The organism is Nocardioides sp. (assembly GCF_036503465.1).
Taxonomy (GTDB): Bacteria; Actinomycetota; Actinomycetes; order Propionibacteriales; family Nocardioidaceae; genus Nocardioides.
Window position 1 is genome coordinate 1 of the sequence record NZ_DASXWU010000083.1, and the last position, 56703, is coordinate 56703.

The 56703-nt window shown below is 71.7% G+C and carries 52 protein-coding genes and 3 pseudogenes (1 of these 55 only partly in view); 37 read left to right on the forward strand and 18 right to left on the reverse strand.

All coding sequences use genetic code 11. The features are described from left to right. Both VGK78_RS15095 and VGK78_RS15100 read left to right on the forward strand, forming a co-directional pair. Window positions 1-641: pseudogene (locus VGK78_RS15095) on the forward strand (FAD-containing monooxygenase EthA); the annotation flags it as partial. Window positions 642-710: 69 nt separating this feature from the next. Further along, window positions 711-932, forward strand: coding sequence for a CsbD family protein (locus VGK78_RS15100; RefSeq protein WP_331528508.1), 222 nt, complete (start codon window positions 711-713; stop codon window positions 930-932). A 77-nt stretch (window positions 933-1009) separates the two neighbouring features. On the opposite strand, the gene VGK78_RS15105 is transcribed toward VGK78_RS15100, so the two are convergent. Then, window positions 1010-1747 carry a helix-turn-helix domain-containing protein gene (locus VGK78_RS15105; RefSeq protein WP_331528509.1) on the reverse strand — a complete coding sequence of 246 codons (738 nt, stop codon included), beginning with the start codon at window positions 1745-1747 and terminating at the stop codon, window positions 1010-1012. Window positions 1748-1774: 27 nt separating this feature from the next. On the opposite strand from VGK78_RS15105, the gene VGK78_RS15110 reads away from it, so the two are divergent. The 4 genes and pseudogenes from VGK78_RS15110 to VGK78_RS20415 all read left to right on the forward strand — a co-directional run bounded on the left by VGK78_RS15110 (window position 1775) and on the right by VGK78_RS20415 (window position 5393). Then, on the forward strand, window positions 1775-3010 hold the full coding sequence (locus VGK78_RS15110; RefSeq protein ID WP_331528510.1) for an acetyl-CoA C-acetyltransferase: 1236 nt from the start codon (window positions 1775-1777) through the stop codon (window positions 3008-3010). A 262-nt stretch (window positions 3011-3272) separates the two neighbouring features. Beyond that, window positions 3273-3725: pseudogene (locus VGK78_RS20405) on the forward strand (enoyl-CoA hydratase/isomerase family protein); the annotation flags it as partial. A 444-nt stretch (window positions 3726-4169) separates the two neighbouring features. After that, window positions 4170-4682 (forward strand): annotated as a pseudogene (locus VGK78_RS20410) (3-hydroxyacyl-CoA dehydrogenase family protein); the annotation flags it as partial. Continuing rightward, window positions 4683-5393 (forward strand): 3-hydroxyacyl-CoA dehydrogenase family protein, encoded by a 711-nt coding sequence (locus VGK78_RS20415; protein ID WP_414690698.1) that lies wholly within the window; start codon window positions 4683-4685, stop codon window positions 5391-5393. A gap of 11 nt (window positions 5394-5404) precedes the next feature. Here VGK78_RS20415 and VGK78_RS15120 read toward each other — a convergent pair whose 3' ends face one another. Continuing rightward, on the reverse strand, window positions 5405-6127 hold the full coding sequence (locus VGK78_RS15120; RefSeq protein ID WP_331528512.1) for a helix-turn-helix transcriptional regulator: 723 nt from the start codon (window positions 6125-6127) through the stop codon (window positions 5405-5407). A 119-nt stretch (window positions 6128-6246) separates the two neighbouring features. On the opposite strand from VGK78_RS15120, the gene VGK78_RS15125 reads away from it, so the two are divergent. From VGK78_RS15125 to VGK78_RS15180, 12 genes are all read left to right on the forward strand, one after another. Further along, a complete protein-coding gene (locus VGK78_RS15125; protein ID WP_331528513.1) occupies window positions 6247-6762 on the forward strand; it encodes a DUF2231 domain-containing protein in 516 nt (171 codons plus the stop codon). Between the two features lie 66 nt (window positions 6763-6828). Beyond that, window positions 6829-7248, forward strand: a complete 420-nt coding sequence (locus VGK78_RS15130) for a hypothetical protein (RefSeq protein ID WP_331528514.1) — start codon at window positions 6829-6831, stop codon at window positions 7246-7248. A gap of 150 nt (window positions 7249-7398) precedes the next feature. Then, on the forward strand, window positions 7399-8433 hold the full coding sequence (locus tag VGK78_RS15135) for a hypothetical protein (protein WP_331528515.1): 1035 nt from the start codon (window positions 7399-7401) through the stop codon (window positions 8431-8433). A 74-nt stretch (window positions 8434-8507) separates the two neighbouring features. Continuing rightward, a complete protein-coding gene (locus VGK78_RS15140) occupies window positions 8508-9218 on the forward strand; it encodes an ABC transporter ATP-binding protein (protein ID WP_331528516.1) in 711 nt (236 codons plus the stop codon). Further along, window positions 9193-10758, forward strand: a complete 1566-nt coding sequence (locus VGK78_RS15145; protein WP_331528517.1) for a hypothetical protein — start codon at window positions 9193-9195, stop codon at window positions 10756-10758. The genes VGK78_RS15140 and VGK78_RS15145 overlap by 26 nt, the downstream gene beginning before the upstream one ends. Window positions 10759-10925: 167 nt before the next feature. Next, window positions 10926-12173: an acyl-CoA dehydrogenase family protein gene (locus VGK78_RS15150; protein WP_331528518.1), complete on the forward strand. Its 1248-nt coding sequence runs from the start codon at window positions 10926-10928 to the stop codon at window positions 12171-12173. Continuing rightward, a complete protein-coding gene (locus VGK78_RS15155) occupies window positions 12170-12979 on the forward strand; it encodes an SDR family NAD(P)-dependent oxidoreductase (protein ID WP_331528519.1) in 810 nt (269 codons plus the stop codon). Before VGK78_RS15150 ends, VGK78_RS15155 begins: the two co-directional genes overlap by 4 nt. Window positions 12980-13032: 53 nt before the next feature. Beyond that, entirely contained in the window at window positions 13033-14487 is a 1455-nt protein-coding gene (locus VGK78_RS15160) for a sigma-70 region 4 domain-containing protein (protein ID WP_331528520.1), read from the forward strand. A 37-nt stretch (window positions 14488-14524) separates the two neighbouring features. Beyond that, entirely contained in the window at window positions 14525-15610 is a 1086-nt protein-coding gene (locus VGK78_RS15165; RefSeq protein WP_331528521.1) for a phosphotransferase family protein, read from the forward strand. Further along, window positions 15610-16269, forward strand: coding sequence for a histidine phosphatase family protein (locus VGK78_RS15170; RefSeq protein ID WP_331528522.1), 660 nt, complete (start codon window positions 15610-15612; stop codon window positions 16267-16269). The genes VGK78_RS15165 and VGK78_RS15170 overlap by 1 nt, the downstream gene beginning before the upstream one ends. 202 nt (window positions 16270-16471) lie before the next feature. Further along, window positions 16472-17086, forward strand: a complete 615-nt coding sequence (locus tag VGK78_RS15175) for a ClpP family protease (protein WP_331528523.1) — start codon at window positions 16472-16474, stop codon at window positions 17084-17086. After that, a complete protein-coding gene (locus VGK78_RS15180; protein ID WP_331528524.1) occupies window positions 17083-17718 on the forward strand; it encodes a ClpP family protease in 636 nt (211 codons plus the stop codon). Before VGK78_RS15175 ends, VGK78_RS15180 begins: the two co-directional genes overlap by 4 nt. Here the strand turns inward: VGK78_RS15180 and VGK78_RS15185 are convergent. Then, window positions 17691-18092: a helix-turn-helix domain-containing protein gene (locus VGK78_RS15185; protein WP_331528525.1), complete on the reverse strand. Its 402-nt coding sequence runs from the start codon at window positions 18090-18092 to the stop codon at window positions 17691-17693. The genes VGK78_RS15180 and VGK78_RS15185 overlap by 28 nt on opposite strands. A 109-nt stretch (window positions 18093-18201) precedes the next feature. On the opposite strand from VGK78_RS15185, the gene VGK78_RS15190 reads away from it, so the two are divergent. After that, window positions 18202-18834, forward strand: a complete 633-nt coding sequence (locus VGK78_RS15190; RefSeq protein ID WP_331528526.1) for an MOSC domain-containing protein — start codon at window positions 18202-18204, stop codon at window positions 18832-18834. Window positions 18835-18852: 18 nt separating this feature from the next. On the opposite strand, the gene VGK78_RS15195 is transcribed toward VGK78_RS15190, so the two are convergent. Then, window positions 18853-19617 (reverse strand): RDD family protein, encoded by a 765-nt coding sequence (locus VGK78_RS15195; protein ID WP_331528527.1) that lies wholly within the window; start codon window positions 19615-19617, stop codon window positions 18853-18855. 203 nt (window positions 19618-19820) lie between these two features. On the opposite strand from VGK78_RS15195, the gene VGK78_RS15200 reads away from it, so the two are divergent. The 12 genes from VGK78_RS15200 to VGK78_RS15255 all read left to right on the forward strand — a co-directional run bounded on the left by VGK78_RS15200 (window position 19821) and on the right by VGK78_RS15255 (window position 33287). Next, window positions 19821-20411: a PadR family transcriptional regulator gene (locus VGK78_RS15200; protein ID WP_331528528.1), complete on the forward strand. Its 591-nt coding sequence runs from the start codon at window positions 19821-19823 to the stop codon at window positions 20409-20411. Further along, entirely contained in the window at window positions 20408-21124 is a 717-nt protein-coding gene (locus VGK78_RS15205; protein WP_331528529.1) for an ABC transporter ATP-binding protein, read from the forward strand. The genes VGK78_RS15200 and VGK78_RS15205 overlap by 4 nt, the downstream gene beginning before the upstream one ends. Further along, entirely contained in the window at window positions 21121-23691 is a 2571-nt protein-coding gene (locus VGK78_RS15210) for an FtsX-like permease family protein (protein ID WP_331528531.1), read from the forward strand. The genes VGK78_RS15205 and VGK78_RS15210 overlap by 4 nt, the downstream gene beginning before the upstream one ends. A 119-nt stretch (window positions 23692-23810) precedes the next feature. Continuing rightward, window positions 23811-24407, forward strand: coding sequence for a TetR/AcrR family transcriptional regulator (locus tag VGK78_RS15215; protein ID WP_331528532.1), 597 nt, complete (start codon window positions 23811-23813; stop codon window positions 24405-24407). Beyond that, window positions 24404-25195 carry a TIGR03084 family metal-binding protein gene (locus tag VGK78_RS15220; protein ID WP_331528533.1) on the forward strand — a complete coding sequence of 264 codons (792 nt, stop codon included), beginning with the start codon at window positions 24404-24406 and terminating at the stop codon, window positions 25193-25195. The genes VGK78_RS15215 and VGK78_RS15220 overlap by 4 nt, the downstream gene beginning before the upstream one ends. Then, on the forward strand, window positions 25188-26477 hold the full coding sequence (locus tag VGK78_RS15225; RefSeq protein ID WP_331528534.1) for an acyclic terpene utilization AtuA family protein: 1290 nt from the start codon (window positions 25188-25190) through the stop codon (window positions 26475-26477). Before VGK78_RS15220 ends, VGK78_RS15225 begins: the two co-directional genes overlap by 8 nt. Then, window positions 26474-26818 carry an AtuA-related protein gene (locus VGK78_RS15230; RefSeq protein WP_331528535.1) on the forward strand — a complete coding sequence of 115 codons (345 nt, stop codon included), beginning with the start codon at window positions 26474-26476 and terminating at the stop codon, window positions 26816-26818. The genes VGK78_RS15225 and VGK78_RS15230 overlap by 4 nt, the downstream gene beginning before the upstream one ends. 115 nt (window positions 26819-26933) lie before the next feature. Further along, window positions 26934-28067: an acyl-CoA dehydrogenase family protein gene (locus tag VGK78_RS15235; protein WP_331528536.1), complete on the forward strand. Its 1134-nt coding sequence runs from the start codon at window positions 26934-26936 to the stop codon at window positions 28065-28067. Continuing rightward, window positions 28064-28534 carry an SRPBCC family protein gene (locus VGK78_RS15240; RefSeq protein WP_331528537.1) on the forward strand — a complete coding sequence of 157 codons (471 nt, stop codon included), beginning with the start codon at window positions 28064-28066 and terminating at the stop codon, window positions 28532-28534. Before VGK78_RS15235 ends, VGK78_RS15240 begins: the two co-directional genes overlap by 4 nt. Next, on the forward strand, window positions 28531-30108 hold the full coding sequence (locus VGK78_RS15245; protein WP_331528538.1) for an acyl-CoA carboxylase subunit beta: 1578 nt from the start codon (window positions 28531-28533) through the stop codon (window positions 30106-30108). Before VGK78_RS15240 ends, VGK78_RS15245 begins: the two co-directional genes overlap by 4 nt. Beyond that, window positions 30105-32102, forward strand: coding sequence for an acetyl/propionyl/methylcrotonyl-CoA carboxylase subunit alpha (locus VGK78_RS15250; RefSeq protein ID WP_331528539.1), 1998 nt, complete (start codon window positions 30105-30107; stop codon window positions 32100-32102). Before VGK78_RS15245 ends, VGK78_RS15250 begins: the two co-directional genes overlap by 4 nt. Further along, entirely contained in the window at window positions 32103-33287 is a 1185-nt protein-coding gene (locus VGK78_RS15255; RefSeq protein ID WP_331528540.1) for an acyl-CoA dehydrogenase family protein, read from the forward strand. Window positions 33288-33302: 15 nt separating this feature from the next. Here the strand turns inward: VGK78_RS15255 and VGK78_RS15260 are convergent, their stop codons facing one another. The 9 genes from VGK78_RS15260 to sigK form a co-directional block, all read right to left on the reverse strand. After that, on the reverse strand, window positions 33303-34919 hold the full coding sequence (locus VGK78_RS15260; RefSeq protein ID WP_331528541.1) for a LuxR C-terminal-related transcriptional regulator: 1617 nt from the start codon (window positions 34917-34919) through the stop codon (window positions 33303-33305). 57 nt (window positions 34920-34976) lie between these two features. Beyond that, window positions 34977-36107, reverse strand: a complete 1131-nt coding sequence (locus tag VGK78_RS15265; protein WP_331528542.1) for a flavin-containing monooxygenase — start codon at window positions 36105-36107, stop codon at window positions 34977-34979. A gap of 133 nt (window positions 36108-36240) precedes the next feature. Then, window positions 36241-36807 (reverse strand): protein-L-isoaspartate O-methyltransferase family protein, encoded by a 567-nt coding sequence (locus VGK78_RS15270; protein WP_331528543.1) that lies wholly within the window; start codon window positions 36805-36807, stop codon window positions 36241-36243. Window positions 36808-36882: 75 nt separating this feature from the next. Further along, complete coding sequence (locus VGK78_RS15275; protein WP_331528544.1) at window positions 36883-37665, reverse strand: DUF1295 domain-containing protein; 783 nt, start codon at window positions 37663-37665, stop codon at window positions 36883-36885. Window positions 37666-37706: 41 nt separating this feature from the next. Further along, complete coding sequence (locus tag VGK78_RS15280) at window positions 37707-39002, reverse strand: cyclopropane-fatty-acyl-phospholipid synthase family protein (RefSeq protein ID WP_331528545.1); 1296 nt, start codon at window positions 39000-39002, stop codon at window positions 37707-37709. Next, entirely contained in the window at window positions 38999-40285 is a 1287-nt protein-coding gene (locus tag VGK78_RS15285; RefSeq protein ID WP_331528546.1) for a class I SAM-dependent methyltransferase, read from the reverse strand. The genes VGK78_RS15280 and VGK78_RS15285 overlap by 4 nt, the downstream gene beginning before the upstream one ends. After that, window positions 40282-42249: an FAD-dependent oxidoreductase gene (locus tag VGK78_RS15290; protein ID WP_331528547.1), complete on the reverse strand. Its 1968-nt coding sequence runs from the start codon at window positions 42247-42249 to the stop codon at window positions 40282-40284. The genes VGK78_RS15285 and VGK78_RS15290 overlap by 4 nt, the downstream gene beginning before the upstream one ends. Beyond that, window positions 42246-42974, reverse strand: a complete 729-nt coding sequence (locus tag VGK78_RS15295; protein ID WP_331528548.1) for an anti-sigma factor — start codon at window positions 42972-42974, stop codon at window positions 42246-42248. Before VGK78_RS15295 ends, VGK78_RS15290 begins: the two co-directional genes overlap by 4 nt. Next, complete coding sequence (gene sigK / locus VGK78_RS15300) at window positions 42971-43585, reverse strand: ECF RNA polymerase sigma factor SigK (RefSeq protein WP_331528549.1); 615 nt, start codon at window positions 43583-43585, stop codon at window positions 42971-42973. Before sigK ends, VGK78_RS15295 begins: the two co-directional genes overlap by 4 nt. Window positions 43586-43830: 245 nt before the next feature. Between sigK and VGK78_RS15305 the strand changes: the two genes are divergently transcribed. Beyond that, the gene (locus tag VGK78_RS15305) at window positions 43831-44604 is read left to right on the forward strand and encodes an enoyl-CoA hydratase-related protein (RefSeq protein WP_331528550.1); all 774 of its coding nucleotides are present in this window, start codon (window positions 43831-43833) and stop codon (window positions 44602-44604) included. Window positions 44605-44609: 5 nt separating this feature from the next. Here the strand turns inward: VGK78_RS15305 and VGK78_RS15310 are convergent, their stop codons facing one another. The 3 genes from VGK78_RS15310 to VGK78_RS15320 form a co-directional block, all read right to left on the reverse strand. After that, entirely contained in the window at window positions 44610-45689 is a 1080-nt protein-coding gene (locus VGK78_RS15310; protein ID WP_331528551.1) for a hypothetical protein, read from the reverse strand. Beyond that, window positions 45686-46168: a SigE family RNA polymerase sigma factor gene (locus VGK78_RS15315; RefSeq protein WP_331528552.1), complete on the reverse strand. Its 483-nt coding sequence runs from the start codon at window positions 46166-46168 to the stop codon at window positions 45686-45688. Before VGK78_RS15315 ends, VGK78_RS15310 begins: the two co-directional genes overlap by 4 nt. 73 nt (window positions 46169-46241) lie before the next feature. Beyond that, window positions 46242-47066 carry a M55 family metallopeptidase gene (locus VGK78_RS15320; RefSeq protein ID WP_331528553.1) on the reverse strand — a complete coding sequence of 275 codons (825 nt, stop codon included), beginning with the start codon at window positions 47064-47066 and terminating at the stop codon, window positions 46242-46244. A gap of 143 nt (window positions 47067-47209) precedes the next feature. Here VGK78_RS15320 and VGK78_RS15325 point away from each other — a divergent pair, with 143 nt between their 5' ends. Continuing rightward, window positions 47210-49369, forward strand: coding sequence for a HelD family protein (locus VGK78_RS15325; protein ID WP_331528555.1), 2160 nt, complete (start codon window positions 47210-47212; stop codon window positions 49367-49369). Window positions 49370-49509: 140 nt separating this feature from the next. On the opposite strand, the gene VGK78_RS15330 is transcribed toward VGK78_RS15325, so the two are convergent. Then, on the reverse strand, window positions 49510-50964 hold the full coding sequence (locus tag VGK78_RS15330) for a DHA2 family efflux MFS transporter permease subunit (protein WP_331528556.1): 1455 nt from the start codon (window positions 50962-50964) through the stop codon (window positions 49510-49512). 108 nt (window positions 50965-51072) lie between these two features. Here VGK78_RS15330 and VGK78_RS15335 point away from each other — a divergent pair, with 108 nt between their 5' ends. Then, window positions 51073-51504, forward strand: coding sequence for a MarR family winged helix-turn-helix transcriptional regulator (locus tag VGK78_RS15335; RefSeq protein ID WP_331528558.1), 432 nt, complete (start codon window positions 51073-51075; stop codon window positions 51502-51504). Between the two features lie 58 nt (window positions 51505-51562). Here VGK78_RS15335 and VGK78_RS15340 read toward each other — a convergent pair whose 3' ends face one another. Beyond that, a complete protein-coding gene (locus VGK78_RS15340) occupies window positions 51563-53854 on the reverse strand; it encodes an ATP-binding protein (protein WP_331528559.1) in 2292 nt (763 codons plus the stop codon). A 111-nt stretch (window positions 53855-53965) separates the two neighbouring features. Here VGK78_RS15340 and VGK78_RS15345 point away from each other — a divergent pair, with 111 nt between their 5' ends. The 3 genes from VGK78_RS15345 to VGK78_RS15355 form a co-directional block, all read left to right on the forward strand. Next, window positions 53966-54388, forward strand: coding sequence for an ester cyclase (locus VGK78_RS15345; protein WP_331528560.1), 423 nt, complete (start codon window positions 53966-53968; stop codon window positions 54386-54388). A gap of 64 nt (window positions 54389-54452) precedes the next feature. Further along, the gene (locus tag VGK78_RS15350; RefSeq protein ID WP_331528561.1) at window positions 54453-56363 is read left to right on the forward strand and encodes an anthranilate synthase family protein; all 1911 of its coding nucleotides are present in this window, start codon (window positions 54453-54455) and stop codon (window positions 56361-56363) included. 92 nt (window positions 56364-56455) lie between these two features. Beyond that, window positions 56456-56703, forward strand: the 5' portion of a protein-coding gene (locus VGK78_RS15355; protein ID WP_331528562.1) for a hypothetical protein. It continues 115 nt past the right edge of the window; 248 of the gene's 363 nt are visible here — the first part of the coding sequence; it begins with the start codon at window positions 56456-56458; its stop codon lies off the right edge, out of view.

A 56703-nucleotide genomic window follows, 5' to 3' on the forward strand; every position in this document is an offset into this window, starting at 1 on the left:
TCAAGCGGCGCCTGCCCGAGGACTTCGACGTCGACACGCACTTCCGCCCCCACTACAACCCGTGGGACCAGCGCCTGTGCGTGGTGCCGGACGCCGACCTCTTCCGCGCGCTGCGCCGCGGCGACGCCTCGATCGTCACCGACCGCATCGCCACGTTCACCGAGCGCGGCATCGCGCTGGAGTCGGGCGCCGAGCTCGAGGCGGACGTCGTCATCACGGCGACCGGGCTGAACATGCAGATGATCGGCGGCGTCGAGGTGCTCGTCGACGGCGCGCCGGTCCCGATCCCCGAGCGCATGACCTACAAGGCGATGATGCTCGAGGGCGTGCCGAACCACGTCTTCTGCGTCGGCTACACGAACGCCTCGTGGACGCTCAAGGTCGATCTGGTCGCGGAGTTCACCTGCCGGCTGCTCGCGCACATGGCCGAGCACGGGTACCGGCGCGTCGTCCCCCGGCCCGATCCGGCGGTCGGTCCGGTCCCGTTGATGGACTTCACGTCCGGGTACGTGCTCCGCGCCCTGGACCAGCTCCCGCACCAGGGCGACCGCGAGCCGTGGCGACTCCGGCAGAGCTATCTGCGCGACCGGCGTACCATCCGCCGCTCCCCGCTCGAGGACGGCGTCCTCGACTTCGCCTGAGTCGAACCTCACGCCGTGCATGGCGCCGGAGCGCCCGGGTACGGATCCCGTACGACCAGGTACGCCCTGGTGCGCGACGAGGCGAAGGAGCAGACGGTGGGACTCCAAGACAAGTTCAAGCACCGCGCGACCGACACGAAGGGCAAGGCCAAGGAGGCGACCGGCGCCGCCACCGGCGACGAGAGCCTGAAGGCCGAGGGCAAGGACGATCAGGGCCAGGCCAAGGCGAAAGAGGCCGGTCGCCACGTCAAGGAGGCCGGCAAGAACGTGAAGGAGTCACTCGAGCCCTGAGCGATCTCTCGACAGTCCCCGACGAAATGGCTGGCGGGCAGGCCGACGCCCGACCACTTCGTCGGGGACTATCGGTCTCAGCGGGCGCGCTTGGCGATGTTGGCCCGGCGGGTCTCGTCCATGCCGGCCTCGTAGGCCTGGACCAGTGAAGCGATCGACAGGGGCTTGAGCCGCTCGACGACGTCCTGGATCTTCTCCGGCGAGACGCCCTGCTCCTTGTAGACCGGCCACACCTTGGTCCGGAACAGCTCGTAGAGCTCCTCGGCGATGGCCCGCCCGTGGGCGGCGTACACCTCGGCTGCGGCGCGAGCCGCCTCGATCGGGTATCCGAGGTCGAGCAGCCCGAGCCCGACGCCGAGCTGTGACCGCGACACTCGGAACCGGCCGCGGGCGCCCGGGCGCAGCACGCCGAGGGCCTCCAGCGTCGCGAGGTCGTCGGCGGCCAGCGGTCGTCCGGCTCGGCGTTCGAGCTCCGACCGGCTGCAGTCCTCCCACACGTCGGCCATCCACGGCGCGAGCATCGTGCGGTGCAGTGCGATGTCCTCGGGGGACGCGGCGGCCGGGATGCCGGCGACGTACTTCTCGATCGCCGACAGCGTGAACCCGTGCCCCTGGAGCTCTCGCACGAGCTCGAGCCGGGCCACGTGGTCAGCGCTGTAGTAACCGCTACGTCCGCGCCGGATCGGAGGCGGCACGAGGCCCTTGGTGGTGTAGAACCGCACGTTGCGCACGCTCATCCCCACGCGCTCGGTGAGCTCCTCGAGGGTCAGCAGCGTGACCGTCCCCACAGCGCTCCCGTCCTCCTTGACGACCATGACAGTAAGAGTGTCACAATCGGAAGCATGGCTCCATCCCCCGGACAACCACGTGCCGAAGCATTCGTCTACGACCACCTGCGTACGCCGCGTGGCAAGGGGAAGGCGGTCGGCTCGCTGCACGAGGTCAAGCCGGTCGACCTGATGGTCGGCTTGCTGGAGGAGATCCGGCGCCGCAACGCGTCCCTGGACACCGACCGCGTCGACGACGTCGTGCTGGGCGTCGTGTCGCCGATCGGCGAGCAGGGCGGCGACATCGCGAAGACCGCGGCCCTGGCGGCCGGCTACCCAGAGACCGTCGCCGGTGTGCAGCTCAACCGCTTCTGCGCCTCCGGCCTCGAGGCCGTGAACCAAGCGGCGGCCCGCATCCGAAGCGGCTTCGAGGACCTGATCCTGGCCGGCGGCGTCGAGTCGATGAGCCGCGTGCCGATGGGGTCGGACGGCGGCGCCTGGGCGGCCGACCCGGCCACGGCCCTGACGACCGGGTTCGTCCCGCAGGGCATCGGCGCGGACCTGATCGCGACCCTCGAGGACTGGAGTCGCGCGGACGTCGACGCCTACGCCGCGGAGTCGCACCACCGGGCGGCCAAGGCGTGGGCCAACGGCTACTTCGCCGACGCGATCGTCCCGGTGAAGGACGCCAACGGTCTCACCGTGCTCGACCACGACGAGCTCATCCGCCCGGACACCTCCGTCGAGGGCCTGGCCGGCCTCAAGCCGAGCTTCGCGTCGATCGGGAAGGACGCCGGCTTCGACGACGTGGCCCTCGAGAAGTACCACTGGGTCGAGCGCATCGACCACGTCCACCACGCCGGCAACTCCTCGGGCATCGTGGACGGTGCCGCGCTGGTGGCGGTCGGATCCGAGCAGGCCGGCGCGGAGCTCGGGCTGACCCCCCGGGCGCGGATCGTGATGACGGCCGTCTCCGGGGCCGACCCGACGATCATGCTCACCGGGCCCGCTCCCGCGGCCCGCAAGGCTCTCGCGAAGGCGGGTCTCGAGGTCGGCGACATCGACCTGTGGGAGATGAACGAGGCCTTCGCCGCGGTCGCCATGCGCTTCATGAAGGACATGGGCATTCCCCACGAGGTCACCAACGTCAACGGCGGCGCGATCGCCATGGGCCACCCGCTCGGCGCCACCGGCGCGATGCTGCTCGGCACGCTCGTCGACGAGCTGCACCGGCGCGACCTCCGCCGGGGACTTGTCACCCTCTGCATCGGCGGCGGGATGGGGATCGCCACGATCGTCGAGCTGGTCTGAGCGCGGAGCGATCAGACCAGCGATGACGAGCGAGGCGATCGAGGGTGGTCGAGCGACCCGCGTGTCGAGTCCCGGTGACACCCGCGCCCACCGCAATCACTGACCTCAAGCAGAAGGACTGATTCCGATGACCGACATGGTCTCGACAAGCGCGACCAACGAGAACAGCTCGACCGACGAGCACACCGCCGTCCGTTACGACCGCGACAACGAGGGCATCGTCACCCTCACGCTCGACGACCCGACCGCGAGCGCGAACACCATGAACGAGCTCTACCAGCGCTCGATGCACGAGGCCGTCGACCGGCTGTACGACGAGGTGGACGAGGTGACCGGAGTCGTGGTCACCAGTGCCAAGAAGACGTTCTTCGCCGGCGGCAACCTGGGGCTGATGATGCAGGCGACGCCGGCCGACGCGGCCTCCGTCTTCGCCGGCGTCGAGGCGATGAAGGCCGACCTGCGTCGGCTCGAGACGCTGCCGCGTCCGGTGGTCGCCGCGATCAACGGCGCCGCGCTCGGCGGCGGCTACGAGATCGCGCTGGCCTGCAACCACCGCATCGTGGTCGACGAGCCCAGCGCGCTGGTCGGGTTGCCGGAGGCGACCCTCGGGCTGCTGCCGGGCGGAGGCGGGGTCACCCGGGTCACTCGGATGTTCGGCATCCAGTCGGCGCTGATGGACGTGCTGCTCCAGGGCACCCGCTTCAAGCCCCACGACGCCAAGGCCAAGGGGCTCGTGGACGACGTCGTCGCGACCCGCGACGACCTGATCCCCGCCGCGAAGGGATGGATCCTCGAGCACCGCGACGACCCCGACGCCACCACCAACGCGTGGGACCGGGAGGGCTACCGGATGCCCGGTGGTACGCCGCAGTCGCCGAAGCTGGCGGCGTTCCTGCCGGCGTTCCCGGCACTGCTGCGCCAGCAGACGAAGGGTGCGGTCTACCCGGCCCAGCGGGCGATCCTGTCGGCGTCCGTCGAGGGCGCGAGCGTCGACTTCGAGACCGCGAGCCGGATCGAGAGCCGGTACCTGACCAAGCTGATCGTCGGGCAGAACTTCAAGAACATGGCCCAGGCGTTCTTCTTCGACCTCCAGGCGATCAACGCCGGCAAGCTCCGGCCGGAGGGCCACGAACCCTTCCGAGCGACGAAGGTCGCCGTCCTCGGCGCCGGGATGATGGGGGCCGGCATCGCGTACTCCTGTGCCCGCGCCGGCATGCAGGTCGTGCTCAAGGACGTCTCGCTCGAGGCCGCCGAGCGCGGCAAGGGCTACAGCGAGAAGCTCAACGCCAAGGGGATCCAGCGTGCGAAGCTCACGCCGGAGAAGTCCGCGGAGATGCTCGCCCGGATCACGCCCACCGCCGACCCCACGGACCTGGCCGGGTGCGACGTCGTGATCGAGGCGGTCTTCGAGGATCCGGAGCTCAAGCACCAGGTCTTCGCCGAGGCCCTGCCGCACGTGAGCCCCGACGCGTTGCTGTGCTCCAACACCTCGACCCTGCCGATCACCGAGCTCGCCACCGCGGTGGACCGGCCCGCCGACTTCATCGGCCTGCACTTCTTCAGTCCCGTCGACAAGATGCCGTTGGTCGAGATCATCAAGGGCGAGCAGACCTCGGACGCCGCTCTGGCCAAGGCGTACGACGTCGTCCTCCAGATCCGGAAGACCCCGATCGTGGTCAACGACAGCCGCGGCTTCTACACCTCGCGGGTGATCGGCACGATGGTCAACGAGGCGCTCGCGATGCTCGCCGAGGGTGTCGCGCCGATGTCGCTCGAGCGCGCGGCGATGCAGGACGGGTACCCCGTCGGCCCGCTGCAGCTGACCGACGAGCTGAACATGGAGCTGATCGCGAAGATCGCCAAGGCGGCCGAGGACGCCGCCGAGCGCGACGGCACGCCGTACGACGAGCATCCGGGTACCGCGGTCGTCGCGCGGATGATCGAGCTCGGCCGTCCGTCGCGGCGGAAGGGTGCCGGGTTCTACGACTACGAGGACGGCCGGCGCACGCATCTGTGGTCCGGGCTCGCCGACGAGTTCCCGCCTCGGCCCGAGCAGATCCCCTTCGAGGACGTCAAGGACCGAATGACGGTGATCGAGTCGCTCGAGACCGCGGCGTGCTTCGAGGAGGGCGTCATCGAGTCGGCGGCCGCCGCCAACATCGGCTCGATCATGGGCATCGGCTTCCCGGCCAACTCCGGCGGTGCCGCCCAGTTCATGACCGGTTACCAGGCCGTCGACGAGCGCGGCGAGGGTGTCGGCCCGATCGGGCTCGAGGCGTTCCTGGCGCGTGCCGACGAGCTGGCCGACCGGTACGGCGAGCGGTTCCGCCCGTCGGCGTACCTCCGGGAGATGGCGGCGAAGGGTGAGAGCTTCCCGGCCTGAGGCCGGGGCTGTCAGGATCCGCCGTCCGCGCCCGGGCGGAGCTCCACGCAGCACTCCCCCGCAGCCGGTGCCTTCACCACGCTGAGCCCCCCGGCTCCCAGCCCCTCGAGGAGCCCGGAGAGGTAGGCGTGGTGAAGACTGCAGACGAGCTCACGCGAGCCTGCGCTGATCGGGGCGAACACGCAGTTGCGTAGGCGCAGCGAGCCGTCATGACGGAGTACCGGCTCGTACCCTCGCTCCTGGACGGCGGCGGTAGCCCTCGCGAAGTCGTCCTCACTCGTGCCCGTCACAGATCCGTGGGTGGCGATGCCCTCCGCCCGCCCGCGTTCGCGGGCCACCCGTGGGACTGCGGCTGCGGGTGGCTCGTCCTGCGCGGCACCCGTCAGGGCGTCCGCCAGGATCTGCGCGAGCAGTTCGTGCCGTCGAGCCGGGATGCTGAGGTGGATGTCGGGTTGCGCGGGCTCGTACTCCTTCGGCCTCCTGCCGACCCGGCGCTGGCTGGGTCGATCGGCGGACCGACTCGAGAGCAGACCGGCCTTCACCAACTTGTCCAGGTGGAAGGCGGCGAGCTTCCGGCTGATGCCGACGGCCCCGGCGGTCTCCTCCCGTGTCACCGGCGTCGGAGCGCTGCGCGCGTAGGCGTAGACGCGACGTCGCACGCCGTCGGCGAGGACGGCGACACCATCGAGCGTCTCCTCCCACCCCCGATGACGGGACGCGGCCGGCCTTTCCATCGGGTCACGATAACTCCGTGGGGCTCGGCCGGAGGCCGCGGGAACCGGCTGCTCTTGACCGGGCGGGTCGAATAAGACCAGTATCGATGGGCGAAATGAGCGACACTCGGAGGCTCGACGTGGACGACCCTGTCCTCGGTGCCAAGCAACCGGTGAGCGCGTGGCTCACCGGCCCGTACGGCCACCCGTTCCATCCCATCCTGGTGACCGTCCCGATCGGCGCCTGGGTGGCCAGTCTCGTCTTCGACATCGCGTCGCGTATCGACGCCCGTCCGGAATTCCTGGTCGTGGGCTCGCGCTGGTTGATCGGCCTGGGCGTGATCGGCGCAGTGGTCGCGGCTTCGGTGGGGTTCTTGGACTTCCTCTCGATCCCCTCCGGCACGAGGGCCCACCGGACCGGGCTTCTCCACCTGTCCCTGAACCTAGCGATCACGGCTGCCTACGTCGGCAACTTCCTCTGGCGGCAGAACCTCTCGACGGGGAACGACCCCGTCCCGGTGGGTCCCCTGGTCCTGTCGGTACTCAGTCTCGTCACGCTGGGGGTCTCGGGGTATCTCGGCGGCAAGCTCGCCTACCGGTACGGCGTCAGGGTCGCCGACGAAGGGACGCAGGCAGAGGGCTATCGGTCAGGCTGACGCCCGGGACTCAGAACCAGGACCCGATCACGGGGACACCGCCACGGGGAGACTGAAGGAGAACTGATGGACATCGCGGCACTCATCGTCTGGATCGTCACCGCTCTCGGCGGGTTCTACCTGCTCGGGACCTGGATCTCCAAGGGCGGTCACCGTCAGCCGAGCAGCAGCCGGTTCCCACCGCCGCTGATCTTCGGGCACTTCGCGCTCGCAGCGATCGGGCTGATCCTCTGGATCATCTACGTGGCAACGGACTCCGACGCCCTCGAGTGGATCGCCTTCATCATCATCCTGGTGGTGGCGCTCCTCGGCTTCACGATGCTCGCCAGGTGGATTCCGACCTACCGGAGCCGCAGCACGAGCACTGACGAGGTCCGGCCCGCAGAAGGGCACTTCCCCGTCGCCGTCGTGGCAGCCCACGGCGCCCTCGCCGCGACCACTGTCGTGCTCGTGCTGCTCACGCTGATCGGCGTCGGAGAGAGCTAGTGTCGGACCATCGCGTGCGGCCCGAGGCCGTCCTCGGCCGCACCGACCGGTACGGCGGCGGTTCGGCCCGTCGGCGTACCTCCGCAAGATGGCGGCGAAGGGTGAACGCTTCCCGAGCCGACTCCTCACCGGGCTGCCTATCATGCGCCGGTGTTCACACCCGAGCCGTTCGCGACCTTTCGATACGTCGCCGACGGTGAGCTCGCCCGCAGGATCACCCGGGAGCGGTGGGCGCGGCTGCGACACCCGCGGGTGTGGGTCACCTTCATGGTCTGTGGTCTGACCCTGGGAGTCGTCTGGTCCCTCGCCACCAACGCGGCGTCATTGCCCGAGTACCTGGGCCGGGTGCTCCTGATCGGCCTCCTCTGGGGTGTCGGCTGGTTGGCCGTTGTCGCGCTGCTCACGACCGTCCTCGTCGTTCCCCTCGTTCGACTCAGAGAACGCCAGATCGAAGCCCAGTACCCCGCGGGCTCGGTGACCGAGATCGCAATGGGGGTGGACGGCCTGGTGCTGGTGCGTCCGTCCGGAGCCGCCACCGTGATTCCTTACGGTGCGATCCGTCTGGTCCAGACCTTCGGGTCCCTGCAGACGATCAAGACCCGAGGGCGTCTGTGGCCCGAGATCCTGCCGACAGGTGCCTTGCCCGAGCCGGTGATCGAGTATCTCACCGTCCGTGGGCAGGGTGCCCGGCCCGTGGCCGACAGCGGCTTGAGCGGCGGCATCACTCGCCAGTTCGTGGTGCCGCCGGGATGGGCAAGGCATGTGTCCCACGTATACGCAGGGTGGGCCCTGCAGCGGCGGGCGTTCCTGCTTCGCTTCGGCCTGGCCTCGGTCGGCATCCTCGTGGTTGCGGCCTTCGTCGGTGTGGTGTGGGCCGTCGCTGTCCCGATCCTGGGTGCCGCCGTGTTCGTCGCTGTCTACGAGCCGACTCGCCGGAACGTGCGCAGGGCCTCGCCGCAGGGATCCGTCGCGACGGCCGAGTTCTTGGAGGACCGCTTCATCTCTCGGAACGCAGGCGGTTCTCGGGAGATCAGGTACGACGACGTTCTGTTCGTCGTGATCCGAGGGGATGTCGTCATGATGAGGATGAGGTCGGGTCCGACCGGGGTGATGCCGCGCGTCCTGTTTCCCGACGACGTACTCGAGCGTCTCGGAGGACCGGGCGGCCCGGACGGCCGCGGCTGACGTCACCTGGCCCAGGTGGATCAACTTTTTACTGTTCCGGAGTCAGAATCCGCTTCCGATGTGAGACTTCTCGGGTGACCCAACCCCCCGTCGTCGACGTGCGCAGCCTGCACGTCCGGTTCGGCGAGGTCGAGGCCGTGGCCGGCATCGACTTCCAGGCGTACGCCGGCCAGGCCACCGCCCTGCTCGGGCGCAACGGCGCGGGCAAGTCGACCACGATGCGCGTGCTCGCCGGTGTCGTGCCGCCCACGGCCGGCACGGTGACCGTGGCGGGTCTCGACATCCGCAAGGACACCCTGGCGGTCAAGCAGCTCACCGGCTACTGCCCGGACGTAGGCGGTCTCGTCCCGCGGGCGACTCCCTGGGAGCACCTGCAGCTGAGCGCCCGGCTGCGTCGCCTCACCGGGTGGGAGGACCGTGCGCGCGACCTCCTCGAGCGCTTCGAGCTCGGCGACGTGATGAACCGCGTCACCGGAGGCTTCTCCCACGGCATGGGCCGGCGCCTCTCGGTGGTCCTGGCCGTGATGCACCAGCCCCAGGTGCTGCTGCTCGACGAGCCGTTCGACGGTGTCGACCCGATCGGGGTCGAGGCGACGTTCGACGTGATCGCCGACGCGCGCGCCCGTGGCGCCACGATCCTGCTCTCGACCCACCTGCGCGACCTCGCGGTCCAGGCGTGCGGCACTGCGCTGGTGCTCCGTGGGGGATCGCGGGTCGCCGAGGTGGACGCCGAGGAGATGTCGGGCGAGGAGGGGGCCCGTGCCTACCGCGCTCTCCTGGACTGACCCCGGCACCACGGCGTACGCCAAGCCCGGTCACGTCGCCGCGGCCCACCGCGCGGTCGCGGACGTCGCGATCCTGTTCCGGTTCCGCAAGCAGGCGGTACGCCGTCGCCACTTGGCCCGCGCGCTGTCACTCATCTTCCTCGCGATCACCCTGGGCGCCGCGTCCATCCCGGCCTTCACCCCGGGCGCGCACGCGACCCACGGGAAGTCTGTCGACGTCCTCGTGCTGGTGCCGTCCGCGATGGCCGCCATCCTGGTCCTGAACATGGCCTCGGCGATCGCCTCAGGCGGCGGTCGCGAGCTGATCTCGCGCGACCAGGCCGCGTCGTACCCGATCAGCCCGACCACCGACCACCTCGGCGCGTTGCTGCTCGCACCGCTGAACATCGCGTGGATGATCCAGGCCTGGGTGCTGCTCGGCATGGTGGCCTACGCGACACCGCTGCGGCTTCTGGTCCAGACGCAGCTCACGATCGTGCTCTGGCTGGTCTTCAGCACTGCGTCGGGCCAGGTCGTCGCGTGGACGATGGAGGCGATCCGGCGTGGACCGTTCGGAATCGCCATCAGCCGCGGACTCCTGGTGATCCTGGGCCTGCTCGCAGCCGCCGTTCAGCTCACGGGCAACGCCGGGAACTTCTTCGACCAGGTGCCGACCCTCTGGCTCTTCCTGCACGCTCTCGCCGGGTGGAGCTGGCGGTGGGCGTACGGCATCGGGCTCCTGCTCGCGGCATCGTTGGTCGCAGTCGCGCTGGGAGCCATGCCCGCACATCTCGCCGCGAGGCGGATGCCGCGCGACGAGGCGCGGATGGAGACCGACCAGCACGAGCCGCGGCCGATGCCCAGCACCGTGCTCGGCATCCTGGTCCGCACCGACCGGGCCTCGGTCTGGCGGTCGGTGCCGATGCGGCGCGGCGTCCTGGTCCTCGCCGTCGGTCCCGGGCTGGTCGCGCTCTTCGGTGACCTGCACTGGGCGCAGATGACGATCCTGCCCGGCCTGGTCGCCTCCGGTGGGGCACTCCTGTTCGGTGTCAACGCCTGGTGCCTCGACGGACGCGGCGCGCTCTGGCGCGAGAACCTCCCGGCGCCGGCGACCGCCCTCTTCGACGCCCGGACGCTGATCCTCGCCGAGTTCCTCGGCGTCGCCTCGCTGATCACGGTCCTCGTCGGAGCACTCCGCGCCGGGCTGCCGAACGCGGAGGAGCTGGCGGCTCTCCTGGCGACCCTTGTCGTGGTCACCCTGCAGGTGGTCGGCGCTGCCTTGCGCTGGTCCCTGAAGCATCCGTACCCGGTCGATCTGCGCTCGGCGCGCGCAACCCCGGCCCCGCCGGCGGCCATGGTGGGGTACTCCGCTCGCCTCGCCACGTGCACGACGTTCACCGGCCTGGTCTTCTCCGGCTGTGCGCACGTGCCCGACTGGCGGCTGTCGGTGATCGTCGCGATCCCGTGCATGCTCTGGTCGGCCACCCGCCTGGCCCGCACCCGCCGGCGCTGGGAGGACCCGCTCACCCGCGCGCTGGTGGTCAGCACCGTCGCTGCGTGACGCGTGGGCCGGTTCATCACGCTGGGTGGGTTCAGCACGCTGGGCCGGTTCATCACGCTGGGTGGGTGAACCGGAGCTCGGCCAGGCGAGTTCCGCTTGCCGGGTGAGGGCTCGACCACCCAGCGTGATGAACCGTCCGCCCGGTGACCGCGTCTAGGGTGCGGAACATGGACTTCGCCCCGTCCCCCCGCGCCGCCGACCTCACCGCGCGGGTGGCCGAGTTCCTGGCCACCGAGATCACCCCGGTCGAGGCGGACTACCACCGCGACCTCGCCGAGGCGCGGCGTACCGGCGACCAATGGACCCCGCGGCCGGTGCTCGCCGAGCTCAACGCCAAGGCCCGCGCGCAGGGGCTGTGGAACCTGTTCCTCCCGAAGGAGCATGCCGGCGAGTACGCCGCGCGGTTCGGCACCGACGGCGGCGAGGGGCTGACCAACGTCGACTACGCGCCGCTGGCCGAGCAGATGGGGCGGTCGGCGATCGCGCCGCTGGTGTTCAACTGCAACGCCCCCGACACCGGCAACATGGAGGTGCTGCTCCGCTACGGCTCGGACGAGCAGCGGGCGCAGTGGCTGGAGCCCCTCCTCGACGGCCGCATCCGGTCGGCGTTCGCGATGACCGAGCCCGACGTGGCGTCCTCCGACGCGACCAACATGGCGGCCACCTGCGTGGTCGACGGCGACAAGATCGTGATCAACGGCCGCAAGTGGTGGTCGACCGGCGTGGGCAACACCGACTGCCGGATCCTCGTGTTCATGGGCGTCACCGATCCGGACACCGACCGGCACCACCGCCACTCGATGGTGCTGGTGCCGATCGACACACCGGGCGTGAAGGTGGAGCGCCTGCTCGACACCATGGGTGGGTACGACGAGCCGCTCGGGCACGGCGAGGTGTCGTTCACCGACGTCCGGGTGCCGCTGTCGAACGTGATCTCCGGCCCGGGTGAGGGGTTCGCGATCGCCCAGGGCCGGCTCGGCCCCGGGCGGATCCACCACTGCATGCGGCTGATCGGCCTGGCCGAGCTCGCCCTGGAGCTTGCCTGCCGGCGCGGCCTGGAGCGCATGGCGTTCGGCAAGCCGCTGGTGGATCTCGGCGGCAACCGCGAGCGGATCGCCGATGCCAGGATCGCGATCGACCAGGCGCGGCTGTTGGTGCTCGACGCGGCCTGGAAGCTCGACCAGGGCGGACCGTCCCAGGCGCTGTCGGAAGTCTCGGCGATCAAGGTCGCGGTGCCGACCATGGCCCAGCGGGTCATCGACATGGCGCTGCAGATGCACGGCGGTGGCGGGATGTCCGGCGACTTCCCGCTCGCGGCGGCCCTCGTCACCGCGCGGTCGCTGCGGCTTGCCGACGGTCCGGACGAGGTGCATCGCGGACTGGTCGCCCGCCTCGAGCTGTCCAAGTACCGATGAGCCGGGTGCTGGTCACCGGCGCGGCGTCGGGGCTCGGTGAGGCTTTGACGCGGGCGTTCCGGCAGCGCGGTGACGAGGTGCTGGCGACGGATGTGGCGTACGGCGTCGCCGTGCCTCGAGTTGATCGCCGAGCGAGCTCGACCAGCGAGGAGATGCGGCTCGACGTCACCTCCGTCGAGGACTGGGAGCGGGCACTGGCGTGGGTCGAGCAGCACTGGGGCGGGCTCGACGTGCTGGTCAACAACGCCGGCGTCGCAGGCGGCGGGCGGATCGACGTGGCGGGGATCGACGAGTGGCAGTGGCTCGTGGAGATCAACCTGCTCGGCGCGGTGCGCGGGTGCCGGACCTTCACGCCGCTGTTCAAGCGCCAGAGATCCGGTCGGACCGTCAACGTCGCGTCGCTGGCCGGGCTCGTGCACCCGGCCGGGATGGCGTCGTACAACGCGGTCAAGGCCGGCGTCGTCGCCCTCACCGAGACGCTGGGCCATGAGCTGGCGTCGTACGGCGTGACGGCTCACGTGGTGTGCCCGTCGTACTTCCGCACGAACCTGATGTCCTCGTTGCGCGGTGCCGACCGGGCCCTCGCGACGGTCGTGACCCACCTCGTCGAGACCTCGCCGCTGACCGCCGACCAGATCGCGTCGGCCGTCCTGGACGGGATCGAGGCGGGCCACGAGATGATCCTCCCGGACCCGATGGCGCGCGCGGCGTACGACCAGAAGCTGCACGACCGCGCTGCCCACGACGCGCAGCTGCGCCGCCAGGCGGCCCGGCTCGACGAGCTCGGCGCCCCTGACTCCGGGTAGCGGATGCGCCGACAAGGGCTGCACGCCCGAGCATCCTGGGGCATCGTGGTCCCATGAAGGCTGCGTACGACGAGTGGGCGGTGGCACGCACGCCGTCGCTGCTCGCGTTCGCGGCCGCCCTCGTGGACGACCACGACGCCGCCGACGCGGCGGTCACTCGCGCGCTCTCCCGGATGCGAGGGGCCTGGGCGCGGGTCTCCCGCGACGACCCGGACCTCGAGGCCCGTCGCCACGTGGTACGGGCCTGCTCGACCCCGCGCCGTGCCGCGGTCGTGCTGAGGCTGCTGGAGGAACGGTCGGACGCGGAGATCGCCGGGGTGCTGCACTGCTCGGAGTCGGCGGCCCGCCGGTACCTCCAGCGCGGCCTCACCGAGGTCCATGAGGACGCGGCGGCGGCATCAAGGGCGGGGTCGGCAGCGGGATCGGCAACGGACCCGGCGGGCCTGCGCGAGCACGTCGTGACCCGCGCCGGGAGCGCACCCACCCAGCTGCTGACCCGGCAGCCTCCTCCGACGAGGGCGGCCGTCACCCGCCGGCGGTCCCGCGGGCCGTGGCTGACGGTGCTTGCCGTCCTGGTCCTCGTCGGCGGCGTCGCCTACGTCGCGCACGAGTCCCGCACCCCCGGCGGTGTCTTCCGCTACTCGCGGGTGGACGTCCCGGAGTCGTGGCGCTACGAGTCGTACGCCGGGGTCCAGCTCCAGGTGCCCGACACGTGGGGCTGGGGCGGATCCCCGATCCGGGCGACGCACTTCGGCGGGCCGAAGCATCTCGGCTCCTGCGGGACCAGCCAGGCCTCCGTCCTCTCGCCGGCCGACTCGTCGCCGTACGTCACGCCGGAGACCGGCTTCGTCGGCCGCCCGGCGATCCTGACCCAGCGCTGCATGACGCTGGGCTCGGCGGGGACCATGCCCAGCGGGTACGCCGTGTGGTTCGACTCGCCGTTGCCGGTGGGGGAGAAGGGGCTCGGGCCGACGGTCGCTGAGACCCGGGCGGTGGGTGATCAGCACGTCACCGTCTTCGCGCCGCAGCCGTCGCTGCGCCGCCAGATCCTCGGCACCGTCGAGCAGGTGCGCGTCGACCACCACGGCTGCCCGACCGCCGCGGTGGTCCGGCCCTCAGCCGGTCCCCGCCCGCCGGAGCCGGACTCCCTCTCGGTGTGCGTCTACTCGCAGGACACCGGGGTCTCGACGCTGATGTACTCGACCGCCTTCCCCGCCGACGCCGCCCGGAGGTACGCCGCCCAGGAGGCGGCCGCCAGCACGGCCGGCGTCTCGTGCGCGACCCCGAGCGGCCGGTGGGTGGCACTCGGGTTGACCGGTGACGACGACACCAGCTGGGACGTGGTCAACCCCGGCTGCGGCCGGATCGAGTCCGCCGGTGGGCGGTCGGCCGAGCTGACCCCGGAGACCGTCCGGGACTGGGCGGTCGGCGGGGTGACGGCTTACGTCAGCCCTCCTGCACACGGCGACCCCGCCCTCGACCGGTACTTCCGGACCCCCACGGCGTGACCCACCGGCCTCAAATGCCTCTCGACATACTGGCCCGGTGAGCCGCCCCGACGAGACCCGCCCCGTCCGTGACGAGGACGCGATCGACGTGGCGGCAGTCGTCGGTTGGCTCCATCAGCACGCCGACGGCGAGGTGCCCGTCGGCGTTCCGGAGGTGCGGCAGTTCCCCGGCGGGGCGTCCAACCTGACCTATCTGCTCCGCTGGCCGAGCGCCGATGGGGAGCCGCGTGAGCTGATCCTGCGGCGGCCGCCCCCTGGTGCGAAGGCGCGGGGAGCCCACGACATGGCTCGCGAGTACCTCATCCAGCACGCGCTCGGGCCGGTCTACCCGTACGTCGCAGGCATGGTCGCACTCTGTCGAGACGAGTCGGTCTTGGGGTCCGACTTCTACGTGATGGAGCGGCTGCCCGGCCTCATCCTGCGCAGGGACCCGCCCTTCGAGCTCGCTCCGGAGGCCGCGTCGCGGTTGTGTGAGGACGCCTGGGAGGCCCTGGCCCTGCTGCACGAGGTCGAGGTCTCCGGCGTACCCGAGCTGTCCTCGCTCGGTCGCGGAGAGGGGTACGTGGGCCGCCAGGTGGCCGGCTGGACCGACCGGCTCGGGCGCGCGGCGACCGACGACCTGGGGGACTGGCGCGACGTGACGACCTGGCTCGACGACCAGCAGCCCCGGGACTCCGGGCAGTGCCTGATCCACAACGACTGGCGCTTCGACAACCTCGTGCTCGACGCCGATCTCCGGGTCACCGGTGTCCTCGACTGGGAGATGGCGACGGTGGGCGACCCGTTGATGGACCTCGGCGGCGCTCTGGCGTACTGGATCCAGGCCGACGACGACGCGTTCTTCCGCGACCTCCGCCGGCAGCCGACGACGGTGCCAGGGATGTGGACCCGGGGCCAGGTCGTGGAGTGGTACTGCCGTCGCCGCGGCCTCGCGGTGACCCGGGAGGCGTGGCGGTTCTACGAGGCCTTCGGACTGTTCCGGCTGGCGGTGATCCTCCAGCAGATCTGGTACCGCTACGTCCTCGGCCAGACGCACAACCCGGCGTACGCCGGCTTCGGGGCCGCCGTGCGGCACCTCGAGCAGCGCACCCGCCGCGTCGTGTCGGGCGAGGCGCGAGGCTGATGGGCGTCGTACTGCTGGTCCGGCACGGGCAGGCGTCGTTCGGGGCCGACGACTACGACGTGCTGAGCGAGACCGGCGCCGAGCAGAGCCGGCTGCTGGGTCGCGCCCTCGCCGCCCAGGGGATCGCGCCGGACGTCGTCGTGCACGGGTCGATGCGTCGCCAACGCGACTCCGCCGCGTCCATGTCCGAGGCAGCGGGCTGGTCGGCGACCGCCGAGCTCGACGAAGGGTGGGACGAGTTCGACCACCTCGCCGTCGTCGCGCGCGGCGGCGCACGACCCGTCGACCCCGCGGACCCTCGGGCGTTCCAGCTCGTCTTCGAGCAGGCCACCGCGCGATGGTTCGCCGGCGACCACGACGAGGAGTACGCCGAGTCCTGGTCGGCGTTCGTCGGGCGCACCCGCGCCGCGCTCGACCGTGCCTTCGACCGCACCGGCGTCACGGTGGTGGTCTCGTCCGGAGGCCCGATCGCGGTCGTCTGCGCGAGCCTCGTGGATGCGACGGCGTCCGCCCGCGAGCTGCCGCGCGCCTGGACGCTCTTCAACACGGTGACCGCCAACGCCTCCGTCACCCGGGTCCTCGAGGGCTCGCGCGGCCGCCGGCTGCTGTCCTTCAACGAGCACCTGCACCTCCCCCGCGAGCTGGTCACCTACCGCTGACCTGCGCCTTGTGCTTGTAACGCCCTGTCATCTGCACCTGGCCGCGCTCACCCGGGCGCCCTGGCTCGGATAACAGGGCGTTACAAGCAACAGGCCCGGCCGCCGCAGCCGCCCGATCTGCCGGGAGCGGATCAGCGGGAGGCAGGTCCGCCGGGAGCAGCACGCCCTTCGGTCGGCGTACGCCGGGTGCCACCGTGGCGGCATGAGTGAGCAGACGGCCTGGGGCCGGATCGACGACGAGCTGGCGAGCAGCCTGCTCGACCAACGCACGCTGCTGATGGGCGGCGTCCTCGACGAGGCGCTCGGCAACCGGCTCTGCACGGGTCTGATGGTGCTGTCGGCCCGCGACCCGCGCGCCGACATCCACCTCTGGATCGGCTCGCCGGGCGGTTCGGTGCCGGCGATGCTGGCGATCCGCGACGTGATGAAGCTGATCCCCAACGACGTGTCCACGCTGGCGATGGGGATCGCCGCGAGCGCGGGCCAGTTCCTGCTGAGTGCGGGCGCGAAGGGGAAGCGGTACGCGATGCCGCACGCCCGGATCCTGCTGCACCAGGGCTCGGCGGGGATCGGCGGCACCGCGATGGACATCGCGATCCAGGCCGACGACCTGCGGCACACCCGCGACACCGTGCTCTCGCTGATCGCCGCCGACACCGGTCAGGACGTCGAGACGGTCGAGCGCGACTCGCGACGCGACCGCTGGTTCAGCGCGGACGAGGCGCTGGGATACGGCTTCGTGGACCACATCGTCAGCTCCGTCGACGAGGTCCGCACACTCGTCGTACGACCGCTCGGGCTCGGAGTGACGCCATGAGCAGCTACCCGGTTCCTTACGTGACCACCCAGACCAACCGCGGCGAGCGCACCGTCGACGTCTACAGTCGACTCCTCGCCGACCGGATCATCTACCTCGGTACGCCGATCGACGACGGCGTCGCGAACACAGTCATCGCCCAGCTGATCCACCTCGAGTCGGAGAACCCCGACGCACCGATCAACCTCTACCTCAACTCGCCCGGCGGATCGATCTCGTCGATGCTGGCGATCTACGACGCGATGCAGTTCGTGCGGCCCGCCGTCGAGACGACGTGCGTCGGCCAGGCGGTCGCCACCGCAGCGGTGCTGCTGGCCGGTGGGGCGAGGGGCCGGCGCCAGATCCTCCGGCACGGGCGGGTCGTGCTGCACGCACCGGCCGCCGAGGGCCGCGGCACGGTCCCCGACCTGATCCTCGAGGCCGAGGAGATCGAGCGGGTGCGGTCGCTGCTGGAGGAGCTGCTGGCGCGGGACACGGGCAAGACGCCGCAGCAGGTGCGCGAAGACACCGAGCGCGACCTGGTGCTGACCGCCGAGCTCGCACGGGAGTACGGCGTCGTGGACGCGGTCATCACCGAGCGCGACGCCCAAGCATCGGCGTTCGCTCAGGCGGCCAGGCAGACCGGCGAGTAGGGGCTGATCGTGCTCGAGGCGACGCGGGTCGCGATCTCGGCGACGCTCAGTCCGAGCGCGCCGGCGATCGCGGCCAGCAGCTCCGAGGACGGGTCCTTGAGTCCGCGCTCGACCTCGGACAGGTACTGCGGCGACACACCGGCATCCTCCGCGACGTCGATCAAGCGCTTGCCCGCCGACAGCCGCTCCTCGCGGAGCTCGCGACCGACGGACTCACGCCAGAGGGGCTCCACCCCGGGCTCGACCCGGGGCTCCGCCCACGGCTCGACGTCGCGGGGCCTCTGCGCAGGGGTCCGGCGCGGCGACCGATCCGGCTCCTGCTCCGCCTCGGGCGGCTGCTGTCGACGTACCGGTAGCTGGACGACCTCACCCATGCATCGACTGTAGGACCGGCTCCCGGGCATCGCCCCGGGATTCCGCTCTGGGCAGAACGGGCGCAACCTCGCTCAAGCACACTGCGCTCCGCGGTGGCACGGTGGGCCGATGACCACCGCTTCGGTCGAGGCCGTCTGCGTCGTGCACGAGGTCATCGACGGCTACTACCACCCGACGGCGATCGACAAGCGCCCCGTCAGCGGGCCGGTCCGGGTCGAGGCTCTCGGACCGGAGGGTGACCGGCACCTCGACTCGTCCCACGGCGGCGTCGACGCGGCCGTGTACGTCTACGCCGACGAGGACGCGACGTACTTCGGCGAGATGCTGGCGCGGGAGATCCCGCCCGGACTCTTCGGCGAGAACGTCCGCACGTCCGGGCTCGACGTCACGGGCGCCCTGCTCGGCGAGCGCTGGAGGCTCGGCGAGCCGGGCACCGGGGTTCTGCTCGAGGTGCGGAAGCCGCGGACGCCGTGCCACAACTTCTCGATGCGGATGGGGATGGACCGCTTCCACGTCGACTTCAACAGGACCAGCCGCGTGGGCGCGATGTGCCGCGTGCTCGAGCCCGGGGTGGTCCGGGCCGGGGACCGGATCACGGTCGACCACCGCCCCGACCACGACGTCTCGATCGGCGTCCTGGTCACCGGCATGTCACCGGACGCCGCCCGGCGGCTTCTCGACTCGGGCGTGGTCCTGACCACCGCCGTGCGGGCCAGGGCCAGGAGGTACGCCGACCGCTGAGCCCGGCCGAGCGTCCGGTCAGAACGGGCGCGGCTGCGGGGTGGTCGCCTGGATCACGAAGGTGTTCATGATCTTGTCGGCGAACGTCTGCTTCCTGGAGTCCCAGATCGGCCAGAGCCAGCCGATGCCGCAGGGCAGCGAGTCGACGATGTGGAGAAGCTGCCGGAGGAACGCCCAGCCCGGCCCGATCGGCTGCAGATCGGCGTTCACCAGGCGGATGGCGAGCACGCTCTTGCCGATCGTGGCGCCGGTGCGTCCCTGCCGGATGTAGAGGTTCCAGATCTGGAAGGCAAGCGAGGTCAGGACTCCCACCCAGATCAGGGTGGTGGTCGTCGCGGTCGGATGGGCGTGGAGGTGCTTCACCCCGTTCGCGTCCGTGGTCGTGGTGGCGTCGGAGAAGACCATCACGTAGCCGACCCAGAGCGGTAGGGCGGCGAGGGCGCCCAGGATGCCGTCGATCAGGTAGGCGCCCACGCGCGAGAACCACCCGGCGTACCCACCGAAGCCGAACGTCGGCTTGTTCGTCACCGGCCCGGCGTACGGGTTGGCCGGGCTGCCCGGCTGCCCCGGGGCGGCGTACGGGTCGGGCTGACCGTACGGGTTCGACTGCCCGTAGGGGCTGGGTTGCCCGTACGGGTTCTGCGGCGGCGTGGACCCGCCGGGCGACTGCCAGTTGTCCGGGTAGGGGTTGTACGGCTGGTCCGGCCGACCGGGCTGGTCTCCGTCGCCGGCGTTCTGGTCCGGGTCGTGCGGTGGTTCGGGCGGTGGGCCGGCGTGCGACATGGGTCGGGTCCTCCGGGAACTCGGGTGGCGCTCGGTGCCTGCGCGAGCCCCGTGCCCGCGCCGTGACCCGAGTATCGCCGTTCCCGGGCCATCCGGCGTCCGGCAACGCGCCGGAAACCCTTGCATACCGGGTATGTCCTCGACTATACATACTCGGTATCTACGGCCACGGGGGACGTGGATCAGTCCGGGAGGAGCCGCCGGTGTCGGTGCGCAACGCCTTGCTGGCCCTGCTGGAGCAGGGCCCGCGCTACGGCTACCAGCTGCGAGCGGAGTTCGAGGACCGCACCGGCGGCACCTGGCCGCTCAACGTCGGTCAGGTCTACACGACGCTGTCCCGACTGGAGCGGGACGGCTTCGTGGAGGGCTGTGGGGAGGACGGCGACGGGCACGTCGTGTACGCAGTCACCGCGGCCGGGCGCGGCGAGGTCGCGGCGTGGTTCGGCTCGCCCGTGCCGCGCACCCAGCCGCCGCGGGAGGAGCTGGCGATCAAGCTGGCGCTCGCGGTCAGCGTGCCCGGGATCGACGTCGGCACGGTGATCCAGCAGCAGCGGTCGGCGACCATGGCCGCGCTGCAGGACTACACCCGGCTCAAGCGGAGGGCCACCGGCGACGACCCCCACGAGCTCGCCTGGGGCCTGGTGCTGGACTCGCTGGTGTTCAACGCCGAGGCGGAGATCCGGTGGCTCGACCACTGCGAGGCACGGCTGCGCCGGGCGGCGCAGCAGCGGGAGGCCGCCCCCGAGCCCGCCTCCTCGCCACATCCGTCCGACGCGACGGAGGTGGCCCGATGAGCGCCGTGCTCCAGCTGGACGTCGTCACGCGCATCCACGGAACGGGTGCGACGGAGGTGACCGCCCTGCGCGAGGTCAGCTTCACGGCGCGGGCCGGCGAGCTGGTGGCGGTGATGGGACCGAGCGGGTCCGGCAAGTCGACGCTGCTCACCCTGGCCGGTGGTCTGGACAGCCCGACGTCGGGAGTCGTCCGCGTGGAGGGCACCGACCTGGCCGCACTCGGCCACAGGGGGCGCGCTGCGATGCGGCGTACCTCGATCGGCTACGTCTTCCAGGACTTCAACCTGATCCCGGCGCTGACCGCGGTGGAGAACGTCGCGCTCCCGCGCGAGCTCGACGGCGCCGGGTCACGGTCAGCCCGCAAGGCAGCGCTGGCGGCGCTCGACGAGGTCGGCATCGCCGAGCTGGCGAAGCGTTTCCCCGACGAGATGTCGGGCGGGCAGCAGCAGCGGGTCGCGATCGCGCGGGCCGTGGTCGGCGAGCGCAGGCTGATCCTGGCCGACGAGCCGACGGGCGCGCTCGACAGTGAGACCGGCGAGGACATCCTCCGACTGATCCGAGCGAGGTGCGACGCGGGCGCCGCCGGCGTACTCGTCACGCACGAGGCCCGACATGCGGCCTGGGCGGACCGGGTGGTGTTCCTGCGCGACGGCGTGGTCGTCGACGAGTCGGGACGGGACCGGCCCGATGCCCTTCTGGAGCAGGCGCAGTGACGTTCGTGGCCGGATGGCGGCTGGCGCTGCGGCTCGCCTGGCGCGAGGCGTGGCGGGCCAAGGCGCGCAGTGCCCTCGTGGTGGTGATGGTGACGTTCCCGGTCGTGGCCGTCGTCGCCGCCGATGTCGCGCAGGCCACCGCGAGCGTCAGCTCGGCCGAAGGTCTCGCCCGGCGGATCGGCGCGGCCCAGGCCGGGCTCTCGGCGATCCCGGACGCCGGACAGGTGTTCCAGGCGGCCGATCCGGACCGTGCCAACGGCTGGTCCGGCGGTCGTCGGCCGGCGGCCTCCCTGTCGGACGTCGAGCGGGTCCTCGGCGCGCGACCGGCCATCGAGCTGCGGACGCTCGAGGGCAGCCCCGTCCGCACGAGCCTCGGAGTTCTCCAGGTCGGCGCCACGGGCGTGGACATGGCAAGCCCGTTGGCGAAGGGGCTCTTCCGGCTGACCTCCGGTCGGTTCCCCCGAACGACGAACGAGGTCGCGGTCAACGCGGCGCTGGCCGACCACGGCTTCGCCGTGGGGGACCGCCTGCAGGTGGCGAACGGCAGGTCGGCGACCGTCGTCGGCATCGCCGAGTCCGCGGCCGAACGGACCGCCCCGCGGCTCCTCGCTCTCCCGGGCTTCTTCCCCGCGGCAGACCATGGCCTCCGCTCCTGGCTCGTCGGCGGTGCTCCGGTCACCTGGGACCAGGTGCGGGAGCTGAACCAGCTGGGTGTGCTGGTGCTCTCCCGGGAGGTCATCGAGCATCCGCCGTCCAGTGGCCAGCTGGCGCCGCAGCTGCGGACGTCGTACTCCTCGGACCGTACGACGCTGTACACGGTGCTGGCCCTGATCGGGGTCATGGCGCTGATCGAGGTCGTGCTGCTGGCCGGGCCGGCGTTCGCGGTCGGTGCCCGGCGACAGTCGCGCAGCCTCGCGCTGATCGCAGCCAACGGCGGGACCCCGACCCAGTCGCGCCGGGTGATCCTCGGCAGCGCGATGGTGATCGGCGCATTCGCGGCCGCAGTGGGGATCGTCCTCGGCATTGCCCTGGGCCGCGCGCTGGTCCCCCTGCTGCAGTCGACGGCGGACACCTACTTCGGACCGTTCCAGATCCGGTGGACCCACGTCCTCGGTGTCGCGGCGTTCGGCCTGGTCAGCGCGTTCCTGGCGGCGTTGGTGCCGGCCTGGATCGCATCCCGGCAGGACGTCGTCGCGGTGCTGGCGGGACGTCGGGGCGATCGTGCCGCGAGCCGGCGATCACCCCTGGTCGGACTGCTCCTCGTCGCCTGCGGAGTCGGCGCGGCGGTGCTCGGCGCGCGGCGCGAGGCCGGCGCCACTCTGATCGCGGGCGCCGCCCTGCTCACGGTCCTCGGGATGATCTTCCTGGTCCCGGTCGTCGTCGTGGTGGTCGCGCGGCTCGGCCGCCGCTTCCCGCTGCCGCTGCGGTACGCCGTACGCGATGCCGCGCGGCACCGGACGCGCACCGTCCCGGCCGTGGCTGCGGTCGCGGCCACGGTCGCCGGCGTGGTCGCCCTGTCGATAGGCAACACCAGCGACCAGGCGCAGGCGAGGGCGGCGTACCAGCCGATGCTCGCACCCGGCGTGAGCACGATCGCGATGAACGGCGGCGGCACCGACTGGGACGCGGTCGAGCAGGCCGTCGCGCGGATCGCTCCCGGGGCTCGGGCGAGCCGGGTGCTCGGGATCGCGGGGGGTCGTCCGCTGATGGTCGACGCGGGTCGTGGGCCGGGACCCGGTGGCAACTTCATGTCGAGCCTCCCGGTGCAGGCACTCGTCAGCGACGGGGGCAGCCTGCCGGGGCTGCTGCGCGGGCAGGTGTCCGAGCAGGACTGGGAAGCCGCCTCTCCGGTCTTCAGCCGCGGGGGCGCGGTGGTCCTGGGCCGGGCCGGTGGCACCGCCGACCGGGTGCGGTTCTCGCTCGGCCGCCAGGGGCCGTCGGTCGTCGTACCGGCGGCGGAGGTGGCCACCTCGAGCCCGCCCCGGGTGCTGGCCGTGGTCTCACCTGAGGTCGCCCGGGCCCTGCACGTGGAGGTGGGGACGGTGGGGCTGGTGCTGACGGGAACACCCCTCACCGTGGCGCAGGACGACGACCTCCAGCAGGTGCTGCAGGGCATGGACGACGGCGCGTATCTCTACACCGAGCGCGGCTACCAGGTCCCGTCCTCGGAACGGGTCCTGTTGTGGATCCTGTTCGGGCTCGCCGCCGTGCTGATGCTCGGTGGCACGCTGACCGCGACGTTCCTGGCGCTGTCCGACGCCCGGCCCGACCTGGCGACGCTGTCCGCCGTCGGTGCCTCCCCGCGGATGCGCCGGGCGGTGGCCGCGGCGTACGCCGTGTCGGTCGGGATGGTGGGCGCCGTGCTCGGCGCCGCAGTCGGGTTCGTCCCGGGCATTGCGATCACCTACCCGCTGACCCGGAACCTCAACCAGCCCGGTCCGTCGCACTACCTGGACATCCCGTGGCTGCAGATCGCCGCCCTCGTCGTGGCCCTGCCGGTCCTGACGGCCGCCATCGTGGGCCTGCTCGCCCGGTCGCGGTTGCCGCTGGTGGCCCGCCTGGACTGATCGGCTCGCCGGGGGCCGTGTGTCGGATCACCTGCTCAGGCGGGTGATTCGACGACGCACAGGCCTTCTCACAAACCGACAGGCTTGACTGTTTGTTTGTACGGCGGGACGATGGGCCGATGCCGTCCACCGTCCGGGTCCCTCAGGAGGAGCGGTCGCGGGCGATGCGGACGAGGCTGATGGCCGCGACCATCGAGTGCCTGGTGGAGGTCGGTTTCGGGGGTACGTCGACCACGCTCATCAGCGAGCGGGCCGGGGTCTCTCGGGGGGCGCAGCTCCACCACTTCCCGACCAAGAACGACCTGGTCGTCGCTGCCGTCTCCCATCTCACCGAGGTCCGCGGCGCCGAGCTGGCCGCCGCCGCGGCCGCCGTACCGCCCGCCCATCGCACCCGCGACGTCCTGCGGATGCTCGGCGACCACTTCGCATCCCCCGTCTTCCTCGCCGCGCTCGAGCTCTGGGTGGCGGCTCGCACCGACCCGGCCCTGCTCGCCGCGGTCGAGCCGCTGGAGCGGAAGGTCGGCCGCGAGACCCATCGGATGACCGTCGAGCTCCTGGGGGCCGACGAGTCGACGCCCGGCGTACGCGAGCTCGTGCAGGCGACCCTCGACCTCGTGCGCGGACTCGGCCTCGCCGCCACGATCAGCGACGACACCCGGCGCCGCAACCGGATCCTCGACCAGTGGGCGAGGACCCTCGACGAGGCCCTCTCATGAGCGCGATCCTCGACGCCGTCCTCGACGACCTCGCCACCGAGTCCGCGCGGCTCGAGGCGCTCGTCGTCGACCTCCCGGAGGAGGGATGGCGTACGCCGACGCCGGCGCCGGGCTGGGACGTCGCGACCCAGATCGCCCACCTGGCCTGGACCGACGAGGCCGCCTACGCCGCGGCCACGGACAAGGAGCGCTGGGACGACCTGGTGCTCGAGGCCCTGGCAGACCCGGAGCACGCGGTCGACCGCGCGGCGCTCACCGGGAGCATCGCCGCCCCGGCCGTGCTGCTCGAGCGCTGGCATCGGGCCCGTTCCCGTCTGGCCGAAGCTCTCCGCAACTATCCCGCAGAGCAGCGGATGCCCTGGTACGGACCACCGATGTCTCCCGCGTCCATGGCCACGGCGAGGTTCATGGAGACGTGGGCGCACTCCCTCGACGTGCACGCCGCGCTCGGTGTCGAGCCCGAGGTCACCGACCGGATCCGGCACGTCGCCCATCTCGGGGTCCGCACCCGTGACTGGGCATTCTCCGTCCGTGGCCTCGAGCCCCCGGCGGAGGAGTTCCGGATCGACCTGACCGCGCCCTCGGGTGACGTGTGGGCCTGGGGACCGGAGGCCGCCCCGCAGACGGTGACCGGCACGGCGTACGACTTCTGCCTGCTGGTCACCCAGCGGATCCATCGCGCCGACACCTCGCTGGTCGCGACCGGGCGAGACGCGGATCGCTGGCTGGACGTGGCACAGGCGTTCGCCGGCCCGCCGGGCGAAGGACGGGAGCCGCGCGATGCCTGAGCCCCGGCGCCCGTTGCGGATCGGCAACTGCTCGGGCTTCTACGGCGACCGCTTCTCGGCGATGCGGGAGATGCTCGACGGCGGGCCGCTGGACGTGCTCACCGGTGACTACCTGGCCGAGCTGACCATGCTGATCCTCGGTCGCGACCAGCTGAAGGACCCGTCTCTCGGCTACGCCCGCACGTTCGCTCGTCAGCTCGAGGACTGCCTCGGCCTCGCCCTCGAGCGCGGCGTGAGGATCGTGACCAACGCCGGCGGACTCAACCCCGCCGGGCTCGCCGCCCGGCTCCGCGACATCGCCTCGGGGCAGGGGCTCTCGCCCTCCATCGCCTACGTCGACGGTGACGACGTACGCGGCCTGGGGTTCGCAGGCGCCCTCACCGCGAACGCCTATCTCGGTGGCTTCGGCATCGCCGCGGCCCTCGCCCGTGGCGCCGACGTCGTCGTCACCGGCCGTGTCACCGACGCGTCGCTGGTCGTCGGAACCGCCGCGTGGTGGCACGGCTGGAGCCCCACGGCGTACGACGAGCTGGCCGGCGCCGTGGTCGCCGGACACGTGCTGGAGTGCGGCTGCCAGGCGACTGGTGGGAACTTCTCGGGATTCGCGTCCATGCCGAATCCCGCTCGACCACTGGGCTTTCCGCTCGCCGAGGTGGCCTTCGACGGTTCGTCCGTGATCACCAAGCATCCCGGGTCCGGCGGCCTGGTCAGCATCGACACGGTGACCGCGCAGCTGATGTACGAGGTGCAGACGACCCGCTACCTGGGCCCCGACGTGACCGCGCTTCTGGACACCATCGAGCTCGGCAATGGCGGCTCCGACCGGGTCGTGATCTCCGGCGTCCGCGGGTCCGCACCACCCGAACGGCTCAAGGTCTGCGTCAACGAGCTCGGCGGCTATCGGAACGCGGTCGAGCTCGTCCTCACCGGTCTCGACGTCGAGGAGAAGGCCGCCTGGGCGCGGCGGCAGCTCGAGCCGCGGCTCACCGCATCCTCGGTGACCTGGTCGCTCGGGCCGCTGCCGCCGCCCGACGCCGACACCGAGGAGGGTGCCTCGACGCTGCTCCGGTGCGTCGTCCAGGACGAGAAGCCGGATCGGGTGGGCCGCGCGTTCAGCGACGCGGCGGTCGAGCTCGCGCTCGCGTCGTACCCCGGGTTCACGATGACCGCGCCGCCCGGCAGCGGGACACCGTACGGCATCTGTCGCGCGGAGTACGTCGACCGCTCTGCTGTGACACACACCGTGCATCACGCCGACGGGACGGCCGAGGTGCTCCGATGAGGGCGCCGCTCGGCACGTTCGTGCATGCTCGGTCCGGTGACAAGGGCGGCGACGCCAACCTGGGGCTGTGGGTCGCCCACGACGGGCACGAGGCGTACCGGGCGCGGGTCGCCTGGCTGCTCGACCTGGTGACGCCGGCGTTCGTCCGGGTGCTCCTCCCCGAGACGCGTGAGCTGGAGGTCGAGGTGTTCGCGCTGCCCAACCTGGGCGGTGTCAACGTCGTGCTCCATGGTCTGCTCGGCCGGGGTGTCGCCGCCTCGACCCGCTTCGACCCACAGGCGAAGGGACTGGGCGAGTGGGCGCGGTCGCGTTACGTCGAGATCCCGGAGGCGTTGGTGTGAGCAGACGGTTCATCACGCTGGGTAGGCGAACCCGCACCGGGCAAGCGGAGTTCACCGTGCCCAGCGCCCGCTCGACCACTCAGCGTGATGGACCGTCCACGCCAGGAGCCATCCGATGAGCACGGACCGCGAGGCGCTGCGCGAGCTCGCTCGCGAGTTCACCCGCCGCGAGGTGGCGCCGTACCTCCAGGAGTGGGAGGACGCCGGCGAGGTGCCGCGCGCGCTGCACCGGAAGGCCGCGAAGCAGGGGCTGCTCGGCGTCTCGTTCCCGGTCGAGGTCGGCGGCGAGGGCGGTGACCTGCTCGACACCGTCGCGGTGATGGAGGGGATGTTCGAGGAAGGGGCGTCGAGCGGGCTGATGGCCGCCCTCTTCACCTCCGGGATCGCGCTGCCGCACCTCGCGGGGTCGGGGAACGCCGACCTCGTCGACCGGTTCGTCCGCCCCACGCTGGCCGGCGAGCTGGTCGGGAGCCTCGCGATCACCGAGCCGGGCGGTGGCTCGGACGTCGCGAGCATCCGCACCACCGCGCGACGCGACGGGGACACGTTCGTCGTCAACGGGACCAAGACGTTCATCACGAGCGGCGTGCGGGCCGACTTCGTGACGACCGCGGTCCGCACCGGCGGACCCGGTCATGCCGGGATCTCGTTGCTGGTCGTGGAGAAGGGGGCACCGGGCTTCACCGTCGACCGGTTGTTGTCGAAGATGGGGTGGCACTGCTCGGACACCGCCGAGCTCGGCTTCGCCGACGTACCGGTGCCCGCAGCCAACCTGGTCGGCGAGGAGAACTCCGGCTTCGCCCAGATCGCCGAGCACTTCGTCGTCGAGCGGATCGCGCTAGCGGTCCACGGCTACGGCATCGCCGCCCGCAGCCTCGCCCTCACCGCGGCGTACTGCCGTGAGCGCGAGACGTTCGGCAGCCCGCTGATCGCGCACCAGGTGGTGCGCCACCGCCTGGTCGAGATGCACCGCAGGGTCGAGGTCGCCCGCTGCTACGTCCACGAGGTCGCGCGTCGACACGTGGCCGGGGAGTACGTCGTCGCCGAGGCGTGCCTCGCGAAGCAGACCGGCGTCGAGTGCGCGACGTACGTCTGCGACCAGGCGGTGCAGCTGCACGGCGGGGCGGGATATCTGCACGGGATCGAGGTCGAGCGGCACTACCGCGACGCCCGGATCCTGCCGATCGGAGGAGGTGCGACCGAGGTGTTGACCGACCTGGCCGCCAGGTTGCTGGGGTACGCGACATGAACCTGCACGGCCCGCTCACCCGCGAGGTGTCGAACCGCATCGAGGCTCCGCCGGAGCGGGTGTGGGCGCTGGTCAGCGATGTGACCCGGATCGGTGAGTTCTCACCCGAGACCTTCGAGGCCGCGTGGACGCGCGGCTCGACCGGGCCCGAGGAGGGCGCCTCGTTCAAGGGGCACGTACGACGCAACGGTGTGGGCCCGACGTACTGGTCGCCGTGCCAGGTGACTCGATGTGTGCCGAACGAGGTGTTCGAGTTCGCCGTGGGCACCGACGACATCACCCTCAACAACTGGGGCTACCGGTTGGAGGCCGACGGCACCGGCACGAAGGTGACCGAGTACTTCCGGATCGAGCCGAGGCTGCTGATGCGGCTGTACTGGACCGTCCTCGGACCACTGCGCGGCCGCACCAACGAGCGCGGCATGCGCACGACGTTGGAACGGATGAAGGCGGTCCTCGAGCGATGACCGTCACGAACCGTGAGGCGATGCTGACCAAGCTCGCAGATCTGGAGGCCGAGCACGCGAAGGCCGTGGCGGGCGGCGGCCCGAAGTACGTCGACCGGCACCACGCCCGGGGGAAGCTCCTGCCGCGGGAGCGGATCGAGCTGCTGGTCGACCCGGGCTCGGCGTTCCTCGAGCTGTCCCCGCTGGCCGGGTGGGGATCGGACTTCAGCGTCGGCGCCAGCGTGGTCACCGGGATCGGCGTGGTCGAGGGCGTCGAGTGCCTGATCACGGCGAACGACCCGACGGTCAAGGGCGGGGCGAGCAACCCCTGGACGGTGAAGAAGATCTTCCGCGCCTCCCAGATCGCGGAGGAGAACAACCTGCCGACGATCTCGCTGGTCGAGTCCGCTGGCGCCGACCTGCCGACCCAGAAGGAGATCTTCATCCCCGGCGGGAAGCTCTTCCGCGACCTGACCCGCGCCTCGGCCCGGAAGTCGCCCACAGTCGCGCTCGTGTTCGGCAATTCCACAGCCGGCGGCGCCTACGTCCCCGGGATGTCGGACTACACCGTCATGGTGAAGGGGCAGGCGAAGGTGTTCCTGGGTGGCCCGCCTCTGGTGAAGATGGCCACCGGTGAGGAGGCTGACGACGAGTCACTCGGCGGCGCGTCCATGCACGCGCGCATCTCCGGCCTGGCCGACTACCTGGCGGAGGACGAGCTCGACGCGATCCGGATCGGGCGCCGGATCGTGGCCCGGCTCAACCACCGCAAGGCCCGGACAGAGCCGGTCCCACCGTTCGTCGGGCCCGACGAGGACGTCGAAGGGCTGATCGACCTGATCCCGGCCGACCTCAAGGAGCCGTTCGACCCGCGCGAGGTGATCGTCCGGGTGGTCGACGGCACCGGACCGGGCAACGCGCGATCCTTCGACGAGTTCAAGCCGCTGTACGGCGCCTCGCTCGTCACCGGCTGGGCACGTATCCACGGCCGGCCGATCGGGATCCTCGCCAACGCGCAGGGCGTGCTCTTCAGCGAGGAGGCGCAGAAGGCCACCCAGTTCATCCAGCTGGCGAACCAGGCCGACACGCCCCTGCTGTTCCTGCACAACACCACCGGCTACATGGTGGGCGCGGAGTACGAGCAGGGCGGGATCATCAAGCACGGCGCCCAGATGATCAACGCCGTCAGCAACAGCACGGTCCCGCACCTGAGCGTGATCATGGGCGCGTCGTACGGCGCGGGCAACTACGGCATGAACGGCCGTGCCTACGATCCGCGCTTCCTCTTCACCTGGCCGAGCGCCAAGTCGGCGGTGATGGGTCCGGCCCAGCTGGCCGGCGTGCTCTCGATCGTGGCGCGCGCTGCGGCCGAGGGCCGGGGTCAGGAGTACGACGAGCAGGGCGACGCCGAGATGCGAGCCTTCGTCGAGGCCAGCGTGGAGGAGCAGAGCCTGCCGTTCTTCCTCTCGGGGATGCTCTACGACGACGGCGTGATCGACCCGCGCGACACCCGGACGGTCCTCGCGATCTGCCTGTCGGCGATCGAGAACGCTGCGTTCTCCGGAGCCGGCTGCTACGGGGTGTTCAGAACGTGATCAGGCGTCTCCTCGTCGCCAACCGCGCGGAGATCGCGAGCCGGGTCTTCCGCACCTGCCGCGACCTCGGCATCGAGACGGTCGCCGTGTACTCCGACGCGGACGCGGGCCTGCCCTACGTGCGCGAGGCCGACGCGGCCGTGCGGCTGCCGGGCGACGCACCGGCCGACACCTACCTGCGCATCGACCTGATCGTCGACGCGGCGCGTCGGTCCGGCGTCGACGCGGTGCACCCCGGATACGGCTTCCTCTCGGAGAGCGCCGACTTCGCCCGCGCCGTCGGCGACGCCGGGCTGACCTGGGTGGGCCCGACGTCGCAGTCGATCGAGGCGATGGGCTCGAAGGTGCGGGCGAAGGACCTGATGCGGGCCTCCGGCGTCCCGGTCCTCGAGGTGCCCGAGCCACCGACAGTCGACGACCTGCCGCTGCTGGTGAAAGCCTCCGCGGGAGGCGGTGGCCGCGGGATGCGCATCGTCGGTGACCTCGACCGGCTGGCCGACGAGATCCGGGCGGCGCGCGCCGAGGCGGAGTCGGCGTTCGGCGACGGGACGGTGTTCGTCGAGCCGTACCTCCTGCGCGGCCGTCACGTCGAGGTGCAGGTCGTCGGCGACACCCACGGCACCATCGAGGTGTTCGGCGAGCGCGACTGCTCCCTGCAGCGCCGGCACCAGAAGGTCGTCGAGGAGACCCCCGCACCGTGCCTTCCCGAGGCGACGCGGGCCGCCCTGCACGAGGCGGCGCGGGCAGCGGCCGCAGCGGTCTCGTACGTCGGCGCCGGCACGGTGGAGTTCCTCTACGACCCGAGCACCGACCGGTTCTTCTTCCTGGAGATGAACACCCGGCTCCAGGTCGAGCACCCGGTGACCGAGATGGTGCACGGCATCGACCTCGTCGCCCTCCAGCTGAGGGTCGCCGAAGGAGGGTCGTGTGCCTCAGGACGGTCCATGGACCGTGCTCAGGCACACGACCTCACCGGCGGCGGTGGGCACGCGATCGAGGTGCGGCTGTACGCCGAGGACCCGGCCGCGGGCTACGCGCCTCAGAGCGGCACCTTGACGGCGTTCGCGATCCCACCGGCACCGGGGCTGCGCGTCGACGCTGGGTTCGAGTCGGGCAGCGAGGTGACCACGTTCTACGACGCGATGCTGGCGAAGGTCATCGCTCACGCACCCACCCGGGATCAGGCCGCCCGGACCCTGGCCGGCGTGCTCAGCCGCTCCCGCATCCACGGCCTCGCGACGAACCGCGACCAGCTGGTGGCTCTGCTGCGCGACCCGGACTTCCTGGCCGGGGAGGTGTCGACGGCGTTCCTCGACGAGCATCCACCGTCGACCGCCGCGGCGGGAGGCGACCATGCCGTCGCGGCGGCGCTGGCCGTGGCCGAGCGCGACCGGCTCGCCCGGACGGTGCAGCACGCGATCCCGGTCGCCTGGCGCAACGTCGTGTCGCAACCGCAGGTCACGCGCTTCACCGAGTCGTCCGCTCCACGGGAGGTCAGGGGTGCCGCTGGAACGGAGGACCCGGTCTCCGTCGAGTGGTGGGGCGGGCGCGACGGCTACGCCGTGCCGGGTCTGACCGTCGTCGCGGCGAGTCCCGGCAGTGTGACACTCGAGCGCGACGGCGTGGCGACGACGTACGCCGTGTCCGGCGGCGGGGACCGGGTGGATGTCGACGCCCCCGGCGGCCACGTCTCGCTGACGGTCGTCCCCCGGTTCACCGACCCCGCCGACGCCGTGGCGAGCGGGAGCCTGCTGGCGCCCATGCCCGGCACCGTGGTCAGCGTCGCCGTCGAGAAGGGGCAGCAGGTCGCGGCCGGGCAGCCGGTACTGGTCCTGGAGGCGATGAAGATGCAGCACACCGTGCGCGCGCCAGGCGCGGGCATCGTGACCGACCTGCCGGTCACACCCGGCGACCAGGTCGCGGCGAGCGAGGTCCTCGCCGTGGTGGCATCCCGCTCGAAGGACAGCGCAGACACGACCCATGAGGAGATCTGAGTGACCAGCTACACCGAGTCCGAGGAGCGCCTCGCGCTACGCCGCGAGGTCGCCAGGCTGGCCGGGAAGTACGGCCGGGAGTGGTTCACCGAGAAGGCCCGAGCCGGCGAGAAGTCCACCGAGCTGTGGCTCGAGATCGGGCGCGCCGGCTACCTCGGCATCAACATCCCCGAGGAGTACGGCGGCGGTGGCGGCGGGATCGGCGACATCGCGGCGGTCTGCGAGGAGCTGGCCGCCCAGGGCTGCCCGCTGCTGCTGATGGTCGTCAGCCCGGCGATCTGCGGCACGATCATCAGTCGCTACGGCACCGAGGAGCAGAAGCGGCGGTGGCTGCCCGGCATCTGCGACGGCACCGGCACCATGGCGTTCGCGATCACCGAGCCGGACGCCGGGACCAACACCCACAACATCTCGACGACGGCTCGACGCGAGGGCGACACCTGGGTGCTGAACGGGCGCAAGATCTACATCTCCGGCGTGGACGAGGCGGACAACGTCCTGGTGGTCGCCCGCACGGAGGACGCGACGACCGGCGAGGTGAAGCCCGTCCTGTTCGTCGTGCCGACCGACTCCGAGGGGCTCGAGTACCACCCGATCCCGATGGAGATCGTGAGCCCGGAGCTGCAGTTCCAGGTCTTCATCGACGACGTCCGACTGCCGACCGATGCACTGGTCGGTGACGAGAACCCTTCGACGGGCTCAGGACAACGCGGCGGTCTCGTGCAGCTGTTCGCCGGGCTCAACCCGGAGCGGATCATGGCGGCGTCGTTCTCGACAGGCCTGGCGCGGTTCGCCCTGGACCGGGCGACGGCGTACGCGCAGGAGCGCACCGTGTTCCAGGGGCCGATCGGCACTCATCAGGCGATCGCCCACCCGCTGGCCCAGTCGAAGATCGAGATCGAGCTGGCCCGCCTGATGACCCAGAAGGCGGCGGCGCTCTACGACGCCGGCGACGACACGGGCGCCGGCGAGGCGGCCAACATGGCCAAGTACGCCGCCGCCGAGGCCGCCTGCGACGCCGCCGACCGAGCGGTCCAGACCCACGGCGGCAACGGGATCACCCAGGAGTACGGCATGGCAGGGCTCCTGGTCGCGACCCGCGCCGGACGCATCGCGCCGGTCAGCAGAGAGATGATCCTGAATTACGTCGCCATGCACTCCCTCGGCCTGCCCAAGAGCTACTGAGGCCGAGATTTCGAGCTAGACGAGCTCGTGCTCGATCGTGTAGGCGGCGGCCGCCGTCCGCGACGAGACCCGGATCTTGCCGAAGATGTTGCTGAGATGGCGGGCCACGGTCTTCTCGCTGAGGAACAGGGCCGCCGCGATCTGCGGGTTGGTGCGGCCCGCGGCGACGAGGCGCAGCACCTCGACCTCGCGAGCGGTCAGCCGGTCGGGGAAGGACGGCGTCAGAAGCGCGTCCGTGCGGCGCACGTCCGCGCGGGCGTCGAGGTCGTGGAACGTCCGCCGAGCCACGCCCAGCTCGGCAGCCGCGGAGTCCTCGTCGCCGAGCGCCCGGAAAGCGAGACCGATCAGGGTGCGTGCGCGAGCCGCGTCGTACCGAGCGCCGAGCTGCTGCCACAGCTGCCAGCCGCGCCGCAGCGACGGCAGCGCGCCGTTCGGGTCGCCTGCCGCCAGCGTGACCGCGCCGCGGGCACACGACGCGCGGGCCGTGAGCGACGGACAGTCGAACGACGCGGCGATCGCGTCCAGCTCCTCGGCGGCCGTGCCCGCCGCGGACTGGTCGGACGCGGCGAGGAACACCTCGACGGCGGCCGGCAACAGCTGGCTGCGGTGCACCGGGTCGGCGAACTCACCGAGCAGCCGTCGTACGGCGCCCACCGCCGCGGCGGTCCGTCCGGTGGCCAGCCACAGCAGGGCGAGGCCCGGTTGAGGCTCGTGGCCGTACGCCGCGGCCTCCTCGTACGCCGCTGCGGCCGCTTCGTACTGACCGCGGATCCGTTGGACCTCGCCACGCTCGTAGACGGCGACGCCCGAGGCGGGGTCCCCGGTGAGCCGGTACCGGTCGAGCGCGATCCCGAGCTCGGTCAGAGCCTGCTCGTAGGCGCCCTGGGACCGCAGGATCTGGGCCCGGTGCAGCGCGCACTGCCCGGTGAACGGGACGAGGCCCGGCTGGTCGCCGCACCACCGCGTCAGTGCCGCCGTCCACTCGGTCATCCGGCGGAAGTCGCCGATCTCCTGGCAGGCCTCGATCATCGAGCAGATGACGTGCCCGGCGATGATCGGCGACACGTCGCCACCGACGACCCAGAGCATGGCCTCGTCGAGCAGGGACAGGCCCTCGCGGACACGCCCGCTGTAGATGAGGAGCCGGCCCTCGCTCATCCCGCCCACGGCGAGGAGGTTCGGGTCGCCGGACGCCCGGCCGGCCGCGCTGATCCGGACCGCGAGGTCGAAGGCCTGCGGGAACTCCCCCTTGTAGACGTGCCGGAACAGGTGGTGGATGTCCAGGAAGCCGTGCTCGACCACGTCGTCCGGCTCGGACTCCAGCATCCTCGTGGCGCGCGCCATCCATCCCTCCCCGACCGCCTCGTTGCCGCTCAGAAAGAGCACGAAGGCGACCCAGAACGCGTCACGAACCGCGAGCGCGGTCTGGCCCGCTTCCTCACGCTGCCGGAACGCGCTCTGCCAGGCTCGGATGCAGGTGTCGTCGTCGCCGGTGAGATAGGCGGCGACCGCCAGTGCCTCCAGATCCTCGCCGCACAGGTCGGGATGGCCGGCCAGCCGGTCCCGAGCTGCGGCCCACTCTCGCCGTTCGAAGGCCTCGCGGCCCACGACCAGATCGTCGGCGACGCCCATCACAACCCCCAGGCACCAGGCTAGCGACGCGGCCGAGGACCCGCGAGGGCCTGAGGGTCAGGCGGCCTGAGCCGCGGGCCGGCGCAGCGTCCGGCTGCGCTGCTGGATGCGCTTCGCGACGTACGCCGCGTCGCGGCGCGCACCGACGATGAGCATGGAGCTGGCACCGGACTGGAATGCCAGCCCGCAGAAGAACAGTCCCGGGGCCTCGTCGACGACACCGCGCAGCTCGCGAGGCCAGCCGTGCTCGTCGAAGACCGGCACGTCGATCCAGTCGAAGGCCTGCTGGAACCCGGTGCACCAGACCACGTTGGCGACGTCGGCCACACGCCCGTCGGCGAGAAGCGGTCGCCCGCCCTCGACTCCGACCGCGCGCTCGGGCAGACGCTCGACGCCTCGCGCCAGGAGGTCGGCCCGCTTCACGCGCAGGGCCGGCCCGCCGTGGAAGCGGAATTCGTCCATCTCCTTGCGCCCCATGGGCGTACGACGACTCAGCACGTGGGTGAAGGCGAACACGACGAGCGGGAAGACAACCCTGAACATCGGGGTGCCGAGGCGGACCGGGATCTGGCCGGGGTCGCGACCGCACAGGATCGTCGGATGCGTCTCGGCGACCTCGTAGGCGACGTCGGCGCCCGAGTGCGACGCGCCGACGACGAGCACCGGACCTTCCCGCAGCTGGGAGGGCCGTCGGTACTGGTTCGAGTGCAGCTGCATGATCAGCGGGTCGAGGCGGTCGGCGAATTCGGGCACGTACGGCGTGCGCCCGAACGTGCCGGTCGCGACGACCACGTTGTCGGCTCCGATCGTCAGCTCGCCGGTCCGATCGCCCGTCGGGTCGCTCAGGGTGGCCAGGTAGCGATCTCCGTCCGCCTCGAGGCGGTCGACGCGCCGGCCGAGCCGCACCGGCAGGCCGAGGCGCTCGGCGTACGCCTCGAAGTAGTCGGCGACCTCGTCCTTGCCGGGGAAGGACCAGCGCGGCGCCGGGAACGGCATGCCTGGCAGACCGTCGTACCGCGCGGGGCTGTAGAGCCGCAGCGAGTCCCACTGCTGTCGCCAGCCGTCGCCGACCCGTTCGTGGGCGTCGACGACCAGCACCTCCCGACCGGCCCGGGTGAGGTGGTAGGCGGTGGCGAGACCGGCCTGGCCGGCTCCGATGATCAGGGTGTCGACGTCCTCGTGCGTCATCGCGTGCTCCCGTGGCTCGGCATTGCTGGATGGGGGTCGACGCTAGGAAGCGCGGGCCGGCGCCCGCATCGGGAGAGCTGCCCATTCCGTCGTCAGGCGTGGGTAGGTCGACGCACACCTGGTGGGCGAAGGATCAGCGCAGGGGCACGAACCGGTACGACCCGTGTCGGGTGATGCCGACCCCGCGCATCGAGCAGGACACGCGGAGCATCGTGCCGTCGACCGGGACGACCATCACGCCTCCGGTGTGCAGCTGCTCGACGAGCTCGTCGGGCATCGACCGGGCCATCGCCGAGACCAGGATCCGGTGGTACGGCGCGGCGCCGGGCAGGCCGAGGACGCCGGGCGTCGCCTCGTGGATGCTCGCCCACGGCAGCTCCGCCCGCTCCAGGTTGGCCCCGCCGAAGTCCACCAGCTCGGGCTCCAGCTCGACGCCGAGCACCCGCCCGGCCGGGCCGGTGAGCCGGGCCAGCAGCGCGGTGGTCCAGCCGGAGCCGGCTCCCACGTCGAGCACCTTCTGCCCGGGCTGCACGTCGAGCAGCCGCAGCATCGCCTCGACGGTGCTGGGTTGGGAGTTCGTCTGACCCTGACCGATCGGCAGCGGCCCGTCGTACCCCGCACTCCGTCGCTCGCGCGACGGCAGGAAGTCCTCCCGAGGCGTCTGCGTGAACGCCTCCGCGACCGGGTCGCCACCTGCCATCTCTCCACGCTACGCCGGGTAGTCCCCGACGAAATGGCTGCCGGCCCCGGCGGAAGGCGACCAGAACGTCGGGGACTATCCGGAGCGGCGCGGTGGCCTCGGGACGAACAGCGGGACGCGGGCGGCGTACTCGGCCCACCCGGGTCGCTGGGACATCGACCTCTCGAGGAGCTTGGCGCCGGTGACGTTGCGGACGAAGTAGGTCATCGCCACCGGCGCCGGCAACGAGACCAGGGCCTGCCACCAGCCGGATGCCGCACCGCCCACCAGCCAGATGCCCCACCAGACGCAGGCGTCGCCGAAGTAGTTCGGGTGCCGGGTCCAGCCCCAGAGCCCGCGGTCCATGACGGGTGCGCGGTCGGGGTCGCGCTTGTACGCCGCGAGCTGGGCGTCGCCCACCGCCTCGAACGCCGCTCCGAACGCCCAGACGGCGGCACCGACCCAGACCAGCCAGGCGACCGGGACCTCCCAGTGCGCCGCCGCCATCACCGGGACCGAGATCAGGCAGACCGCCAGCCCCTGCGGCACATAGACCTTCCGCACCGTCGAGGCGAGACCGCCGCCGCCCAGCAGGTCGTCGTACCGCGGGTCCTCGCCGCGACCACGGGCACGCCGGTGCACGTGCCACGACAGCCGAACCCCCCACGCCAGCACCAGGAGCGCGACCAGCCACCGCCGCCACGTCGTCCCGGTGCCCGCGACTGCGCCGGCGACCGCGATCGCGGCCAGCGCCAGCCCCCACGTCACGTCGACCACCGAGACCCGGCGTGCCCGGCTCGCGGCGTACGCCGTCAGCAGCATCGCGACCGCGGCGACACCGATCGCGAGCAGCGCGAGCCCCCACCAGCTGCCGATCATCCGTCGATCACCCGCAGATCATCCGCCGCGCACCGGATCGGTCACCAGGCCCGCTCGAACGGCAGACCGTGACCCGCCCCCGGCCGGACGCACAGGATCTGGTCCACGCCCATCCGGCCGTCGCGGAAGGCGAGCGCGCCGCCGACCAGGTACAGCCGCCAGACCCGCACCACCTCCTCGCCGACCAGCCGGGTCAGCTCCGGCAGGTGGAGCTCGAAGGTCTCCAGCCAGCCGGAGACCGTGCGCACGTAGTGCTCGCGCAGCGCCTGCACGTCACGGACCTCGAGGCCGCCGCGCTCCAGCAGGCCGATGGTCTCGCCGACCGGGCGCATGTGCATGTCCGGCGCGATGAACGACTCGATGAACGGTCCGCCGCCGGGGTGCCGGCCGGGGCGCGACATCTGCTGCACGAGGACCCGGCCACCCGGGCGGACCGAGCGCCGGAGCACGTCGACGTACGCCGGGTAGTGGCGCTCGCCGACGTGCTCACCCATCTCCAGCGACCCGACCGCGTCGTAGTGGTCGCGCTCGACCACGTCGCGGTAGTCCTGCAGCCGGATCTCGACCCGGTCGCCCAGGCCGCGTTCGGTGATCCGCCGATCGGCGAACCGCTTCTGCTCCGCCGCGATCGTCGCCCCGACCACCCGGGCCCCGAAGTGCTCCGCGGCGTGCAGCGACAACGACCCCCATCCGCAGCCGACGTCGAGCAGCGTGCGGCCGGGGCCGAGGTCGAGCTTGCGGCAGACCAGGTCGAGCTTCGCGCGCTGCGCCGACTCGACCGTCTGCTCGGGGTCGTCGCCGTAGTAAGCGCACGAGTAGGCCATCGTCGGGTCGAGGATCCGCGCGTAGAACTCGTTGGACAGGTCGTAGTGGTGGCTGATCGCCCGCCGGTCCCGCAGCCGGCTGTGCAACCTCCCGCGCACCCGGGCCTGCGTGGCCGGCGCTGCCGGTGCCCGGCCGACGACACCGAGCCGACGCAGTGCCCGCGCCGCGTGTGCGTACGCCGCCGGGCTCGGCCGGCCGGTGAGGGCTCGCTCGCGGCCGACCGTGAACGCATGTGTCAGTGCGGTACCGAGGTCGCCGTGCACCTCGAGCTCGCCGGTGACGTAGGCCTGGGCGGCGCCCAGCTCGCCCGGGTGCCAGACCAGCCGGCGTAGCGCGTCCGGAGAGCGGAGCTCGACCAGCGGCGCGTCGGCCGGCCCCGCCTCGGAGCCGTCCCAGGCCCGGAGCCGGACCGGCAGCCCGCCGCCGAGGAAAGGCTCGGCGGCCGCCTCGAGCTCGGCGGCGAGACCACCGGACCTCGCGTGCATCGTACGCCGGGGGAGCGTCGCGGTCATCGGGCCTCCTGGCCGGTCAGCAGGATCTGGTTGACGTCGAGGTACCCGGAGGCGAACCCGGCCCGCGAGTACTCCAGGTAGAAGTGCCACATCCGCAGGAACGTCTCGTCGAAGCCGAGCGCGAGCAGCCGCTCGTGCGCCTCCTGGAAGCGCTCGTCCCACTGCCGCAGCGTCTCGACGTAGTGCGCGCCGAAGGACATCCGGTCGGACACCCGCAGCGATGTGTGGCGCGAGGTGAGCTGCTCGATGGCGTCGACCGACGGCAGGAAGCCGCCGGGGAAGATGTACTTGTTGATCCAGGTGTAGGACCGGCGGGTCGCCAGCATCCGGTCGTGCGGCATGGTGATCGCCTGGAGGCCGACCCGCCCGCCGGGTGCCGTCACCCGGTCCAGGATCGCGAAGTAGTCGGCCCAGAACTCATACCCGACTGCCTCGATCATCTCCACCGACAGCACCACGTCGTACGACGCGTCCTCCGGCAGGGCGCGGTAGTCGAGGAGCTGCACGGTCACCCGGTCGGCCAGGCCGGCCCCGGCGACGCGTCGTTCGGCCAGGTCCCTCTGCTCCGACGAGAGCGTGATCGAGTGGACGGCTGCGCCGCGGCGGGCGGCTCGGATGGCGAGCTCGCCCCAGCCGGTGCCGATCTCCAGGACGCGCGCGCCGGGCCCTACGCCGGTGCGGTCCAGCAGCCGCTCGAGCTTGCGCCCCTGGGCGAGCGCCAGGTCGCCGCCCGGAGCCGGGGCCGTCATCCGCGAGCAGCCGTCGAGCCGGAGCTCGTCTGACTCGAACAACGCCGCCGAGTAGCTCAGGGTCTCGTCCAGGAACAGCTCGAACAGGTCGTTCGACAGGTCGTAGTGGTGGGAAATGTTGTGCCGCGAGTTCACCCGGGTGCTGCGCTCGCGCCGGGGCGGACGTGGGACGGCGACCCCGCGCAGCCGCTGCAGGTGGCCGGGCACGAGCCGCGGCAGGTCGGCGGCGAGCACGGTCAGGAACGCCCCCAGGTCCGGCGTGTCCCAGGCTCCGGTCAGGTACGCCTCGCCGAAGCCGATCAGCACGCCGCGCCCGAGCCGGGCGAAGAACTCGTCGGGGCGGTGGATCGTCATCTCCGGACCGCCCGTCCCGAGGGTTCGCCCTTCGAGACGGACGGTGACCGGGAGCCGCCGTACGCCGGCCTCGAAGAGCCGGCGGGCGACGTACGCCGAGACGTCGGTGCGCAGCCCCGTCGGGATCCGGGCGAGGTCGGGCCAGTGGTCGATCGCTTGGCGGCCGACGAGCGTGGTCACGGCGCGGACCTCCCGTCGTGTCCGGCCGGACGTGGCTGCACGGGCAGCCGGCGCAGCCACAGGGCGACGCCGTGCATCCGGATCAGCGCCGAGCCACGCAGGGCGGCCGGCGCCGCAAGCCAGGTGGAGACCTCGGTACGCCGGCCGGCCAGCGAGGCGCTGAACGCCGCCCCGTCGTCGGTGTGCAGGGTGACCGCGACCAGCAGCTCCTCGCCGGGGACCGGGACGTGCACGTCGTACCAGCCGTCGGTGCCGTGGAACGGCGAGACGTAGAGCTCCTTGTCGATCCGTGCCCGGCCGTGCTGGTCCGGGTGGACGAGGTAGGCGTGACGGCCGCCGTAGGTGTTGTGCACCTCGAGGATCACGCCCGCGAGCCGCTGCTCCCGGTCGAAGCACCAGAAGACGCTGATCGGGTTGAAGCAGTAGCCGAGCGCGCGGGCGTTCGCCGCCATCAGCACGCGCCCGCCGGCCAGATCGACGTCGCGCTCTGCGAGGAACGCGTCGACGTTCTCCCTCAGGGTGCGGTCGCGACTCCCGAGGTGGTCCCTGGCCTCGAACGTGCCGAGCGCGCCGTGGTCGGGCAGCGCGTCGAGGTCGACCAGCCAGGTGCGGGCCCGATGCTCGAACGTCGTGCGGAACGGCCGGCGCCGGGTGTGCCGGATGCGTGACTCGTACATGCCGGGTGCCGGTGGCTCCGAGCTGTCCCAGGGCAGGCCGACGTGCGCGGCGGCCGCGGCACCGGACCGCGCGCCGTCCTCGTGGAAACCCCAGCCGTGGTAGGCGCCGGCGAAGGCGATCCGCCGGGTGTTCGCCTGCGGGAGCGACCGCTGGGCGGCGACCGACTCGGGCGTGTAGATCGGGTGGGCGTACTCAATCCGGGCCACCACGCTGTCGGGGTCGACAAGGTGCTCGCCGCCCAGCGTCACCAGGTGGCGGGTCCGGGTCGACAGTCGCTGCAGCCGGGTCAGGTCGTAGGTCACCGTCACAGCACCCGCTCCCCGGCCGCGCGGGCGCAGGAAGTTCCACGAGGCGCGCGCCGCGGCGGCGCGTGGCAGAAGCGACGCGTCGGTGTGCAGCAGGGCGGTGTTCTCGCTGTAGGGGATGGCCGCCAGCACCGTGCGCTGAGCCGCCGTCGGCTCGTCGAGCATGGCCAGCGCCTGGTCGGGATGGGTCGCGATCACGACGGCGTCGTACGTCGAGGTCTGGCCGTTCCCGTCGGTGACGTGGACGCCGTCCTCGGTCTCGAGGACGGAGGTGACCTTGCTGCCGACCCGCACGTCGTCGAGGCCGGCCGCCACCCGCTCGACGTACTCGCGCGAGCCGCCGACGACCGTGCGCCACTGCGGCGAGCCGGTGACCGACAGCATCCCGTGGTGGTCGAGGAACTCGAAGAGGTAGCGGGCGGGGTAGTCCAGCGCCAAGGCCGGGTCGCACGACCAGACGGATGCGACGAGCGGCTCCATGAAGTGCCGTCGGAAGTACGCCGAGAACCCTCCCGCGTCGAGGAAGTCCCGGAGAGTGGTGTCCTCGGCGCGGGACCGTCCGGTGAGCTGTGCGCGCGCTCTCCGGTGGAAGCGCAGGATCTCGGTCAGCATCCGCAGGTACGCCGGCCGGCCGAGGTTGCGCAGGCGCGGGAACAGTCCGCGCAGCCCCAGCGCACCGGCGTACTCGAGCCCGGTCTCCTCGTCGCGGACCGACATCGACATCTCCGACGGCTGGGTCGCGACCCCGAGCTCGGCGAAGAGGCGGAGCAGGGTCGGGTACGTGCGCGGGTTGTGCACGATGAAGCCGGTGTCGATCGCGAGGCCACCCACCTCGTGCGTGTCCGCATGACCGCCGAGCCGGGCGTCGGCCTCGTAGAGGGTGACGTGGGCGGTCCGGGCCGCGACGTGCGCGGCCGTGAGACCCGCGACGCCGGATCCGATCACCGCGACCCGCCGGCGGAGGCGCGAGGGGATGGTCATCTGGAGCCGTCACCCCCGCCCGGCGATGTCAACGAGAAGACCGCCACCACCTGCGTGGAGGGGTGGTCCGATCCGCCCGCGGGCTCGATGCTGACGGCAGCCGCCTTCGCCGACGCCGCGTCTCCGGACAGGACGGTCGGGCGGTCGGGGTCCGGCATCAGCCCGGCCGAGACCATCTGCTGGCCCGGCTGCTGCAGCCACATCTGGTAGGTCTTCCCGGCCGAAGGGTCGGGCACGTGGTCGCCGACCATCACGGCGCGGCCCAGCGACGCCGAGCGGACCAGCCTGATCTCGCCGGCCCCGCCGGGCAGCTGCTGGGTCACGCTCACGGCGTCGCGGGCGTGCAGGATCCGGTCGGCCAGCGTGGTGTGGTCGCGCTGCCAGGGGTGCCAGACGACCGCACCGAGAGCCAGCAGGACGACCGCCGCGGCGGCGGCCAGGATCTGCGGCAGCCGGCGACGGCGTACGCCGGCCGGCTCCTCGCGGCTCGGCTGCTGCGGAGGCAGCGGCCGGATCTGGCGGATCCCGCTCAGCACGCCCTCGCGCAGGGATGCCGGCGGGCTCGAGGCCTCGGTCTCGGCGAGTCGAGCCGTCGTCTCGCGGAACGACGCCACCTCGGCCCGGCACGCCGCGCACTCGGCGAGGTGTCGTTCGAACTGGGCGCGGTCGACGTCGTCGAGGGCGTCGACGGCGTAGGCACCCGACAACGCATGGATGTCGCTCATGTCGACGCCACCTCTCCGACGCCCAGTGCGTCTCTCAGCCGGATCAGGCCGTCCCGAATACGGGTCTTGGCGGTGCCGACCGGGAGGTCGAGCATCGTGGCCACCTCGCTGTGCGTGTAGCCGCCGAGGAAGGCCAGCTCCACGGCCTCCCGCTGCTTCGAGGTCAGGTCCGACAGCGCGGCTCGGACGCGGGTCGCCTCCATCGACGCCGTGGCAGTCTCGGCCGTCTCGTCGTGCGCGACGCTCACCTCGCGCCGTCCGTACGCCGTGTCGCGCCGCTCGGACGCCTCGGCCGAGCGCACCCGGTCGACGGCCTTGCGGTGCACGATCGTCAGCAGCCAGGACACCGCGCTGCCCTTGGAGGCGTCGAAGCGCGAGGCATGCCGCCAGCAGTCGAGGTACGACTCCTGGGTGACCTCCTCGGCCTGCGCCCGGTCGCGGAGCACCCGCACGGCGAGCCCGAACGCCCGCGCCGAGGTGGCGTCGTACCACTCGGCGAAGGCGGCCTCGTCCCCGCGGGCCGCGCGCCTGAGCAGCGCGGCCAGGCGTGCGCCCACCGGCTCGCCGTCGTCCGAGGGCGAGCCGGACGGCACCGGACTCAGGTGGCTCACGGCTCGATCCTCGCCTCTCCCGACTCGGCTGTCAGCGTCTGTCGACGCTCGGTCACGCGGGGGATTCGGCGCGCTGGGGTGTGTGGATGGGTCGGGGGGCCGCCGTGGGGACGGTTCATCACGTCGGGTAGGTGGGCGGGCACTGGGCCAGGTGAACTCCGCTGGCCCAGTGCCGGTTCGACCACCCAGCGTGATGAACCGTCCACCCGGCATCCCCACCCCCGACGCCTGGCAGGATGCCGGGCATGCCGGACCCTTCGACAGGCTCAGGACGGGGCGAGCTCGTGCACTACGCCGTCTCAGGTGCGGTCGCCACGATCACCCTCGACTCCCCGCACAACCGGAACGCGCTCTCGCGGCAGCTGGTGGGCGAGCTGGTCGAGCGCCTCGAGCGGGCCGGCTCCGACGCCGAGGTGAAGGTCGTGCTGGTCCGGCAGGAGGGGAAGGTGTTCTGCTCCGGCGCCGACCTGTCCGAGGCCACCTCGGTCGGCATGGAGGAGGGAGCACAGCGGATCGTCGCGCTCCAGCGCCTGATCGTGACCATGGACAAGCCGGTGGTGACCCGGATCGAGGGCGCGGTGAGGGCCGGCGGCATCGGGATCGTCGCCGCCAGTGACGTCGCGATCAGCGCCGAGGACGCGACGTACGCCCTGACCGAGGTGAAGCTGGGCCTCGCCGCCGCGATCATCTCGCTGACCGTGCACGCCCGCATGAACCCCCGCGCGGCCGCGCTGACGACGCTCGGCGGCGAGGTGTTCTCCGGCGCCGACGCGGCGGCGTACGGCCTGGTCACCGGTGCCGTCCCCGCCGACCAGCTGGACGACGCCGTCGCGACGGTCTGCGCGCAGCTCGCGAGCGGTGCGGCCCAGGGTCTGCGCGAGTCGAAGAAGATCCTCAACGCCGACCTGGTCGGCCGCATCGACGACCTCGGCGCGGACATGGCCGCCCTCAGCGCCCGGCTGTTCGCCTCGGACGAGGCGAGGGAGGCGATGACGGCCTTCTTGAACCAGAAGAGGTAGCCGGCTCAGCGACCCGCGTGCAGGCCGAGTGCCTCGAGCAGCGGCGGACTCGCGAAGCCGAGTCGATCGACATGCCCCCCGCCGCGGTAGAAGGTGACGATGCCGACGCGGCCGGTGACGGTGAACGTGCGCCAGGTGTCGGTCTTGTCGCGCAGGGTCACCAGGTACTCGCTGGGCGGCACGGGATGATCCCTCCCGCCCCAGGCGTTGGCGTAGTCACCAGGGTTGTCGAGGTACCAGCCGGACGCGGACGTCAGGAGCAGTCGTTCCGGGTCGAGGTCGCGACGCGTCTCGACGAGCCGACCGCCGTCGTACCGGCAGACCAGAGCCTCATCCGCGGACAGGTCCAGCAGGGCGCCCGTCGTGTCGAGAGTGCGGGCGGACCGACCGTCGATGTTCATGGCAGCCGGGTTCGAGAGGTCAGGTGGGCACTGAGGGGGAGGTCGCGTGGGGCGGTAGCGGCGGTGTCGATCGTCGTTCTGGCGCTGTAGGTCGGACGCGAGCAGGTCCGCGAAGTCGAGGAAGTACTCGTTGACCGCTTGGTTCCCGGGACTGACGGTGCCGCCACAGCCGCTGAGGCCGACCGCGGCGACGGTGCCATCCGTGAACCCGACCTGGAAGCCGATGCCCGGGTAGTTGGCGGAGGGGCAGCCCTGGGGGTATGCGTCGTAGGCCTTGGCCTGCAGCGTCCTGACCAGCGACGCGGCTGCCCGTCCGCGCAGCACTCCGGATGGCATGGGGATGTCCATGTCGAGGCGCTCGGGGCCCGTGCACGGGATCACCCAGGCAGCCGTGCCGACCCGGAAGTCCTGGTGGTCGAGGCGGGTGTCCCGAACGCAGTGCGCCGGGGCGGGCTGCGGTGTCGTGGGCGGATTCTCATGTCCGCCGGCCAGTTGTGGGACGACGATCACGGCGGCGACCGCGGCCGCTGCTGCGACAAGGACGCCGACCCGGCGGGTGCGACGTACCCTGCGGGCGCGCGTCTCGGCACGCGGGGCCAGGTCGACGAGCTCGGGTGCCTCGGGAACGGCGTCATGCAGCCGGGTCATCAACCCGGTCCGCTCACCGGGGGTCAGGTCGGTCATCGGGCCTCCTCACGCTCGTCGGGGCGGAGGAGGCCGGAGGTGCGCAGGGCGGCGATGGCCCGGGCGTGGTGGGCCTTGACGGTGCCGGCGGAACACCCGAGGGCCGCGGCGGTGTCGGCCTCGGTCAGGTCTGCGAAGTATCGCAGCACCACGACCGCACGCTGCTGCCGCGACAGCGAGTCCAGTGCACGCAACAGGTCGACGTCGGCATGCTCGTCGCTGACACCGTCCTCCGGCGGGTCGGCGCTCGGGACCTCGCCGATCCACCGCCGACCTCGCCACGAGAGATACGTCCTCAGCATCGCTCGCCGCACGTAGGTCTCGAACGAGCCGTTCGCGGCCACCCGCTCGTCGTGCGGCCAGGCCTTCGCAAGGGAGGTCTGCACCAGGTCCTCCGCGAGGTGGCTGTCGCCGGTGAGCAGCCACGCGGCACGCCAGAGCGCGCGCCCGCGCGCGGCGACGTACTCGCTGAAGTCCACCGGACCTCCTCCCCGCCTCAACCGGCCGAGCCCGGAGGAAGGTTGACACGTCGGGGCTCGACGCGCCGGGAGATCAGCGCGTCTCGACCAGGCTGCGGGTCAGGAACACCAGGGTCATGAACCTCCGGTAGAGCCTCATCGGGTCGTCGTCCTCGCACCGGACGGTCGTCGAGGTGAGACGTTCGACGCCGCGGAGCCAGGTCGCCTGCTCGGCCATGTCGGGCGACATCAGCTGGATCTCGAGCGTCGCCGGCAGGTGCATCACGGGAGCTCCGGCGGACGGCTCGGAGAGCGCTTGGTAGACGCCCTCACGGATGCGTTGCTGGGCGATGTGGGGGTGCAGGTGCTCGGCGGCGTACCGGCTGATCGAGGTCTTCACCTCGATCGCGTTGATGCCGGGGCAGAACGGCGCGGCCTCGGGCCCGACGTACTGGTCGCCGGTGATCACCTCGATCGGCACGCTGTGGTGCATCGCGACGAGCGCGTTGATGCCGGCCTCGCCGGTGACGGTGCCGTTGAGGGTCACGTTGGCGATCGCGCGCGGGTTGTAGGTGTGCGACAGGATGCCCGGCGTCGGCATCGCGGCGTGGTAGCCGAGGAAGAGCGCGACGTCGAACGACGCGTCGAGGCCCTCCATCATGTACAGCGGCTTGAAGCGCCCGGAGAGGTACGACGCGTGGCCCGCGAGCTCGCCGGGCGGCAGGTTGCGCATGAACGAGTGGCTGTCGTTCACCAGGATCTGCTCGGCGCCGGCCTCGATCGCGCCGTCGATCGACGCGTTGACCTCGCCCAGCGCCAGGTCGCGACCGAGCGCGTAGTCGTCGCCCCGGGCGACGCACTGCTCCCAGTCTGCGATGCCGGCGACGCCCTCCAGGTCGACCGAGATGTAGACCTTCACGGGCCGAGCCTGTCACAGACGACCCGCGTCCGATCTGCCCGATCCGGACGTCGACGGCCGAGTCCGGCCGATACGATGGGCGACTTGCAGATTTTCCGTCCCGGGCCCCGGGATGGTCGGGGATCCGAGGGAGTAGTCGTCACGTGGCTGACGAGGTGCTGACCGCCGAGCTCGCTGCCGAGCAGGCGTTCGTCGACCGGGTGTACGTACAGCTGGAGAAGTCCGCGCGCAACGCCCAGGCGCTGGCCCGCGAGGGACACGGTCGCGGGGCGCTCGGGCACGAGGGCGGGCTGGTCGAGCGGGACGCGATGGTCTTCCAGGCCGCGCGCCGGATCGCGCAGCTCGACGCCGCGCACGAGGGTCTGGTGTTCGGCCGGCTCGACCTGCAGGAGCGGGTCGACCCCGAGCCCCGCTACATCGGCCGGATCGGGCTCCGCGACGACAACCGCGACTCCCTGCTCATCGACTGGCGCGCGCCGGCCGCGGCGGTGTTCTACCAGGCGACCGCCGCCGAGCCCCACGACGTGATCCGGCGGCGGGTGCTCCGCTGCTCGGGCCCGAAGGTGGTCGGCGTCGAGGACGAGCTGCTCGATGCCGAGGCCGAGACGGACCTGCCGATCGTCGGCGAGGGCGCGCTGATGGCACAGCTCTCGCGCGCACGCGACCGCTCCATGCACTCCATCGTGGCGACGATCCAGGCCGAGCAGGACCGGGCGATCCGGGCACCCGCCAAGGGTGTGGTCGCGATCAGTGGTGGTCCCGGAACGGGGAAGACGGTCGTGGCGCTGCACCGCGCGGCGTACCTGCTCTACACCGACCGCCGCCGCTACGAGACCGGCGGCGTCCTCGTCGTCGGCCCGTCGGGTGTCTTCATGCGCTACATCGAGCGGGTGCTGCCGTCGCTGGGGGAGACCGCGGTGGCTCTGCGGTCGCTGGGTGAGGTCGTCGGTGGTCTGCGGGCGACGCGGCACGACGCCCCGGCGGTCGCGGCGGTCAAGGGCTCCGCGCGGATGGCCGAGCTGATGCGTCGTACGGCGCGCCAGCAGGCGCCGGGCTCCCCCAAGGAGTTCCGGGTCTTCTGGCGTGACGACGTGATCCACCTCGACCGCGGCTCGCTCGGCAGGCTGCGCCGGCAGCTGATGGGTCAGGGCCGTCGCAACCGTCAGCTGCCGCGGATAGCCTCGTCGCTGCTCGACGTGATGTGGCGCCAGGTGCGTGGCGAGCGTGGCCGGGAGCGGGGGCGCGAGGCCTTCGACGACGACATGCTGTCGTCCCCGGCGTTCGTCGACTTCGCGATGTCCTGGTGGCCGCCGCTGGGGGCGTCCGAGGTGCTCGCGTGGCTCCGCGATCCGGAGTTCCTGGCGCGGGTCGGCGAGGGCGTCGTGACCCCCGACGAGCAGCGGCTGCTGGTGAAGTCGTGGCAGGCCGGCGACCTGTCGGTCGACGACATCCCGCTGGTCGACGAGCTCCGCTACGCGCTCGGCGACGTGCCCGACCGCACCCGCGAGGAGGACCACGAGCTCGACGACTTCCTCGGCGGCGACCTGCAGGAGCTCTCGACGGCGGCGGACCGGGAGTTCGGGCCCGGGGCGGGGCCGTGGCAGCCGCCGACGCACCGGATCCAGGACGACGGCTACGCCCACATCCTCGTCGACGAGGCCCAGGACCTCACCCCGATGCAGTGGCGGATGGTCGGCCGACGCGGCCGCTCGGCGACGTGGACGATCGTCGGCGACGCGGCCCAGTCGTCGTGGCCGGAGCCCACTGAGTCGGCAGCCGCACGCGCGGCCGCGGTCGAGGGCAAGGAGCTGCACGAGTTCCACCTGTCGACCAACTACCGGAACTCCGCCGAGATCTACGAGTACGCCGCGGCGTACGCCGAGCGGGTCGGCCTCGACGCCGACCTGCCCACCGCTGTCCGCTCCACCGGGGTCTCGCCGCAGGAGGTGCCCGCGGGTCCCGACCTCGCCGCCACCGTGCGGTCCTCGCTCGCCGAGGTGTCCGGTCAGGTCGGTGGGACCGTCGGGGTCGTCGTACCGCTCGCTCGACGACCCGAGGTGTCGCGGTGGCTGGCGTCGTGGCCGGAGTACGCCGACGACGCGCCGCACGCGAGCAACCCCGCCGCCGCCGGCGACGACCGGATCGTCGTGCTCACCGGCATCGACACCAAGGGCCTGGAGTTCGACGGCATCGTCGTCGTCGACCCGGACGCCATCGAGGCCGAGTCGCCGACCGGCCGCGCCACCCTCTACGTCGTCCTGACCCGCGCGACCCAGTTGATTTGCGTGATCCGGCGGCACTGAGTCTCGCGCGCGCATCATTCAGTCGTCGGTTTCGACCGCCGCGCGCACGAGCCTCAGCAGGGATGCCGCCGGATCCCGCGTGCTCGCTTCGCTCGCGTTTGTGCTTGTCGAGCTTGCCCAGACCTGGTTGTCGGGCTGGATCAGGCAGCGACTGGGTCCTGCTCGGCGAGGTCGCGTTCGAGGGCTTCGTGGTGGGCATGGACCTGCGCGCGGGAGGGGAGCAGCAGGCTGGCGAGGGCGGAGAGGGCGTAGCCGCCGGCGGCGACCCAGCACGCGGCGAGCAGGCCCGACCGCAGCGAGGCCGCGTCGTACGACGTGCCGACGACGCCGAAGAACACGGTCCCGGTGATCGCCACTCCGAGGGCGGCGCCGACCTGCTGGACGGTGCCGTAGGTGCCGGACGCCGCGCCGGCCTCGGTCGTCGGGATCGTCGCCAACGCCACGTCGACCAGCGGCGCGACCAGCAGTCCGAGCCCGATCCCCGACACCACCAGCGCCGGCACCAGGTTCCACGTGGAGAGCGCGTCGCCCTGGCCGTGGACGACCGCCAGCACCCAGACCGTGGCCGCCGACTGCAGGGCGGCGCCGGCCACCATCACGACCTTGCCGAGCTCGGTCCCCAGCGGCACCGACACGCCCGTGCCGACGAAAGCACCGAGGCTGAACGGCAGCAGCGTGAACCCGGCGTGCACGGCCGACCAGCCGAGCCCGGTCTGCAGGTACACCGTCAACACGAGCGCGAACCCGGCCAGCGACCCCTGGAACGTGCCCTGGGTGACCAGACCGGCCGAGAAGCCACGGTCGGCGAAGAGCCGCATCGGCAGCAGCGCCGAACCGGTGGCGCGCTCACGGCGTATCTGCTGTACGACGAACGCCGCGAGCACCAGGACACCGGCCACGCCCACGCCCCAGACCCACGCAGCCCAGTCCTGCTGACGGCCTTCGACGAGCGCGTAGACCACGCCGAGCAGACCCACGGTGGCCAGGACGAGCCCGAGCGGGTCGAGCCGGAGCGGATGCTCCGAGAGGGTCTCCGGCACCCAACGCAGCGCGAGAGCGACCAGCGCGACGCCCACCGGCAGGTTGATCAGGAAGATGCTGCGCCAGCCGATGCCGAAGGCGTCGCTGCTGACCAGCCAGCCGCCGAGCACGGGGCCGATCACCGCGGAGACGCCGGAGACCGCACCGATCACGCCGAGCATCGCGGCGCGCTCGCGTGGCGCGTACAGCGCCTGCAGCGACGACAGCACCTGCGGCACCATCATCGCCGCGAACCCGCCCTGGACGAGGCGGGCGAGCAGCAGGACACCGATCGTCGGCGCGACGCAGGCGAGCGCCGAGCCGATGGTGAAGCCGACGACGCCGGCCACGAACAGTCGCTTGCGGCCGAGGATGTCGCCGAGTCGCCCGCCGGTGATCATCAGCACGGCGAAGGCCAGCAGGTAGCCGCCGACGGTCCACTCGAGCTGAGCGCCGCTGGCGTCGAGGTCGGTCCGGATCGACGGGAGCGCGACGTTGACGATCGTCGCGTCGAGCAGGTCCATGAACGACGCGAAGATGAGCACGCCCATGGCGAGCCCGCGCTTCTCGGCCATCGTGTCACTCCTCCGTGTGAGGTAATCTGTGATGTGAGAAGTCCCTGATCAGGATTTCTCTGTAGCGGGATAGCTCCGATCTGGAGAGAATAGCGAGGTGCGCAGGCCTTGTCCACCCGGAAACAGCTCGGCGACCAGCTCGCTCTGGCGATGCAGGAGGTCATCGCCTCCGCGGTGCTCACCAACGAGCGCATCGCGCGTTCGATCGGCCTCAACGTCGTGGACTTCCAGACGTACGGCGTCCTGGTGCGCCACGGCGAGCCGATGACGCCCGGCCAGGTGTCACAGGTGACCGAGCTGCCGTCCAGCACCACGACCCGGGTGCTCGACCGGCTCGAGGCCAAGGGAATGATCGAACGGCGTCCCGACCCGTCCGACCGGCGCAAGCTCTGGGTGCACGCGCGACCGTTCGACGAGGAGCAGGTGATGGCGGCGTACGGCGAGATCCTGCGGCAGCTGGAGAAGGTGCACGCCGGCTTCACCGTCGCCGAGCTGCGGACGGTGCTCCGCTACCTGAATGCGATCCAGGACGTCCGCTGAGAGCCATGGTGTACTCGAGACGGCCGCAGGATGGCCGCCCTCCACCACCGGAGCACGGTCACCCGGCAGATGCCGATGAGGACGCGAGCGCGAGCTCGAGGGCGTCGGCGAGCGGGAGCTCGCGGCCGCGGTGCCATTCCGCTGACCACGCCTCCGAGCCGAGCAGCTGCTTCGCCGACGAGAGGTAGCGCGCGGTCGTCCGCCGCTCCAGCGGCAAGGCGCGACCGGCGTGGCTCTCGAACAGACGCTCGCCGGCGCCGGCGAGCAACGCGGCACGGGCCGCGTGACTCAGGGAGGCCTCGACGGCAGCCATGCCGGCCAGGCCCTCAGCCGTCCCGCCCGGCTCGGCCAGCCTCCCGAACACGGCGAGGCTCTGCTGGTAGAGGGCACGAGCCCTCACCGGATCGTTCTCGAGCAGGGAGACGAGGCCGAGGTAGCCCAGACATCGGGCTCGGAAGCGTTCATCCGCCAAGTCCTCGTACGCCGCGAGCGCCTCGGCCAGCCTCCGCCGCGCCTGCTCGGTCTCGACGGCGGCGAGGTGAGCCAGACCCAGGTTCAGCAGCGACGTTGCGAGGATCCAACCGGACCCGAGGCCTTGAGCGATGCTCAGGGCCTCACCGAGCAGCCGTGAGGCATCCGCTGTGGTCTCGCGGGCGATCGCGACCATGCCGTGGATCGTGAGCGCATTGCGAAGCGCACCGGCGTCCTGATGTCGGTGCGCCAGTTCTTCGAGTTCCTGAGCCGCTGCCTCGGCGGCTGTGTCATCGCCCTGGTGGTAGGCGAGCCAGCCGACGCCCCACCAAGCCGTCATGCGGGTGACGGCCTCAGCGGGTGGCGTCATGGACAGACCTGTGCCGAGCCACTCGCGGCCTTCGGCCAGGCCTCCCCGCGCTTGCCAGAAGTGCCACACACCCCCGGCCAGCCGCAGCACGGATTCGGCGTCCCGCGCTTCCGCTGCCCAGGTCAACGCCGTCCGGATGTTCGGCTCTTCCGTGGCGAGCAGCTGGAACCATTCGTGCTCGCGCCCGAGGTGTTGCTGCACGTGGGCGACCAGCTCGACGTAGAAGTCCACGTATGTCCGGCGAAGATCCGCCGGCACGGCCTGAGAGTCCTGACCCCGCACGAACTCGCGGACCACGTCCAGCATGCGCCACCGGGGGACGTCGACGGGTCCCTCCGGTGAGCGGTCGAGCATCACCAGACTCCGATCGACCAAGCCGCTGGTCGCGCGGACCACGTCCAGGTGCTCACCGCACAGTCGCGCAGCGGCATCGAGCCGCCAACCGGCCACGAACAGTGATGCGACGCGCAGCACCAGCCTCTCGTCCGCGTTCAACGTCGCGATGCTCCATGCGAGGACCTGTGCCATGGATCGCTGTCGATCCGCGCCGCGTCCTGCGTCCTCCAGGTCGCCGACCCCGCGCCGAAGTCGGTCGCGCAGCACGGTCGGCGGCAGATGACGGACGCGAGCGGCGGCCAACTCGAGCGCTAGGGGAACGCCGCTGACGCGGCGACAGACGTCGATGACGACCTCTGCGTCGATCCGGAGCTGGGGACTGTGCGCCCGCACCCGCTCGAGGAACAGGGCCGTGGCCGGGCTCTCGGCCCAACGTGGATCTGACGGGTCGGGAACGGTGAATGGCATCAGCGCGATCTCGCGCTCCCCGGCGATCCCGAGTCGTTGCCGGCTCGTAGCCAGGATCCGTAGGTCGGGGACCGCCATCAGTGCAACCTCGAGGTCATCGGCCGCCACGAGGACGTGCTCGAGCGAATCGAGCAGCAGGAGGGTGGGGCCTCCCGAGAGGTGAGCGCCCACGTCAGCGAGGGACGCCCGATCGGACACTCCGAGCGACCTCGCCAGGGCGCCCAGCAGGTGCTCCGGCTCTTGGTTGGCGACGACCGGGAGCATGTGGATGCGCCCGCCGTAGAGCGGTTCCAACTCTGTGGCGGCAGCCAGCGCCAACCTGGATTTGCCGACACCGCCGAGTCCCGTGATGGTGACGAGTCGGATCGCTGAGGCGGGGTCCAGATCCCTGACGAGCTCGCTGAGCTCCTGCTCGCGACCGAGCAGCGCCGTCAACGGCCGGGGCACGCCCGGCTGCGTGACCGGGATTTCCCGCGACACCACCCGCCGACCGCGCGCGACGTCGACGAAAGTCTCGAGCTCGGGCTTCCCAAGCTCCAGTGCGACGCTCAGGCGCCGGGCGGTGTCGGGATAGACGCGGGACCGCACGCCGCGCTCGATGTCGCTGATCGTGCGCGCGCTGAGCTGGGCCCGATCGGCCAGTTCCTCCTGTGTGAGACCTACAGCCTCGCGGTGTCGTCTCAGCAGCTGTGCAAGGCCGGACATCAGCTGTCGATGCTAGTCGGTGAGAAACTCGGTGACCTCCGTGTCGTGGTCTTCGAGGAACCGGTGCGCCACTGTGAGAGGCATCTCGAAGGGCACGTACGAGGAGGCGTCATGACTGTCGAGGGGAACAAGGAGTCGGTGCTCCGGCTGTACGAACTGCTCAACCAGGGTGACGTGGACGCCGTCGGCGATCTGGCGGTCGACGACTACGAGGAGCACGACCCGGTGCCCGGACAGGGCACCGGCAAGGAGGGGGCGATCGACAGGTTCTCCCTGATCACCGGGGCGCTGGCTCCGCACTTCACCATCGAGGACCTGGTGGCGGAGGGCGACCGCGTGGTGGTCCGTTGGACCAACTCCGGGACACATGTCGGCGAGTTCGCCGGCATCCCCGCGACCGGCCGGGCGTTCACGATCGCCGGGATCGACGTCTACCGCCTGGTCGACGGCAGGCTCTGCGAGCACTGGCACGTCATCGACCAGCTCGCGATGCTGGGACAGCTCGGCCTGCTTCCGGAGCCCGCCGGCGCGTGAGCCCGGGGTCGGCTTCGGCCTCCTCGATCACCGGTGGTGCCGAGCGTCGGTAGATTCGGGCGCCATGACCGCCGACCTCCCCTCGAGCAACGCCCGGGATGCGATCGCCGCGCTCCAGGGGCACGAGGCCTGGGCGATCATCCGGCGGTCGACCCGGGTCGGTGACCGCCAGACCGTCGGGCTGGTCGGGGGACGGCGCCGTGTCGTCGAGTCGTTGCTGGACATCCCCATCGAGGAGGGCGTCCCCGAGGGCGGGCACATCGCCGACCGGTTGGTCGCGGTGCCGTTCCAACAGGTGCGGGAGCGGGGGTTCGCTGCTCACGACGACGGCACGCCGCTGGTCGTGGTCGACGTCGAGACCGAGCTGGAGTTCAGCGTCGACGAGGTGATCGAGGCGATCGACGACAGCGGCGTCGAGTTCGCGGACCGAGGCGGCTTCGACGTCGACGACACGGCGTACGCCGATCTCGTCGGGGCGATCATCCGCGACGAGATCGGCCAGGGTGAGGGCGCGAACCTCGTGATCGGCCGCCACTACCGCGCCCAGGTCGCCGACTGGAGCTCAGCCACGGCGCTCACCGTCTTCCGCCGGCTGCTCGAGCGCGAGCACGGCGCGTACTGGACCTTCGTGTTCTTCACCGGCGACCGCTACCTGATCGGCGCGAGCCCCGAGCGGCACGTGTCGATCCACGGCGACGACGTGCGGATGAACCCGATCAGCGGCACGTTCCGGCTGCCGCAGGACGGCGACGTGCGAGGAGCGCTGCTCGACTTCCTGGAGGACGAGAAGGAGATCTTCGAGCTCTTCATGGTCGTCGACGAGGAGCTGAAGATGATGTGCGACATCTGCGACAAGGGCGGCCAGGTGCTCGGGCCGTTCCTGAAGCCGATGAGCCGGCTCATCCACACCGAGTACTTCCTGGCCGGCCGCACCAGCCGCGACCCGCGCGAGGTGCTGCGCGACACGATGTACGCCGCCACGGTCACCGGCAGCCCGGTGCAGAACGCCTGCCGGTTGATCACGCAGTACGAGCCCGAGGGCCGGGGCTACTACGGCGCGGCGCTCGCGATCTTCGGTCGCGACGCCGACGGCACTCCCGTGGTCGACAGCCCGATCGTGATCCGCACCGCCGACGTCGACCTGGAGGGCCGGCTGACGGTCACGGCCGGTGCCACCCTGGTGCGCGACTCGGACCCGGCCTACGAGGTCGCCGAGACGCACGCGAAGGCGGGCGGCATCCTCTCGGCGTTCGGGCTCGCCTCGCCGGCGCCGGTCCCGAGCGTGAACGTCGCCGAGCTGGTCAACGACGAGGACGTCCTGCTCTCGCTCAACGCCCGCAACCGACGCCTCGCGTCGTTCTGGCTGACCGACCAGTCCGGCACCCCTGCCGACCCGGCGCTGACCGGCAGACGGGTCGCGATCCTCGACGGCGAGGACGACTTCGTCAACATGCTCCGCCACGTGCTCGGCGTCGCCGGCATGACGAGCACCGTCGTCCCGCACACGGCGTACGACGAGAGGTCGCTCGCCGACGCGGACCTGGTGATCGTCGGCCCGGGGCCGGGCGACCCGCGCGACGACGGCGACCCGAAGATCGCGACGTTCCGTCGCGTGGTCGAGGGTCTGCTGGCGAGCCACCGGCCGTTCCTCGCGGTATGCCTTGGGCACCAGGTGCTGTGCGACCGGCTCGGGATCCCGCTGGTCTACAAGGACATCGTCTTCCAGGGCACTCAGGACGAGATCACCGTCCAGGGCCGCCGCGAGCGGGTCGGGTTCTACAACACCTTCGTCGGACGCGTGTCCGGGGAGCTGCGCCTGCCCGACGGAGTCGCGGTGGACGCCGACCCCTCGACGGGCGACGTCCACCTGGTGCGGGGTCCGCACTTCCGCGGCATCCAGTTCCACGCCGAGTCGATCCTGACCCAGCACGGTGCGGACCTCATCCACCGCCTGGCGGCCGACCTGCTGGGTTGACCGGCAGCGCTGACGTGTGACGCGGCGGACATCGGCGTCAGGAACGCGTCAAGACCGGCGAGTGCCGCGCCCGCGCGCAGCAGGCTGAAGGCGTGAGCATCCATGCGCCGGTGCGCCACGGCGATGGCGTCGACCTCGCCGAGATCCCGTGGCGTCGCCTGTCCGGGGTCCGCGTCGGGATCGTCCTGTGGGGCGGCCTCGCCGTGGTCGACGTGGGAAGCCTCGCCCACGCACCGGCGTACGCCGAGCTGGGCGCGGTGGCGGTGCTCGTCAGCGTCGCCTCCTTCGGGGTCCGCCTGCCGACCGCCACGGCCGCGGCACTGGTCGGGTGGCTGGTGGT

Coding starts and splice junctions, on each gene's coding strand:
- VGK78_RS15260 (WP_331528541.1), bottom strand. CDS start 34,919: ATGGGCGTCGCCGACGATCTGGTCGTGGGCCGCGAGGCCTTCGAACGG.
- VGK78_RS15305 (WP_331528550.1), top strand. CDS start 43,831: ATGCCGGACCCTTCGACAGGCTCAGGACGGGGCGAGCTCGTGCACTAC.
- VGK78_RS15225 (WP_331528534.1), top strand. CDS start 25,188: ATGCCTGAGCCCCGGCGCCCGTTGCGGATCGGCAACTGCTCGGGCTTC.
- VGK78_RS15110 (WP_331528510.1), top strand. CDS start 1,775: ATGGCTCCATCCCCCGGACAACCACGTGCCGAAGCATTCGTCTACGAC.
- VGK78_RS15235 (WP_331528536.1), top strand. CDS start 26,934: ATGAGCACGGACCGCGAGGCGCTGCGCGAGCTCGCTCGCGAGTTCACC.
- VGK78_RS15220 (WP_331528533.1), top strand. CDS start 24,404: ATGAGCGCGATCCTCGACGCCGTCCTCGACGACCTCGCCACCGAGTCC.
- VGK78_RS15350 (WP_331528561.1), top strand. CDS start 54,453: ATGACCGCCGACCTCCCCTCGAGCAACGCCCGGGATGCGATCGCCGCG.
- VGK78_RS15290 (WP_331528547.1), bottom strand. CDS start 42,249: ATGACCATCCCCTCGCGCCTCCGCCGGCGGGTCGCGGTGATCGGATCC.
- VGK78_RS15205 (WP_331528529.1), top strand. CDS start 20,408: ATGAGCGCCGTGCTCCAGCTGGACGTCGTCACGCGCATCCACGGAACG.
- VGK78_RS15155 (WP_331528519.1), top strand. CDS start 12,170: ATGAGCCGGGTGCTGGTCACCGGCGCGGCGTCGGGGCTCGGTGAGGCT.
- VGK78_RS15175 (WP_331528523.1), top strand. CDS start 16,472: ATGAGTGAGCAGACGGCCTGGGGCCGGATCGACGACGAGCTGGCGAGC.
- VGK78_RS15245 (WP_331528538.1), top strand. CDS start 28,531: ATGACCGTCACGAACCGTGAGGCGATGCTGACCAAGCTCGCAGATCTG.
- VGK78_RS15340 (WP_331528559.1), bottom strand. CDS start 53,854: ATGTCCGGCCTTGCACAGCTGCTGAGACGACACCGCGAGGCTGTAGGT.
- VGK78_RS15310 (WP_331528551.1), bottom strand. CDS start 45,689: ATGACCGACCTGACCCCCGGTGAGCGGACCGGGTTGATGACCCGGCTG.
- VGK78_RS15195 (WP_331528527.1), bottom strand. CDS start 19,617: ATGTCGCACGCCGGCCCACCGCCCGAACCACCGCACGACCCGGACCAG.
- VGK78_RS15240 (WP_331528537.1), top strand. CDS start 28,064: ATGAACCTGCACGGCCCGCTCACCCGCGAGGTGTCGAACCGCATCGAG.
- VGK78_RS15330 (WP_331528556.1), bottom strand. CDS start 50,964: ATGGCCGAGAAGCGCGGGCTCGCCATGGGCGTGCTCATCTTCGCGTCG.
- VGK78_RS15130 (WP_331528514.1), top strand. CDS start 6,829: ATGGACATCGCGGCACTCATCGTCTGGATCGTCACCGCTCTCGGCGGG.
- VGK78_RS15150 (WP_331528518.1), top strand. CDS start 10,926: ATGGACTTCGCCCCGTCCCCCCGCGCCGCCGACCTCACCGCGCGGGTG.
- VGK78_RS15295 (WP_331528548.1), bottom strand. CDS start 42,974: ATGAGCGACATCCATGCGTTGTCGGGTGCCTACGCCGTCGACGCCCTC.
- VGK78_RS15270 (WP_331528543.1), bottom strand. CDS start 36,807: ATGGCAGGTGGCGACCCGGTCGCGGAGGCGTTCACGCAGACGCCTCGG.
- VGK78_RS15120 (WP_331528512.1), bottom strand. CDS start 6,127: ATGGAAAGGCCGGCCGCGTCCCGTCATCGGGGGTGGGAGGAGACGCTC.
- VGK78_RS15280 (WP_331528545.1), bottom strand. CDS start 39,002: ATGACCGCGACGCTCCCCCGGCGTACGATGCACGCGAGGTCCGGTGGT.
- VGK78_RS15265 (WP_331528542.1), bottom strand. CDS start 36,107: ATGACGCACGAGGACGTCGACACCCTGATCATCGGAGCCGGCCAGGCC.
- VGK78_RS15180 (WP_331528524.1), top strand. CDS start 17,083: ATGAGCAGCTACCCGGTTCCTTACGTGACCACCCAGACCAACCGCGGC.
- VGK78_RS15345 (WP_331528560.1), top strand. CDS start 53,966: ATGACTGTCGAGGGGAACAAGGAGTCGGTGCTCCGGCTGTACGAACTG.
- VGK78_RS15160 (WP_331528520.1), top strand. CDS start 13,033: ATGAAGGCTGCGTACGACGAGTGGGCGGTGGCACGCACGCCGTCGCTG.
- VGK78_RS15275 (WP_331528544.1), bottom strand. CDS start 37,665: ATGATCGGCAGCTGGTGGGGGCTCGCGCTGCTCGCGATCGGTGTCGCC.
- VGK78_RS15190 (WP_331528526.1), top strand. CDS start 18,202: ATGACCACCGCTTCGGTCGAGGCCGTCTGCGTCGTGCACGAGGTCATC.
- VGK78_RS15185 (WP_331528525.1), bottom strand. CDS start 18,092: ATGGGTGAGGTCGTCCAGCTACCGGTACGTCGACAGCAGCCGCCCGAG.
- VGK78_RS15105 (WP_331528509.1), bottom strand. CDS start 1,747: ATGGTCGTCAAGGAGGACGGGAGCGCTGTGGGGACGGTCACGCTGCTG.
- VGK78_RS15230 (WP_331528535.1), top strand. CDS start 26,474: ATGAGGGCGCCGCTCGGCACGTTCGTGCATGCTCGGTCCGGTGACAAG.
- VGK78_RS15170 (WP_331528522.1), top strand. CDS start 15,610: ATGGGCGTCGTACTGCTGGTCCGGCACGGGCAGGCGTCGTTCGGGGCC.
- VGK78_RS15215 (WP_331528532.1), top strand. CDS start 23,811: ATGCCGTCCACCGTCCGGGTCCCTCAGGAGGAGCGGTCGCGGGCGATG.